The organism is Microbacterium sp. Leaf203, from assembly GCF_001421275.1.
In the GTDB taxonomy this organism is placed as follows: domain Bacteria; phylum Actinomycetota; class Actinomycetes; order Actinomycetales; family Microbacteriaceae; genus Microbacterium; species Microbacterium testaceum_A.
This window is the reverse complement of sequence record NZ_LMKF01000022.1, coordinates 531626-588267: the sequence shown is the minus strand read 5'-3', so window position 1 is coordinate 588267 and position 56642 is coordinate 531626. Positions and strand designations below refer to the sequence as shown.

At 69.5% G+C, this 56642-nt stretch carries 54 protein-coding genes and 3 tRNA genes (2 of these 57 running past the window's edge); 29 read left to right on the top strand and 28 right to left on the bottom strand.

Annotated features, from left to right (window positions below):
* The 4 genes from argG to ASE56_RS03955 form a co-directional block, all read left to right on the top strand.
* On the top strand, window positions 1-1287 hold the 3' portion of the coding sequence (gene argG, locus ASE56_RS03970; protein WP_056225201.1) for an argininosuccinate synthase. Its footprint begins 156 nt before the window's first position; 1287 of the gene's 1443 nt are visible here — the last part of the coding sequence; the start codon falls outside the window, past its left edge; the stop codon is at window positions 1285-1287.
* Between the two features lie 201 nt (window positions 1288-1488).
* Window positions 1489-2094 carry a TetR/AcrR family transcriptional regulator gene (locus tag ASE56_RS03965; RefSeq protein WP_056225198.1) on the top strand — a complete coding sequence of 202 codons (606 nt, stop codon included), beginning with the start codon at window positions 1489-1491 and terminating at the stop codon, window positions 2092-2094.
* A complete protein-coding gene (locus ASE56_RS03960; RefSeq protein ID WP_056225196.1) occupies window positions 2091-2705 on the top strand; it encodes a hypothetical protein in 615 nt (204 codons plus the stop codon). Before ASE56_RS03965 ends, ASE56_RS03960 begins: the two co-directional genes overlap by 4 nt.
* Window positions 2702-4639, top strand: coding sequence for a YhgE/Pip domain-containing protein (locus ASE56_RS03955; RefSeq protein WP_056225193.1), 1938 nt, complete (start codon window positions 2702-2704; stop codon window positions 4637-4639). Before ASE56_RS03960 ends, ASE56_RS03955 begins: the two co-directional genes overlap by 4 nt.
* A gap of 142 nt (window positions 4640-4781) precedes the next feature.
* Here ASE56_RS03955 and ASE56_RS03950 read toward each other — a convergent pair whose 3' ends face one another.
* Both ASE56_RS03950 and ASE56_RS03945 read right to left on the bottom strand, forming a co-directional pair.
* Window positions 4782-6218, bottom strand: coding sequence for a cell wall metabolism sensor histidine kinase WalK (locus ASE56_RS03950; protein WP_056225190.1), 1437 nt, complete (start codon window positions 6216-6218; stop codon window positions 4782-4784).
* Window positions 6215-6937 (bottom strand): response regulator transcription factor, encoded by a 723-nt coding sequence (locus ASE56_RS03945; RefSeq protein ID WP_056228148.1) that lies wholly within the window; start codon window positions 6935-6937, stop codon window positions 6215-6217. The genes ASE56_RS03950 and ASE56_RS03945 overlap by 4 nt, the downstream gene beginning before the upstream one ends.
* Window positions 6938-7070: 133 nt before the next feature.
* Between ASE56_RS03945 and ASE56_RS03940 the strand changes: the two genes are divergently transcribed.
* From ASE56_RS03940 to ASE56_RS03930, 3 genes are all read left to right on the top strand, one after another.
* A complete protein-coding gene (locus ASE56_RS03940; RefSeq protein ID WP_056225188.1) occupies window positions 7071-8531 on the top strand; it encodes an ABC transporter permease in 1461 nt (486 codons plus the stop codon).
* Between the two features lie 31 nt (window positions 8532-8562).
* Window positions 8563-9270 carry an ABC transporter ATP-binding protein gene (locus tag ASE56_RS03935; RefSeq protein ID WP_056225185.1) on the top strand — a complete coding sequence of 236 codons (708 nt, stop codon included), beginning with the start codon at window positions 8563-8565 and terminating at the stop codon, window positions 9268-9270.
* 191 nt (window positions 9271-9461) lie between these two features.
* Window positions 9462-10004 (top strand): SRPBCC family protein, encoded by a 543-nt coding sequence (locus ASE56_RS03930; RefSeq protein WP_056225183.1) that lies wholly within the window; start codon window positions 9462-9464, stop codon window positions 10002-10004.
* Between the two features lie 7 nt (window positions 10005-10011).
* Here ASE56_RS03930 and mnhG read toward each other — a convergent pair whose 3' ends face one another.
* The 7 genes from mnhG to ASE56_RS03895 form a co-directional block, all read right to left on the bottom strand.
* Complete coding sequence (gene mnhG / locus ASE56_RS03925) at window positions 10012-10392, bottom strand: monovalent cation/H(+) antiporter subunit G (RefSeq protein WP_056225180.1); 381 nt, start codon at window positions 10390-10392, stop codon at window positions 10012-10014.
* Window positions 10389-10658 carry a monovalent cation/H+ antiporter complex subunit F gene (locus ASE56_RS03920; protein WP_056225177.1) on the bottom strand — a complete coding sequence of 90 codons (270 nt, stop codon included), beginning with the start codon at window positions 10656-10658 and terminating at the stop codon, window positions 10389-10391. The genes mnhG and ASE56_RS03920 overlap by 4 nt, the downstream gene beginning before the upstream one ends.
* Window positions 10655-11269: a Na+/H+ antiporter subunit E gene (locus ASE56_RS03915; protein ID WP_056225174.1), complete on the bottom strand. Its 615-nt coding sequence runs from the start codon at window positions 11267-11269 to the stop codon at window positions 10655-10657. Before ASE56_RS03915 ends, ASE56_RS03920 begins: the two co-directional genes overlap by 4 nt.
* A complete protein-coding gene (locus tag ASE56_RS03910) occupies window positions 11266-12822 on the bottom strand; it encodes a Na+/H+ antiporter subunit D (protein WP_056225171.1) in 1557 nt (518 codons plus the stop codon). The genes ASE56_RS03915 and ASE56_RS03910 overlap by 4 nt, the downstream gene beginning before the upstream one ends.
* A complete protein-coding gene (locus tag ASE56_RS03905; RefSeq protein ID WP_056225168.1) occupies window positions 12819-13412 on the bottom strand; it encodes a Na(+)/H(+) antiporter subunit C in 594 nt (197 codons plus the stop codon). Before ASE56_RS03905 ends, ASE56_RS03910 begins: the two co-directional genes overlap by 4 nt.
* Window positions 13409-16336: a Na+/H+ antiporter subunit A gene (locus ASE56_RS03900; protein WP_056225165.1), complete on the bottom strand. Its 2928-nt coding sequence runs from the start codon at window positions 16334-16336 to the stop codon at window positions 13409-13411. Before ASE56_RS03900 ends, ASE56_RS03905 begins: the two co-directional genes overlap by 4 nt.
* A 95-nt stretch (window positions 16337-16431) precedes the next feature.
* A complete protein-coding gene (locus tag ASE56_RS03895) occupies window positions 16432-17481 on the bottom strand; it encodes a LacI family DNA-binding transcriptional regulator (protein ID WP_056225162.1) in 1050 nt (349 codons plus the stop codon).
* A gap of 78 nt (window positions 17482-17559) precedes the next feature.
* Here ASE56_RS03895 and ASE56_RS03890 point away from each other — a divergent pair, with 78 nt between their 5' ends.
* The 5 genes from ASE56_RS03890 to ASE56_RS03870 are packed head-to-tail and all read left to right on the top strand — an operon-like array spanning window position 17560 to window position 23589.
* Window positions 17560-18816 (top strand): sugar MFS transporter, encoded by a 1257-nt coding sequence (locus tag ASE56_RS03890; protein ID WP_056225160.1) that lies wholly within the window; start codon window positions 17560-17562, stop codon window positions 18814-18816.
* A 9-nt stretch (window positions 18817-18825) separates the two neighbouring features.
* Complete coding sequence (gene nucS, locus ASE56_RS03885) at window positions 18826-19524, top strand: endonuclease NucS (RefSeq protein WP_056225157.1); 699 nt, start codon at window positions 18826-18828, stop codon at window positions 19522-19524.
* A gap of 47 nt (window positions 19525-19571) precedes the next feature.
* The gene (locus ASE56_RS03880; RefSeq protein WP_056225154.1) at window positions 19572-20276 is read left to right on the top strand and encodes an HAD hydrolase-like protein; all 705 of its coding nucleotides are present in this window, start codon (window positions 19572-19574) and stop codon (window positions 20274-20276) included.
* The gene (locus tag ASE56_RS03875; protein ID WP_056225151.1) at window positions 20269-21465 is read left to right on the top strand and encodes a hypothetical protein; all 1197 of its coding nucleotides are present in this window, start codon (window positions 20269-20271) and stop codon (window positions 21463-21465) included. The genes ASE56_RS03880 and ASE56_RS03875 overlap by 8 nt, the downstream gene beginning before the upstream one ends.
* 60 nt (window positions 21466-21525) lie before the next feature.
* Window positions 21526-23589: a bifunctional lysylphosphatidylglycerol flippase/synthetase MprF gene (locus ASE56_RS03870; RefSeq protein WP_056225148.1), complete on the top strand. Its 2064-nt coding sequence runs from the start codon at window positions 21526-21528 to the stop codon at window positions 23587-23589.
* Between the two features lie 58 nt (window positions 23590-23647).
* Here the strand turns inward: ASE56_RS03870 and ASE56_RS03865 are convergent, their stop codons facing one another.
* Window positions 23648-23854: a cold-shock protein gene (locus ASE56_RS03865; RefSeq protein ID WP_056225145.1), complete on the bottom strand. Its 207-nt coding sequence runs from the start codon at window positions 23852-23854 to the stop codon at window positions 23648-23650.
* 308 nt (window positions 23855-24162) lie between these two features.
* On the opposite strand from ASE56_RS03865, the gene ASE56_RS17480 reads away from it, so the two are divergent.
* From ASE56_RS17480 to ASE56_RS03845, 4 genes are read left to right on the top strand one after another with little or no spacing between them, the layout of a single operon-like run.
* Window positions 24163-24771: a GntR family transcriptional regulator gene (locus ASE56_RS17480; protein ID WP_056225143.1), complete on the top strand. Its 609-nt coding sequence runs from the start codon at window positions 24163-24165 to the stop codon at window positions 24769-24771.
* Window positions 24772-24819: 48 nt separating this feature from the next.
* On the top strand, window positions 24820-25248 hold the full coding sequence (locus ASE56_RS03855) for a GNAT family N-acetyltransferase (RefSeq protein ID WP_056225139.1): 429 nt from the start codon (window positions 24820-24822) through the stop codon (window positions 25246-25248).
* 4 nt (window positions 25249-25252) lie between these two features.
* Window positions 25253-26557, top strand: a complete 1305-nt coding sequence (locus ASE56_RS03850; RefSeq protein ID WP_056225135.1) for a sensor histidine kinase — start codon at window positions 25253-25255, stop codon at window positions 26555-26557.
* Window positions 26554-27231 carry a response regulator transcription factor gene (locus ASE56_RS03845; RefSeq protein WP_056225133.1) on the top strand — a complete coding sequence of 226 codons (678 nt, stop codon included), beginning with the start codon at window positions 26554-26556 and terminating at the stop codon, window positions 27229-27231. Before ASE56_RS03850 ends, ASE56_RS03845 begins: the two co-directional genes overlap by 4 nt.
* Before the next feature lie 190 nt (window positions 27232-27421).
* On the opposite strand, the gene ASE56_RS03840 is transcribed toward ASE56_RS03845, so the two are convergent.
* Complete coding sequence (locus ASE56_RS03840; RefSeq protein WP_056225131.1) at window positions 27422-28420, bottom strand: endonuclease/exonuclease/phosphatase family protein; 999 nt, start codon at window positions 28418-28420, stop codon at window positions 27422-27424.
* Between the two features lie 83 nt (window positions 28421-28503).
* Window positions 28504-28770 carry a GlsB/YeaQ/YmgE family stress response membrane protein gene (locus ASE56_RS03835; RefSeq protein ID WP_056225127.1) on the bottom strand — a complete coding sequence of 89 codons (267 nt, stop codon included), beginning with the start codon at window positions 28768-28770 and terminating at the stop codon, window positions 28504-28506.
* Window positions 28771-28946: 176 nt separating this feature from the next.
* On the opposite strand from ASE56_RS03835, the gene ASE56_RS03830 reads away from it, so the two are divergent.
* The gene (locus tag ASE56_RS03830; RefSeq protein WP_056225123.1) at window positions 28947-29870 is read left to right on the top strand and encodes a DUF368 domain-containing protein; all 924 of its coding nucleotides are present in this window, start codon (window positions 28947-28949) and stop codon (window positions 29868-29870) included.
* Window positions 29871-29956: 86 nt separating this feature from the next.
* Window positions 29957-31366, top strand: a complete 1410-nt coding sequence (locus ASE56_RS03825) for a ferric reductase-like transmembrane domain-containing protein (RefSeq protein ID WP_056225120.1) — start codon at window positions 29957-29959, stop codon at window positions 31364-31366.
* Between the two features lie 57 nt (window positions 31367-31423).
* Here ASE56_RS03825 and ASE56_RS03820 read toward each other — a convergent pair.
* Window positions 31424-31510: transfer RNA gene (locus ASE56_RS03820), tRNA-Leu, on the bottom strand.
* A 152-nt stretch (window positions 31511-31662) separates the two neighbouring features.
* Here ASE56_RS03820 and ASE56_RS03815 point away from each other — a divergent pair.
* Genes ASE56_RS03815 through pknB form a run of 7 tightly spaced genes read left to right on the top strand, consistent with a single transcriptional unit; the run spans window position 31663 to window position 40594 of the window.
* Window positions 31663-32400 carry a DUF3662 and FHA domain-containing protein gene (locus ASE56_RS03815; RefSeq protein ID WP_056225117.1) on the top strand — a complete coding sequence of 246 codons (738 nt, stop codon included), beginning with the start codon at window positions 31663-31665 and terminating at the stop codon, window positions 32398-32400.
* Window positions 32397-32936 (top strand): FHA domain-containing protein, encoded by a 540-nt coding sequence (locus ASE56_RS03810; RefSeq protein WP_056225115.1) that lies wholly within the window; start codon window positions 32397-32399, stop codon window positions 32934-32936. The genes ASE56_RS03815 and ASE56_RS03810 overlap by 4 nt, the downstream gene beginning before the upstream one ends.
* Window positions 32937-32945: 9 nt before the next feature.
* Window positions 32946-34184: a PP2C family serine/threonine-protein phosphatase gene (locus ASE56_RS03805; RefSeq protein ID WP_056225112.1), complete on the top strand. Its 1239-nt coding sequence runs from the start codon at window positions 32946-32948 to the stop codon at window positions 34182-34184.
* The gene (locus tag ASE56_RS03800; RefSeq protein WP_056225109.1) at window positions 34181-35584 is read left to right on the top strand and encodes an FtsW/RodA/SpoVE family cell cycle protein; all 1404 of its coding nucleotides are present in this window, start codon (window positions 34181-34183) and stop codon (window positions 35582-35584) included. The genes ASE56_RS03805 and ASE56_RS03800 overlap by 4 nt, the downstream gene beginning before the upstream one ends.
* Window positions 35585-35633: 49 nt before the next feature.
* Entirely contained in the window at window positions 35634-37088 is a 1455-nt protein-coding gene (locus ASE56_RS03795; protein ID WP_056225106.1) for a penicillin-binding protein 2, read from the top strand.
* Window positions 37085-38863: a serine/threonine-protein kinase gene (locus ASE56_RS03790; protein WP_056225102.1), complete on the top strand. Its 1779-nt coding sequence runs from the start codon at window positions 37085-37087 to the stop codon at window positions 38861-38863. Before ASE56_RS03795 ends, ASE56_RS03790 begins: the two co-directional genes overlap by 4 nt.
* 30 nt (window positions 38864-38893) lie before the next feature.
* Window positions 38894-40594 (top strand): Stk1 family PASTA domain-containing Ser/Thr kinase, encoded by a 1701-nt coding sequence (gene pknB, locus ASE56_RS03785; RefSeq protein WP_056225100.1) that lies wholly within the window; start codon window positions 38894-38896, stop codon window positions 40592-40594.
* Here pknB and ASE56_RS03780 read toward each other — a convergent pair.
* From ASE56_RS03780 to ASE56_RS03775, 3 genes are read right to left on the bottom strand one after another with little or no spacing between them, the layout of a single operon-like run.
* The gene (locus ASE56_RS03780; protein ID WP_056225097.1) at window positions 40566-41222 is read right to left on the bottom strand and encodes an aminodeoxychorismate/anthranilate synthase component II; all 657 of its coding nucleotides are present in this window, start codon (window positions 41220-41222) and stop codon (window positions 40566-40568) included. The genes pknB and ASE56_RS03780 overlap by 29 nt on opposite strands.
* Complete coding sequence (locus tag ASE56_RS17310; protein ID WP_164481586.1) at window positions 41219-41374, bottom strand: hypothetical protein; 156 nt, start codon at window positions 41372-41374, stop codon at window positions 41219-41221. Before ASE56_RS17310 ends, ASE56_RS03780 begins: the two co-directional genes overlap by 4 nt.
* The gene (locus ASE56_RS03775; protein WP_056225094.1) at window positions 41374-42168 is read right to left on the bottom strand and encodes a class E sortase; all 795 of its coding nucleotides are present in this window, start codon (window positions 42166-42168) and stop codon (window positions 41374-41376) included. The genes ASE56_RS17310 and ASE56_RS03775 overlap by 1 nt, the downstream gene beginning before the upstream one ends.
* Window positions 42169-42222: 54 nt before the next feature.
* On the opposite strand from ASE56_RS03775, the gene ASE56_RS03770 reads away from it, so the two are divergent.
* The gene (locus ASE56_RS03770; RefSeq protein ID WP_056225093.1) at window positions 42223-42462 is read left to right on the top strand and encodes a cell division protein CrgA; all 240 of its coding nucleotides are present in this window, start codon (window positions 42223-42225) and stop codon (window positions 42460-42462) included.
* A 51-nt stretch (window positions 42463-42513) separates the two neighbouring features.
* On the opposite strand, the gene ASE56_RS03765 is transcribed toward ASE56_RS03770, so the two are convergent.
* Window positions 42514-43440, bottom strand: a complete 927-nt coding sequence (locus tag ASE56_RS03765) for a rhomboid family intramembrane serine protease (RefSeq protein ID WP_056225089.1) — start codon at window positions 43438-43440, stop codon at window positions 42514-42516.
* An 18-nt stretch (window positions 43441-43458) separates the two neighbouring features.
* Entirely contained in the window at window positions 43459-44016 is a 558-nt protein-coding gene (locus tag ASE56_RS03760; protein ID WP_056225086.1) for a peptidylprolyl isomerase, read from the bottom strand.
* 100 nt (window positions 44017-44116) lie between these two features.
* Here ASE56_RS03760 and ASE56_RS03755 point away from each other — a divergent pair, with 100 nt between their 5' ends.
* Window positions 44117-44689, top strand: coding sequence for a hypothetical protein (locus ASE56_RS03755; protein WP_056225083.1), 573 nt, complete (start codon window positions 44117-44119; stop codon window positions 44687-44689).
* Window positions 44686-45159, top strand: coding sequence for an aminoacyl-tRNA deacylase (locus tag ASE56_RS03750; RefSeq protein WP_056228145.1), 474 nt, complete (start codon window positions 44686-44688; stop codon window positions 45157-45159). The genes ASE56_RS03755 and ASE56_RS03750 overlap by 4 nt, the downstream gene beginning before the upstream one ends.
* Before the next feature lie 3 nt (window positions 45160-45162).
* On the opposite strand, the gene ASE56_RS03745 is transcribed toward ASE56_RS03750, so the two are convergent.
* Window positions 45163-45594 (bottom strand): NUDIX hydrolase, encoded by a 432-nt coding sequence (locus ASE56_RS03745; RefSeq protein ID WP_056225080.1) that lies wholly within the window; start codon window positions 45592-45594, stop codon window positions 45163-45165.
* Between the two features lie 76 nt (window positions 45595-45670).
* On the opposite strand from ASE56_RS03745, the gene ASE56_RS03740 reads away from it, so the two are divergent.
* On the top strand, window positions 45671-46933 hold the full coding sequence (locus tag ASE56_RS03740; RefSeq protein WP_056225077.1) for an acyltransferase: 1263 nt from the start codon (window positions 45671-45673) through the stop codon (window positions 46931-46933).
* A 57-nt stretch (window positions 46934-46990) separates the two neighbouring features.
* On the opposite strand, the gene ASE56_RS03735 is transcribed toward ASE56_RS03740, so the two are convergent.
* The 9 genes from ASE56_RS03735 to dnaA all read right to left on the bottom strand — a co-directional run.
* Window positions 46991-47063 (bottom strand) — tRNA-Ala (locus ASE56_RS03735).
* Between the two features lie 14 nt (window positions 47064-47077).
* Window positions 47078-47151: transfer RNA gene (locus ASE56_RS03730), tRNA-Ile, on the bottom strand.
* Window positions 47152-47216: 65 nt separating this feature from the next.
* Window positions 47217-47618, bottom strand: coding sequence for a DUF3566 domain-containing protein (locus ASE56_RS03725; protein ID WP_056225075.1), 402 nt, complete (start codon window positions 47616-47618; stop codon window positions 47217-47219).
* Window positions 47615-50245, bottom strand: a complete 2631-nt coding sequence (gene gyrA, locus ASE56_RS03720; protein WP_056225072.1) for a DNA gyrase subunit A — start codon at window positions 50243-50245, stop codon at window positions 47615-47617. The genes ASE56_RS03725 and gyrA overlap by 4 nt, the downstream gene beginning before the upstream one ends.
* A 47-nt stretch (window positions 50246-50292) precedes the next feature.
* Window positions 50293-52326 carry a DNA topoisomerase (ATP-hydrolyzing) subunit B gene (gyrB, locus tag ASE56_RS03715; RefSeq protein WP_056225069.1) on the bottom strand — a complete coding sequence of 678 codons (2034 nt, stop codon included), beginning with the start codon at window positions 52324-52326 and terminating at the stop codon, window positions 50293-50295.
* Between the two features lie 119 nt (window positions 52327-52445).
* A complete protein-coding gene (locus ASE56_RS03710; RefSeq protein ID WP_056225066.1) occupies window positions 52446-52934 on the bottom strand; it encodes a DUF721 domain-containing protein in 489 nt (162 codons plus the stop codon).
* Complete coding sequence (gene recF, locus ASE56_RS03705) at window positions 52927-54081, bottom strand: DNA replication/repair protein RecF (RefSeq protein WP_056225064.1); 1155 nt, start codon at window positions 54079-54081, stop codon at window positions 52927-52929. Before recF ends, ASE56_RS03710 begins: the two co-directional genes overlap by 8 nt.
* A 45-nt stretch (window positions 54082-54126) precedes the next feature.
* Window positions 54127-55278, bottom strand: a complete 1152-nt coding sequence (gene dnaN / locus ASE56_RS03700) for a DNA polymerase III subunit beta (RefSeq protein WP_056225062.1) — start codon at window positions 55276-55278, stop codon at window positions 54127-54129.
* A gap of 452 nt (window positions 55279-55730) precedes the next feature.
* A protein-coding gene (dnaA, locus tag ASE56_RS03695) for a chromosomal replication initiator protein DnaA (RefSeq protein WP_056225058.1) crosses the window boundary here: on the bottom strand, window positions 55731-56642 show its 3' portion. The gene runs 513 nt beyond the window's last position; only the last 912 of its 1425 coding nucleotides appear in the window; its start codon lies beyond the right edge, outside the window — the gene reads right to left on this strand; its stop codon occupies window positions 55731-55733.

Below are 56642 nucleotides of genomic sequence, written 5' to 3'. Positions count from 1 at the left end.
ATCGCGTCGATCCCGGGCCGCGCGACGCAGTACGGCGCCGAGGTCTCGCGCCTCGTCGACTGCAAGACGGCGCTCGTCGAAGAGGGCTTCGTCGCCCTCGCGTGCGGCGCGTTCCACATCCGCTCGGGCGGACGCACCTACTTCAACACCACGCCGCTGGGTCGCGCCGTCACCGGCACCCTGCTCGTGCGCGCGATGAAAGAAGACGGCGTCGACATCTGGGGCGACGGCTCCACCTACAAGGGCAACGACATCGAGCGGTTCTACCGCTACGGCCTGCTCGCCAACCCCGCGCTGCGCATCTACAAGCCCTGGCTCGACGCCGACTTCGTCACCGAGCTGGGCGGGCGCAAAGAGATGAGCGAGTGGCTCGTCGCGCACGACTTCCCCTACCGCGACAGCGTCGAGAAGGCGTACTCGACGGATGCCAACATCTGGGGCGCCACGCACGAGGCCAAGACCCTCGAGCACCTCGACGTCTCGCTCGAGATCGTCGAGCCGATCATGGGCGTGCGCTTCTGGGACCCCGAGGTCGAGATCGAGACCGAAGACGTCACCGTCGAGTTCGAGGCCGGTCGCCCCGTCGCGATCAACGGCACGCGTTTCGCCGACCCCGTCGAGCTCGTGCGCGAGGCCAACACCATCGGCGGCCGCCACGGTCTGGGCATGAGCGACCAGATCGAGAACCGCATCATCGAGGCCAAGTCGCGCGGCGTCTACGAGGCCCCGGGCATGGCCCTGCTGTTCCTGACCTACGAGCGCCTGGTCAACAGCATCCTGAACGAAGACACCCTCGCCACGTACCACGAGCAGGGTCGCCGCCTCGGTCGCCTCATGTACGAGGGCCGCTGGCTCGAGCCGCAGTCGCTCATGTTGCGCGAGTCGATCCAGAAGTGGGTCGGGTCGACCATCACCGGGTCGGTCACCGTGCGCCTGCGCCGCGGTGAGGACTACACGATCCTGAACACCGTGGCATCCGGAATGTCGTACTCGCCCGAGAAGCTCTCGATGGAGCGCGTGGGCGACGCCGCGTTCGGCCCGGTCGACCGCATCGGTCAGCTCACCATGCGCAATCTCGACATCGCCGACTCGCGCGCACGCCTCGAGCAGTACGCCGCGATGGGCCTGCTCGGCGGACCGACCGGCGAGCTCGTCGGCGACGTGGCCGCCGGTGGCGCGCAGGACATCATCGAGTCGGCCTCGCCGCTCGACGCGGCGGGCGAACGCCTGGCCGACGCGACGGATGCCGCGGGCGAGGGCGCCGCGTTCGACGCCGGCACCGACTGACAGACCCGTCGACGAGAGCCCGCGACGCCCCTCCGGCGCCGCGGGCTCTTTCGTGTCAGGAGGGCGCGTCGCGTGAGGGGTCAGAAATTGTCGCCGACGACGACGCCAGGCGACAAAACGTGACCCCTCACGCGCGGGGATGCTGACGCGGTGGCAGTAAGTTGCACACGAGCGTGCACTTTCGGCGTACACTGGTCACCCGTGAGTACCCCCACCCGCCGCGACGCCGTCGAGAACCGCGCCGGCATCCTCGACGCCGCGACCGCGGCCATCGGCCACGACCCGCGCGCCTCGATCGACACGATCGCCCGCCGCGCCGGCCTCTCGCGCCGCGCCCTCTACGGCCACTTCGACGACCGCAACGCCATCGTCCGCGAGGTCATCGCCGCCGGAGCGACCCGCTTCAACGCCATCGCCGCCCGCGTCGACGACCAGGACTCCCGCGTCGCGCTCGCCCGCCTGGCATCCGAACTCTGGCGCGAAGCCGCCCACGTGCAGGCCGCCGCCGCCCTTGCTCTCGACGACGCGCACCTCGCCGAGACCTCCGACGCGCTCGCCCCGCTCCGCCGCCGTATCGACCAGATCGTGCGCCGCGGGCAAGAAGCGGGAGAGCTGCGGACGGACCTTCCCGCGCCGACCCTCGCCCGCCTGCTCGAAGAGACCGGCCGCATGGTCGTCGCCCGAGTGGATGCCGGCTCCTCGACGGCCCGCTCGATCGCGGTGTGCGCGGTTCTGAGCATCGCCGGCCTGTCGTGGATCGAAGCGCGCGCCCTGCTGGAACAGCACCCCGACCTGGAGGCGCAGTGAGAATCGTCCTGACCGCCGTCGCCAAGGGTCGCGCGCAGAGCGCCCTGCCCGAGACGTCCACCGCGTATGAAACCGGCGGCGCGACCCTGGTGGTCGCCGAAACCGAGCAGCGTCCCACGGTGCTGGGCCTGGTGGCATCCGGTCGCATGAAAGTCGACAGCGGAACGGTCACGATCGACGGTCGCGCCGACGCGTCGGCCATCCGCCGACGTGTCGCCCTCGTGGACGCCCCCGTGGTGTCGGAACCCGAGTCGAACGTCACCGTGACCGGTGTCGTCGCCGAAGAGCTGATGTTCGCCGGACACGCCCCCAACCCGTTCGCCGCCGCGCGGTGGCTCGAGGGCGTCGGGCTCGAGTCGCTCGCCACCACGGCGATCGGCAACGTCGAGCCGGCCGCCCGCGTGCGTCTGCTGCTCGAGCTCGCGGCGCTCCGAAAGGACGTCGAGGGGCTCGTCCTGGTCGCCCCCGATCGCCACGGCGGAGAACCCCTCGCCTGGTGGCGGATCGCGCAGGAGTTCGCCGAGCGCGGCTACGCGGTGCTGGTGATCGCCGGCCACGCGTCGAAGACGACGATCGACGCCCTCGACGAGACGGTGGAGGCCGCCCGATGAAGATCCCGCAGATGATCACGGCCGAACTGCGCCGACTCACTTCGACGCGCATGTCGGTGATCGCGTTGATCGCGCTGCTCGCCGTGCCGATCCTGTACGGCGGCCTGTACCTCTGGGCCAACCAGGACCCCTACGGCAACCTCTCGAGCGTGCCGGTCGCTCTCGTGGTCGACGACCAGGGCGCCGACGTGAACGGTCAGCAACGCAACCTCGGCGACGAAGCCGCTGAGCAGCTGCTCGACAGCGACACCTTCGAGTGGCACCGGGTCTCGTCCGACCAGGCCGACGCCGGTCTGCAGGCGGGCGACTTCGACTTCATCGTGACGCTGCCGGCCGACTTCTCCGAGGCCGTCGCGACGCTGTCGAGCAACGCTCCTCGCCAGGCCGACATCGAGCTGCGCACCAACGACGCGAACAACTACCTCGCCTCGACGATCGGCACGCAGGCGGTGGCGAAGATCCAGGAGTCGGTGGCGAAGAAGGTCGTCAACGAGGCGGGTCTGTCGCTTCTCGACGCCCTGCACACCATCCGCGTCAAGCTCGTGGATGCCACGAACGGGGCGACCCAGCTCGTCGACGGCCTCGCGACCGCGAAGAACGGGTCGTCGCAGCTCGCGAGCGGCTCGACCACCCTCGCCGACGGCGCCGCGACCCTCGCTGACGGCAACGCGCGACTGGCGGCGGGCGCCGATCAATTGCGCGACGGAACCGCTCAGCTCCGCGACGGCTCGGCCCGTGTGGCTGACGGCGCCCAGCAGGTCGCCGGTGGAGTGGACCGCCTCGACGCCGCGGCCCGTCAGGTGGGCTCGGTCGCGGGCGATGCCGCATCGCAGCTGCCGCAGGCCCGAACGGACATCGCGAAGGCGCTGGCCGACGCCGGCCTCGACCAGTCCCGCATCGACGAGATCCTCTCGCGCCTCGACCCGGTGGGCGAGCGCCTCACGACCGCGAACTCGCGCGTGCAGGACACGGTGAAGCAGATCGATCAGCTCGACGACGGCGCCCGCCAGGTCGCCTCGGGAAGCGCCGCCCTGGCCACCGGCGCCGCCACCGCGGCCGATGGCGCATCGGCCCTCGCCGACGGCGCCGCCACCGCGGCATCCGGGGCCTCCCAGCTTCGCGACGGATCCGCTCAGCTGCGCGACGGAGCGACCCAGCTGGACGACGGCATCGGGCAGCTCTCGACCGGCGCCACCCAGCTGCGCGACGGTCTCAGCGCGGGCGTCCAGCAGATCCCCGACTCCGACGACGCCACGCGCCAGGCGCAGGCCTCGGCCATCTCGGACCCCGTAGCCGTGGGCACGAGTTCGGTCACGAAGGCGCAGAACTACGGTGCGGGGCTGGCCCCGTTCTTCGCCGCACTGGCCGGATGGATCGGCATCTACGCGTTGTTCCTCATCGTCAAGCCGGTGTCGAAGCGCGCCGTGACGGCGCTGCGCTCGCCCTTCCGCGTCACCCTCGCCGGGTGGCTCACGCCCGCGGGCCTGGGGGCCCTGCAGATGGTGGGGCTGTTCACGATCCTCGCGTTCGCGCTGCAGTTCTCGTTCGCGAACCCGTGGGCAGCGCTCGGCATCCTGCTCTTCGCCTCGGCGACGTACGCGGCGATCGTCCTCGCGCTGAACGTCTGGCTCGGGTCGGTGGGTCAGTTCCTCGGCCTCGTGCTGATGGTGCTCCAGCTCGTCACCGCCGGGGGCACCTTCCCCTGGCAGACCCTGCCCGGGCCCCTGGCGGCGCTGCACCACGTGCTGCCCATGGGCTACGTGGTGGATGCCATGCGCCAGGTCATGTACGGCGGAGACGTCTCGAGGGTCGGTCAGGACCTGCTGGTGCTGGGCGCGTGGATGGTCGGCGGCGTGCTGGTCGCGGCGATCGGCGTGACGCGCATGACGCACCACCGCACCCTGCGCGACCTGCAGCCGAGCCTGATCGGCTGAGGCGCGGGCGGGGGCGGCGCCAGGGCCCCGTGGCCGGGCGGCACCGCGACCCCTGCGCGCGCGTGGCCCCGGGGGCGGCGAAAGAGGCCCCGAGGCGGCCAAAGTGGCCCCGGGGCCACCTGCGCACACCTCGACGGACGCCTCACGCCGGCAGCCGCACCTCGAACACTGTCCGCCCCGGCACGCTGTCGACCGTGATCGAACCGCCGTGGGCGGTCACGATCGCCTGGGCGATCGAGAGGCCGAGGCCCGTGCTGCCCTCGTCGCGGTTGCGCGCGTCGTCGGCGCGGGCGAAGCGATCGAACAGGCGCTCTGCGACGCCGGGGTCGATCCCGGGTCCGGTGTCGGTCACCCGCAGCACGGCCTCGGCGCCGTCGCGCGCGAGCGAGAGCGTCACCCTGGTGCCGGGCGGGGTGTGCACCTGGGCGTTCCGCAGCAGGTTGGCGACGACCTGGCGCAGGCGGTTCTCATCGCCCGTGACCGAGATGAGGTCCTCGCTGACGTCGAGCCGCCACTCGTGCGTCGTCGCCGCCGCCTGCGCGTCGCTCACGGCGTCGACGGCGAGCAGCGTCAGCTCGACCTCTTCGCGGCGCAGGGGCTGACCGGCATCCAGGCGGGCCAGCAACAGCAGATCGTCGACGAGCGAGGCCATCCGTTGCGCCTCGGACTCGATGCGGTCGAACGAGCGCGCCTGGGTCGGCGTCATCGGGGCGTCCTCGCCCAGCGAGAGCTGCGCGTAGCCGCGGATGCTGGCCAGGGGCGTGCGCAACTCGTGACTGGCGTCCGCGATGAAGCGTCGCAGTCGATCCTCGCTGTGCTGACGCGCGGCGAGCGAGGACTGCACGTGCCCGAGCAGGTCGTTGAGCGATGCCCCGACCCTTCCCACCTCGGTGTCGGGATCGGTGTCGACGGTCGCGACACGATCGGGGATCTCGACGGCCCCCGCCCCGAGCGAGAGGGTCGACACGCGCCCGGCGACGGCGGCGACGCGGTCGAGGGGGCGAAGACTCCTGCGGACGAACACCGACAACCCGACCACCGCAGCGAGCAGGACGAGAGCGCTGACCGCCGCCAAGATGACCGTGAGCGCGGTCGTCGTGGCGCTGACGTCGGCCTCGGACTCCCCCGCGAACACGGTCGCGCCGGAGTTCTCGGCGGCGGCCACGCGGAAGGCACCGAGGTCACCGCCCAGATCGACCGTGGTCGGCTGCCGGTCGGTCGACACCGAGGAGCGCAGCAGGGCGATCTGGTCGGTCGAGAGCGACACCTGCGTGCCGTCGGAGCGCGTGTATCCCGAGCGCTGCACCGACCCGTCACCGGCGAGGACGAGCTGCAACGACCCGATCCGCCCCGCCGGACGATCGGTGTTCGACCCCGGAGGGCGCGTGGCGCCGCCGTCGCGCCCGGCGAACCCCGCCGAGAAGCTCAGGCCCTCGCGCACCTGGGCGTCGAGGCGGTCGAGAGCGAACGAGCGCAGGGCGACGATCGTGGCGATGCTCATGACGACGAAGGCCAGCGCCACCAGCACGCTCGTGCCGACGACCAGGGTGCGACGCAGCGTCCAGCGGCGGCGCGTCATGACGCCTTGATCGAGTAGCCCACGCCCCGCACGGTGTGGATCAGCGGATCGCCGAGGGTGTCGACCTTCTTGCGCAGGTACGAGATGTAGATCTCGACGACACTGCCGTCGCCCCCGAAGTCGTAGCTCCACACCTGGTCGAGGATCTGCGCCTTGCTGAGCACGCGGCGCGGGTTCTGCATCAGATAGCGGAGCAGCTCGAACTCCCTCGCGGTGAGTTTGATCGGGATGCCGCCGCGCTCGACCTCGTACGACTCCTCGTCGAGCGTGAGGTCGCCCACGCGCAGGCGGGGGTCGGCGTCGGCTGCGGCGGCGACGTGGCGGCGGGCCATTCCGCGCAGCCGGACGACGACCTCCTCGAGGTTGAAGGGCTTGGTCACGTAGTCATCGGCTCCGGCGGAGATCCCGGCGATGCGGTCCTCTACGGCATCCTTCGCCGTGAGGAACAGGACGGGGGCATCGTTGCCGGCCGCGCGGATGCGGGTCAGCAGTTCCATGCCGTCGAGCCCGGGCATCATGATGTCCAGCACGAGCAGGTCGGGGCCGAACTCGCGGATGGCTCCCAGAGCCTCGTGCCCGTTGGCGGCCGTGCGGGCCTCCCACCCCTCGTTCTGCAGGGCCATGCGCAGCAGGTCGCTCAGGTTGGCCTCGTCGTCGACGATGAGCGCGCGGACGGGGGAGCCGTCAGGGCGGGTGAGGGGGGCGGGGCGGGATGCCATGACAGCCAGCATGCCCTGTCGATGAGGCCCCCGTCACCCGGCATACGCGCTTCATAGGAACGGTGAGGGAGCGGTGAGGGTGCCGTTCCTACGGTCGGTCCGACGGCCGCACCCCGCGTCCGGAAGGAGAAGCATGTACGGCACCTACCTACGGCGCGAACTCGCCGGCCGCACCAAACAGACCGTGATCGTCGCGGTCGGCCTCGCGATCGCCATCGCGCTCGTGATCGTCGTGAACGCCCTCTCGGCCGGGGTGCGAGACGCGCAGTCGCAGGCCCTCTCGTCGGTCTACGGCGTGGGCACCGACCTGACGGTCACCGGTGCGCAGACCGAACCGGGTCAGGGCGGCGGGGCGCGCTTCGACTTCGGCGCCGGCGAGGGCGCCACCTCCGACGGTACGACCACCCTCAACCAATCGCGCCTCCTCACCGAGCGCCGTCGAGCGACCCTCGACGCGTCGACCGTCAGCACGGTGAGCGGCGTGGACGGCGTCTCGGCCGCGACCGGAGCCCTCGCTCTCACCAACACGACGTTCTCGGGTCAGGTTCCCGAGCGCCGCTCGCAGTCCGGAACCGACACCGGCACGGGCACAGCGCCCGGAAGCGGGACGGGCGAGCCCCCCGCGGGCGGGCCGACCGGCGACGGGGGCAGCGCCTTCGGCGTGGACTCGTTCAGTGTCCTCGGCGTCGACCCCTCGGCATCCGTCGGTCCGCTCTCGTCGGTCACGGTCAGCGCGGGGCGCGCCCTCGCCGCGAGCGACGCCGGCACCGACGTGGCCGTGGTCGACGCCACGTACGCGGCGAGCGCGAGCCTGAGCGTCGGCGGCACGATCGACATCGGCGGAACCGCCATGCAGATCGTGGGGATCGTCGCCTCGACCTCGGCGGACGCCGACACCGCGGCCAACGTGTATCTCCCCCTCGACGTCGCGCAGGCCCTCTCGGGCGCCGGGAACGTCGTGTCGACCGTCTACGTACAGGCGGAGTCGGCGGATGCCATCGACGCGGTGCAGTCGAAGATCTCGGCGGCTCTCCCCGACGCGACCGTGAGCTCGCAGGCGCAGCTCGCCTCGAGCGTCTCGGGATCCCTCTCGAGCGCGTCGTCGTTGATCTCGAATCTCGGAACCTGGCTGTCGGTCGTCGTGCTGCTGGTCGCGCTCGCCCTGGCCGTGCTGTTCACCATCTCGGGTGTCGCGCGGCGCACGCGGGAGTTCGGAACGCTGAAGGCGATCGGCTGGTCGAACGGCCGCATCGTGCGCCAGGTCGCGGGAGAGTCGCTCGTGCAGGGTCTCATCGGCGGCGCGGTGGGACTGCTGCTCGGGCTCGGCGGCATCCTGCTCGTCAACGTCATCGCGCCCACGGTGTCGGTCGGCTCGTCGGCCGCGGCGGGACCCGGCGGCCAGGGCGGACGCGGCGGCGGCTTCGGCCAGGCCGCGGCTCAGGCGACCGACATCGTCCTCCACGCGCCCCTCACCCCGGTGGTCATCGTCGCCGCGGTCGGGATCGCCGTCCTCGGCGGGGTCCTCGCGGGTGCCTTCGGCGGGTGGCGTGCCGCTCGTCTCAGCCCGGCCGCCGCCCTCCGTTCCGTCGCGTGAGCGGCATCCCCCATCCTCCGAAGGAGACATCATGACCCTTACCGCTCCCCCTTCCGTCACCACCGCGTACCGCCTCGAGGGCGTCACCCGCACCTACCGCCAGCGCGACCGCACGGTCCAGGCGTTGGCGGGCGTCGATCTCGAGATCGCCGCGGGCGACTTCGTCACCATCCAGGGCCCGACCGGCGGCGGCAAATCGACGCTGCTGCAGATGCTCGGCGCCCTCGACCGCCCGTCCGCCGGGTCGGTGGTGCTGGGTGACCTCGATGTCGCCGGGGCCTCGAACGCGCAGCTCGCCCGACTGCGCGCCGAGGAGATCGGCTTCGTCTTCCAGGGGTTCAACCTCATCCCCACCTTGACCGCCGCCGAGAACGTCGACATGGGGCTCGAGCCCCTCGGTCTGGATCGCGACGAACGCCGCCGCCGGGTGACCGAGGCCCTCACCCGCGTCGGGCTCGCCGACCGCGCCGACCACCGACCCGGCGAGCTCTCGGGCGGACAGCAGCAGCGCGTCGCGATCGCCCGCGCCGTCGCCAAGCAGCCGCGGGTGCTGCTCGCCGACGAGCCCACCGGCAACCTCGACGAGCGCATGCGCGACGAGATCCTCGACGTGCTCGAGGCACTGAACGCCGAGGGGCTCACCCTCATCGTGGTCACCCACGATTCGGCGGTGGCGCGCCGCGCGCGCCGTCGCCTGCGCCTCGACAAGGGGATCGTGACCGACATCACCCGCGGCTGAGCGGGTGCCTCCCGCCCGCCCCGGGCCGTGCCTGGCGCCACACGCGTGAGGGGTCAGTTTCTGTCGCCTCGGGCACCTCCCAGGCGACAGTTCTCGACCCCTCACGCGAGGAGAAGGGGCAGTGCGTCAAGGGGCACGGGCGGGATCGAGGCGGCGGAATAGGGTCGGAGCACGCCGACCGGAGGGATGCCATGGCCGCCCGCAACACGCGACTGATGCGCTGCACGCCCGACGATCTGTTCGCCGTCCTCTCGGACGGGTGGCTCTACCCGGTCTGGGTGGTCGGTGCGGCGCGCATGCGCGACGTCGACGAGCAGTGGCCGCGAGAGGGCTCGCGCATCCACCACTCCCTCGGAGTGTGGCCCGTGATGATCCACGACGAGACCGAGATCGTCGAGTGGGATCCCCCGCGCCGGATGCGGCTGAGGCCCGAGGCCGGCATCCTGGGTCGCGGCGTGATCCGCATCGACGCCCGCCCCCACGCCGGCGGCACGGCGGTCACGATCGTCGAAGAACCCGTCTCGGGAGCCGCCTCGCTTCTGCCCCGACTTGCCTGGAAGCCGATGCTCGTGGCCCGCAACCACGAGTGCCTGAACCGCCTGGCCTTCCTCGCAGAGGGGCGACGGGAAGAACGCGAGGCACGCGAACTCGACCACCGCACCTCGACACCCGACCCGGCCGAGGGCACCGCCTCACCGCAGGCGCAGGACGACGTGCGCGAAGCGGGGATCTGAGCGCGGGTCAGCTCTCGGGTCGCGATTGCGCCCCGGTGGAGCCGGGTTGCTCGGTGCTGTGGTGGAGTTCGTCGATGAAAAGGTTCTCTTCGTCGGTCGTCCGGTTGCGGTACGCGGCCCGCCCGACCATGTGCGCGGCGAGCGGCGCGGTCGCGAACTGGATGAGGATGATCGGGATGCCGAAGGCCAGGGCCTCCCACGTGCGCGTCGACAGCGCGACCGCCGCGACGATGAGCAGCACGCCCAGCACCTGCGGCTTGGTCGCCGCGTGCAGACGTGTGGGCACGTCCCGCCACCGGAGCAGTCCGATCGTCGCGGTCAGGCAGAGGATCGCGCCGAGCAGGACGAGCACGAGCGCGACCGTGTCGAGAACGTCGTCGAGGGTCATCTCGGGTTCTCCTTCCGCGCGACGAAGCGGGCCACGGCGATCGAGCCGAACACCCCGACGGCGGCGATGATGAGCATCGCCGGCAACGAGCGCGTGTGGTGGTTGATGACCATGTCGGCGCCGAGGATGCAGAGCACCTCGGTGAGCAGCACGTCGGCGGCCACGGCTCGGTCGAGGATCGACGGGCCGATGACCAGACGGATCAGCGCCAGCACGGCGGCGACGGCGAAGACGACGACGATGACGGCGACGAGGGCGGTGTTCACAGCAGGGTCCTCCCGTCGCGCGGCGTCTCGGCGCCGTGACGTGCATCGGCGTCGGACTCGGCGATCTTGGCCCGCAGCTCCTGCAACTCTTCCTTCGAGCCCACGGCACGCGTGATGCGGGCTTCCCACCCGAGCACGACGCGGCGCTGGTGTTCGGCATCCGCGTCGCTTCTGACGCCGATGGTGTGCAGGAACAGGGTGCGGTTCTCGCGGTCGACGTCGACGATGAGTGATCCCGGAATGAGGGATGCCGTGACGGCGGTGTGCGCCATGATCACGTCGTCGTCGACGCGCAGCGGGACGGCGATGATGGCGGCGCCGGGCTGACGGCGGACGTCGATCACCTGCCACGCGACGATGAGCGATCCCTTGATGACCGCGCCGAGGAAGGTGACGACGAACACGAGGCCGTACCAGAGGTTGATGCGACCTGAGAGTTCGACCGGGGGCAGGCGGAAGACGCGCGTGACGAAGACCGCCATGACCAGACCGGTGAGGAACGCCAGCCAGGTGAACTGGCCCCACAGCAGCATCCACAGAGCGACCAGCCACACCAGGAACGGCAGCTGGTGCAGGAACAGCGACACCTGCGATCGGCGGGAGGGGCTCATCCTTGACCCGCCTGTTCCTGGATCTGCACGAGGCTCACGCCGTCGGTGATGTCGACGCCCGCCCGCAGGCACATGTCGAGCAGGGGGCCTGCGAACACGGTCAGCGACACCGTGACGGCCACCATGCCGACGGTGGCGAGCGTCATGATCTTCGGCGTCGTGCGACGCTCGGTCGAGATGGTCGCGGCCGGGGCGTTGCCGAGGTAGGCGATGCGCTCGGTCGTCTCGGCGGAGTCGTCGTCTTCGCGCCAGAACGACAGGTTCCACGCGCGCATCAGGGCGTAGAGCGTGAGGATCGAGGTGACGACGCCGCCGACGATCAGCACCATCATCACGGGGGTGCCCACCTGCGCCGCCGCGTCGAACAGGGCGTACTTGCCGATGAAGCCCGAGAACGGCGGCAGACCGCCGAGGTTGATCGCCGGGATGAAGTACAGCACCGCGAGCAGGGGCGCCGCGCGCATGAGGCCCTTCACCTTGAGGATCGAGGTGCTGCCCGCCCGGCGCTCGATGAGACCGACGGCCAGGAACAGGGTCGTCTGCACGATGATGTGGTGGACGATGTAGTAGATCGTCGCCCCCACCGCGAGCGGCGTGTTGATCGCCAGCCCGAAGATCATGTAGCCGATGTGGCTCACCAGCGTGAACGACAGGATGCGCTTGAGCTCGGCCTGCGCGACGGCACCCAGGATGCCGACAATCATCGTCGACAGAGCAACCATCATCAGCAGGAAGTTGAGGTCGTTGGCGACGAAGAGCTGCGTCTCGGTGCGGATGATCGCGTACACGCCGACCTTGGTCAGCAGACCCGCGAACACCGCCGTGACGGGAGCGGGAGCCGTCGGATACGAGTCGGGCAGCCAGAACGACAGCGGGAACACCGCCGCCTTGATCGCGAAGGCGAGCAGCAGCATGAGGTGCAGGATCGTCTGCGTGTCCTGCGGGAGCAGGGCCATCCGTTCGCTGATCTGGACCATGTTGACCGTGCCGAGCGCCCCGTAGACCATGGCGATCGCCGCGAGGAACAGGATCGACGACACCAGCGAGACGACGATGTAGACGACGCCGGTGCGGATGCGCGACTCGGTACCGCCCAGGGTGATCAGCACGTACGAGGCGACGAGCAGGATCTCGAAGCCCACGTAGAGGTTGAAGAGGTCACCGGCGATGAAGGCGTTGAAGATGCCCGCGCCCAGGATCAGGTACGCCGGGTAGAAGATCGAGACCGGGGTGTCTTCGTCGTTGTCGGCCGCGCCCTGCCCGATCGAGAAGAGCAGGACCGCGAGTAGCACGATGCTCGTGACGACGACGAGAAGAGCCGCGAGCACGTCGACGTAGAGCACGATGCCGAACGGGATGTCCCACGCGGCGATCGCCACCGCGATGGGCCCGCTCGTGTCGACGGTGACGAGAAGGATCGCACCGAGCACGAGCACGGCCGCGAGGGAGGCGACCGACACGACGATCTGCGTCTTCTTGCGCCGACCGAAGATGAGGTTGATCGCGGCACCGATGAGAGGGATGCCGACGAGCAGGGGCACGAGGGCGCTCACGAGCGATCACCGTCCTGGGGGTCGCGGGGGGCGTCGCTGTCGTCGTCACGCGCCGGGTCGGACTCGCGCGAGACGGCGACGCGATCGACCGGGGCGTCGTCGACGAGCTGCGACAGGTCGCCCTGGTGCAGCACGCGGATGGGCGAGGCGACGTCGCCGACGAAGTCGGTGGTGACGTCCTCGTCGTCGGAGCGGGACTCTTCGTCCATCGCGTCCTCGGGCTCGTTCGCCGTGCGGGCGCGCAGCGCCACGTCGTCCGCGTCGTCGATGACCGTGTCGGCCTGACCGAGCTGCCAGGAGCGGTAGATCAGGGCGAGCAGGAACGCCGAGATGCCGAACGTGATGACGATCGCGGTGAGCGTCAGGGCCTGGGGAAGAGCGTCGGACATGTCCGCGGCATCCGTCTGCCCGCCGTCGTAGAACGGGGCCCGGCCGGGCGCGCCCATGACGATGAGGAGCAGCAGGTTCGCGGCGTTCCCGAGCAGAAGGAAGCCGATCAGCACGCGGGTGAGGCTGCGCTCGAGCATGGCGTAGACGCCGCAGGCGAAGAGCACGGCCATGACGATGACGAGGACCAGCGAGATGGTCATGAGCTCACCACCTCCGCGTCCTCGGGGAGTTGCGATTGGCGGTCGACCTCGGCGCCGAGGCTGCGGAGCACGTCGAGCACGAGGCCGATGACGACGAGGTAGACGCCGACGTCGAAGATCGTGCTGGTGACGAACTCCCAGTGACCGATGATCGGCAGTTCGCCCTCGAAGGTGAAACTCTGCAGCGGCGCGAAGCCGAACACCATCGGAACGAGGGCGCACAGCACGGCGATCGCCATGCCCGCCCCGAGCAAGCGACCCGCGTCGGTGGGGGCGGCGGCGCCGAGCTCCCAGCGACCGCCCGCGATGTACCGCATGACCAGGCCCATACCGGCGACCAGGCCACCGGCGAACCCTCCGCCGGGCAGGTTGTGGCCCGCGAAGAGCAGGTAGAGGGACACGATCATGATCGAGTGGAAGAGCACCCGGATGATGATCTCGAGCAGGATCGAACGGTTCTCGGGCTGCACCTTCGCACCCGAGATGAGCCACGCGCGCGGAGCACCGGTCTCGCCCACGCGCTGCGCGCGCACGCCGCTGTCGGTCTCGACGAGGGGCCGGCGACGGCCGAGTCCCACCCGCGCGCGGGCGGTGCCCGATCGACGTGCGAGATTGTCGCTGCGGTTGGTGATGAAGACGAGGGATGCCACGCCGGTGGCGGCGAGGACCAGCACCGAGAGCTCGCCCATGGTGTCCCAGCCGCGGAGGTCGACGAGAGCGACGTTGACGACGTTGCGACCGTGACCGATCTCGTAGGCGAGGGGCGGCCACTCGAGCGAGACGGGGAGGTCCTGCCGCGCGCCGGTCGCCACGATCGCCACGAGGGCCATCGTGAGGCCCACGCCCGCGCCGAGCACGGCACGCGCGAGAGGGGCGACCGACTCGTTCTGCTCGCCCATGCGGGCCGGCAGACGCCGGAGCACCAGCGCGAACACCACGAGGGTCACGGTTTCGATGAGCACCTGCGTGAGGGCGAGGTCGGGGGCGCCGCTGGTGGCGAAGAGCACCACCATGCCCAGGCCCGTCACCGAGACGAGGGCGACACCGGTGTACCGCTTGCGGGCGCGGACGGCCAGGATGCCGGCGGCGATCATGATCGGTGCCGAGATCAGCTGTGCCGGCGACTGCCACGCGGCGAGCTGGGCGCGCCACTCGCTCGAGGCGAGCAGCGCCGTGCCTTCGGCGACGACGAGCACGACGAAGATCGTTCCGACGTAGAACGGCAGAGAACCGCGCTGGAAGCGGGCGGTCACCCACTCGGACGAGTGGTCGATCCCGCGCAGGGCCACGTTGTAGGCGTCGTTCGCCGTGAAGGGCAGCACGCGACGGCGCTTGTGCAGCTGCGTCTTGCGCACGACCCAGAAGATGCCGGCGCCGAGTGCGAGCGTGCCGAGCGAGATGAACAGCGCCGGCTCGAGGCCGTGCCAGAGCGCCAGGTGGTACGGGTACGCGGGAGCGGAGACGCCCGCGGTCGCTTCGGGCAGGCCGTCGGCGTAGGGCGCGAGCCAGTGGTCGACGATCGGGGCGAGGAATCCGAGCCCCAGTGACGTCGCCGCGAGGAGCACCGGCGCCGACAGGAAGCCGATCGGCGGGTCGGGCCACTCGGTGGTCTCGACGTCGCGCTTGGTCCCATACGCCCCCCACAGGAAGCGGATGCCGTACGCCGCCGTCAGCGCCGAGCCCAGCACGATGCCGATCAGAGCGACCCATCCCCACGCCGCTCCGCCTTCGGCTTCGTGCAGCAGGGCCGTCAGCGCGGTCTCTTTCGCGACGAACCCGAGAGTGGGGATGACCCCCGCCATCGAGAAGATCGCGATGAACGACGCGGTGGCCATGACCGGCGCCTGTCGGCCCAGGCCGGAGAGCTGGCCGATGTCACGGGTGTTCAGCTGACGGTCGATCACACCGACGACGAGAAAGAGACATGACTTGAACAGCGCGTGGCTGAGCAGGAGCGCGGCGCCGGCGAGAGCGGCATCCCTCGTCCCGTATCCGAGCATCACGGTGAGGAAGCCGAGCTGGCTCACCGTGCCGAAGGCGAGGATGCGCTTGAGGTCGCGCTCACGCAGAGCCTGGAACCCGCCGAGCAGCATCGTGAAGACACCGAGGGCGATGAGGGTGGGCCGCCAGAACGGCGTATCGGCGAAGCCGGGGGCGAGGCGGGCGACCAAGTAGATGCCGGCCTTGACCATGGCAGCGGCGTGCAGGTACGCACTGACCGGGGTGGGGGCGGCCATGGCCCCGGGGAGCCAGAAGTGGAACGGGAAGATCGCCGACTTGCTGAGCGCTCCCACCAGCAGCAGCAGGACGGCGATGTCGACGACGGCGCCCGTGGGCGGGTCGGCGAGGATCGTCGACAGGCTCGAGGTGCCCGCCTGGACGACGAGCAGAACCACGCCGATGAGCATGACGAGTCCGCCGAGCGTGGTGACGAGCAGCGCCTGCAGGGCGGCTCGACGGCTCGCGGAACGGCTGTGGTAGTACCCGATGAGCAGGTACGACAGCACGCTCGTCGCTTCCCACAGCATGACGAGGACGACGATGTCGTCGGTGAGGACGAGGCCGTACATGGCGCCGGCGAAGCCGAGCAGCACGGCGGAGAACTGCCCGACACCGGCGGTCTTGCCGCGGAAGTACCACCGGCAGTAGAGCATCACCAGCGCACCGACGCCGGTCACGACGAGGGTCAGCAACCAGCCGAGCACGTCCATGCGCATCGACAGCGAGACGTCGATCGCCGGAATCCAGCGATATTCCTCGAAGGGAATGTCCCCCGCGAACACCGCGGGGGCGAGGACGATAGCGTGCGCGAAAGCGAGTGCCGGGAGCACCGCCGCCACGTAGAAGGCGCGGGCACCGATGCGCGAGACGAGCCACGGCAGAAGAAGGGGCACGGCCGCGAAGGCGCCGAGGAAGATCAGCACGGTCGGGCCTCCTCGGGGTCGACGGGCGGGTGCCCGGGCTCTCGGGGTGTCGTCCCTATTCTATGCGGAGCATGAGAGTCCCAGCACCCGTCGGCTCATGTGGTACGCGGCGGAGCGGTCGTGGTCCCCTCGCGGAAGGTGCACCGCAGGTCGAGCCCCGAGGGCGTCTCGTCCTCGAGCATCGCGGCGACCGCCTCACCGGCCGCCCGACCCTTGGCGGTGGCGGGTTGGACGAGCGTGGTCAGCACGTGCGGGGCGAGGCCGTCGACGACCACGCCGTCGAATCCGGTGACGCTCACGTCATCGGGGACGCGGAGCCCCGCCTCTTCGGCCGCACGGATCACCCCGGCCGCGAGCAGATCGCTCTGCGCGATGACAGCGGTCGGGCGGTGGTCGGGATCGGCGAAGATCGCCCGACCGGCGATGGTGCCCTCGTCGATCGAACTGGTGGCGGCGGCCACCGCGGGCGCGTCGGGGAACACCGCGCGGGCTCCGGCCAGACGGTCGGCGGTCACGTCGACGCGCACCTCGGCGTCGTCGGCGATCCAGCCGCGTCGACGAGCGGTATCGGTAGGGAGGGTGACGATGACGACGTCGTGATGGCCGAGCGCCGACAGGTGGCGCGCGGCCGCGCGCTGGGCCTCGGTGTTGTCGAGCAGCACCTGCGGCACGCCCTCACCCGCGTCGCCCTCGACGACCACGACCGGGATGCCGCGGCCTCGGACGATCTCGAGCGAATCGCGCATGCGCGGGCTGCAGCCGATCAGCACGGCGGCGTCGATGGGGGCGGTGTGCAGCGAGGGTTCGCTCACCGTCTCGCCGTCGTCGCGCAGCAGCAGGAGCGCGGCGCCCAGGCGCGAGACGCCGTCGGCCAGTCCGTCCATCATGTGGGTGGTCACGGGATCGAGGAACGCGGTCCCGAGGTGCTGGTCGAAGACCACGCCGACGATGCCCGAGCGTCCGCGACGCAGCGAGGCCGCGCGCGGATCCGGTCCGGTGTAGCCCAGGCTCTCGGCGGCGGCCAGCACGCGGGCCCGGGTCGCCTGCGAGGTGGGCGTCTTGCCGCTGAACACCACCGAGGCGGTCGACGCCGAGACGCCGGCCTCACGGGCGACATCGCTGATGGTCGCGCGACGGGTGCTCACGGGCCGATCGTACCTGCCGACCGGGCGCCTTGCCGAATCGATTCGATATGCGTCGAATCGATTCGGTACAGTGTCGACATGCACTCGACGCTCACCCGATCCCAGCTCGTCCGCTGGCACATCGCGATCTGCGCCATCTTCCTCGCGAGCGGGCTCAGCATCTCCACCTGGGCGTCGCGGGTGCCCGCGATCCGCGAATCGCTCGGCATCGAGAACTCCGGCGTCGGGCTCCTGCTGTTGGGCATGGGCGTGGCATCCATCATCGGTCTGTCGATCGCCCCGGCCGTGATGGCCCGCATCGGCGCGCGCCGCGGAATGCTCGTGGCCCTGCTGCTCGTCGGCATCGGGCTCATGATCATCGGCTTCGGGGCGGACTCCCTGCAGCTCTTCGCCGTCGCCCTGGTGGGCCTCGCGCTCTTCGGATTCGGCAACGGCGCCGTCGACGTGATGATGAACGTCGAGGGAGCGGCCCTCGAGAAGGCCACCGGGCGCACGATCATGCCCTTGCTGCACGCCTTCTTCAGCTTCGGCACCGTCATCGGAGCGGGCCTCGGCTTCGTCGCGGTGAGCCTCGGCATCCCGGTGATCGCCCACTGCGTCGCGATGGGGGTCGTGATCATCGTGGTGGCCTTCGTGTCGGTCGCGAACGTGCCGCGGGCAGAGGTCGCGATGGACGCCCCCGCCGATGAGGAGCGCGCCCACTGGCGCGAGCGCCTCTCGGTGTCGCTGCAGGCCTGGCGCGAGCCGCGCACTTACACGCTCGGCGTCATCATGCTCGGCATGGCCTTCGCCGAGGGCAGCGCGAACGACTGGCTGCCCTCCGCGGTGGTCTACGGCCACGGCGCGCCCGAAGAGGCGGGGCCGGCGGTGCTGGCGGTGTTCTCCGTCGCCATGACGGTCGGCCGCATCGCGGGCGGTCCCGTCGTCGATCGCCTCGGGCGCGTGCTCGTCCTGCGGGTGCTCGCCGGCACCGCCGCCGCGGGCCTGCTGCTGTTCATCCTGGCCCCGTACGGCCCGCTCGTCTTCGTGGGCGCCGCCCTGTGGGGACTCGGCGCCTCGCTGGGCTTCCCGATCGGCATGTCCGCCGCCGCCGACGACCCCGCCAAGGCCGCCTCCCGCGTGGCCGCGGCCGCCACCATCGGCTACGTCGCCTTCCTCTGCGGTCCCCCGATCCTCGGATGGATCGGCGACCACATCGGCCTGCTGAACACCCTGCTCATCGTGGTCGGCCTGATCGTGGCATCCGGACTCTTCTCCGGCGCGGCCAAGCCGCTCGTCGCCTCCGAGAAGGCGGAGGCCGAGCCCGCGCGACGCGACGCGGCGGGGCGCAATTAGGCTGAGTGGGTGCGTCTCGTCATCGCCCGTTGCTCCGTCGATTACACCGGCCGCCTCAACGCGCATCTCCCCCTCGCCACCCGCCTGCTCGTCCACAAGAACGACGGCAGTCTGCTGGTGCACTCCGACGGCGGCTCGTACAAGCCGCTGAACTGGATGAGCCCGCCGTGCTCGCTCACCCTCGAACATCCCGACGAGGTCGACGTCGAAGACGGCGTGATCGAGCGGTGGCGCGTCACCCATGCGAAGACCGGTGATGCGCTGCTGGTGCGCATCCACGAGGTCATCCACGACACCGCCCACGACCTCGGCATCGACCCGGGCCTGATCAAGGACGGCGTCGAGGCCGACCTGCAGCGGCTGCTGGCCGAACAGGTCTCGGTGGTCGGCGAGAACCTCACCCTCGTGCGCCGCGAGTACCCCACCGCGATCGGCCCCGTCGACCTGCTCCTGCGCAACGACGACGGCAAGGGAACGGTGGCGATCGAGGTCAAGCGCCGCGGCGACATCGACGGCGTCGAGCAGCTCACGCGCTACCTCGAGCTCCTCAACCGCGACCCCCTGCTGGCGCCCGTCACGGGCGTCTACGCCGCGCAGGAGATCAAGCCGCAGGCCCGCGTCCTCGCCACCGATCGCGGCATCCGGTGCCTGGTCCTCGACTACGACGAGATGAAGGGCGTGCAGTCGGGCGCTCCGCGCCTGTTCTGACCGCGCCGGAGCGAGCCGGGCGGATGCCGCGCCGGTAGCGTGGACGCATGTCTGCACGCTCTCCCTTCTCCTGCGTCCTGTGGGACGTCGACGGAACCCTCGTCGACGCATCGGAGGGCATCCTCCGCCGGTTGACCATCACGCTGGAGCACTTCGGGCGGACGCCCCCGGTGCGCGGAGAGCTGTCGCGCTGGATCGGTCCGCCGATGTACGAGTCGTTCCAGGTGAACGTGGGCATGACCCCCGAGCAGGCGACCGAAGCCGTCACCTTCTACCGCGGGCTGAACAAGAGCGAGGGCTACACGGTCAGCGCGCGCCTTTACCCGGGTGTCGGCGAACTGGTGCACGAGCTGCACGCGGCGGGCATCCCGCAGTCGACGGCGAGCTCGAAGCCCGAGGTGCAGGTCGTCGCCCTCATGGACCACTTCGGTCTCGCCCCCTCCCTCGAGGCCATGGTCGGCGCCACCCTCGACGAGCGCACCCTGAGCACCAAGGCCGACGTCGTGCGCGAGGCGCTGCGCCGCCTCGAGGCCGCCGGAGCCGACACCTCGCGCCCCATCCTCATCGGCGATCGACACCACGACGTCGAGGGAGGGGCGGATGCCGGGGTGCCGGTGATCTTCGTGCGCTGGGGCTTCAGCTGGCCCCACGAGGCGGACGGCGCCCAGGCCGCCGTCGACGACGTCGACCAGCTCCGCGCCCTCCTGCTGGTCGACGACTCGTCGGAATCGGACGCCTCCGCCGGTGTCTGAGCTCGAGGGGGTGATCCCCGCGGCGGTCGCCCTCCTCGTGGCGGCCCTGGTCGTCGGGGTGATCGTGATCGCCGTGCGGTTCTCTCGTCGCTCCCCGCGGGCGCGCGCGACGGCTGCCCGGGCCGTGACCGCAGCGGGCGAGGCGCTCCTGCGTCTGGATGACGCTGTGTCCCGGCTCGACGTGGCCTTCCGCGCCGTCGATGCGATGGACGCCGCGGACGAGCCGGCCGATCTCCGCCGAGCCCGCGCGGCGGCCGTCCGGGCGCGCGACCGCGGATTCGCCGACCTCTCGCGGCTCGAGGCCGACACGGGCGTCGCGGCCCGGCGCGCCGACGACGCGCGCAGACTGCGCGCCGGGTTCGACGATCAGATCCGACGAGTCGAGCGCACTCGGGAGCAGTTGCAGGAGTGGGCGCGGGCGCACCGTACCCCGGCCGACCTCCTCGAGCTCACCCGCCGTCGACGCGACGAGCTGATCGAGACGACGGGCGACCCCGAGCCCTTGGTGACCGCTCTGCGCGATCGCTTCACGCGCGAAGACCGAGACGATGCCGAGACGGCCGCGCGGGCGGCATCCGACGCCCTCCGTGAGGTCGACGACGCCCTCGAGCGCGCGGCCTCCGAGCCCGATGGGGGCCACCTCGTCGCGGCCACCGCCGCGCTCCTGCGCGCCGAACGGCAGCTGCGCGCCGTCGAAGACGCGCATCGCATCGCCCTGCAGGCGGCCGAGAACGCGGACGCCGAACTCGTTGCCGCGCGGGCCGAGATCGAGGCGGCGACCGCGTCGGCATCCCGCCGCCCGGCCGAAGCGGCACCCGACGCCCTCGACCGTCTGCGCGCTGCGGCGCGCGACCTCGACCTGGCCGCCGCGGAGGCCGTCCGTCGGCCGCGGTGGGCGATCGCGACCGTCGCCCGGGTCCGCGAGACGCGCGACGACGCCCTCGGCGACGCGATGAGCCCCCGCGAGCGTCTCGAGGCCGCTCGTGCCGCCCTCCCCGGCACCCTCGCGTGCGCGCGCGCCGCTCTGGCCGCCGCCGAGGCACGCGGGTCCACCGCCGCGATCGGCGAACGACTGCGCCTCGAGGACGCGCGTCGGCAGCTGGCCGCGGCTCGGGCGGCGACCGATGCGGAGCAAGCCCTCGCCCACGCGCGTGCCGGGTGGCACGCCGTCTCCGATCCCGTGGCCTGAGCCGCCGCCCGCCGCACCTGCTCCCCACGGGCGGGTCGACCGTGCCCTATCGTGAGCGGCATGGCGGAGAACTCGACGTTCCGACGGGCGACGCACCTCGCGCGCCGACTACCGGCCACGCTCGTCCTGGTCGGCATCCTCGTGGTCGTCGGTGTCGCCACCGGCGCCCTCTGGAGCCCGTTCGCGGCCTCTGACGCCTTCGCCTCGCTCGCCTACGGCCTTCCCGCCCTCGAGGCCGGTCGCTGGTGGACGCCGGTCACCGGCACGTTCGTGGTCGGTGCGCCCTGGCTGTATCTCGTCGGCATCCCGACGCTCGTCGGGATGGGCTTCCTCGAGGTGCGCCGCGGCACCCGCGTCGCCGCCGCGTACTTCACCGTGGGACAGCTCTTCTCGATCTTCGCCGCGTCGCTGCTCCTCTGGGTGGCGGCCTTCCTGCCGTGGCCGTGGGCTCAGCAGCAGGCCATGGCCCTCGACGTCGGTCCGTCCGGCGGCGTCTTCGCGTGTCTCGCCGCCGCTCTCGCGCTGCTCCCCTCGCCGTGGCGCCTGCGCGGCTGGACGGTCATGATCGCGGGTCTGGCCCTCACGTTCCTCTACTACGGCTCGCTCCCCGACCTCGAGCGCGTCCTCGCCGTCGCCCTCGTGCTCGGTGTCGACCGGTCGTTGCGCCCTCAGCGCGTGAGCGTCCGCGAGCAGCGCCTGATCGCTTTCGTGGTGCTGTGCGCCCTCGGCGCGTTCGAGATCCTCGGGTACGTCGCCCCGATGACCGGTCCGTTCGGCTCGTCGGCGGCGACCTCGGGCTCGTGGATCGACGTCGCCGTCAACACGCTCGTCGTCCTCGTGGTGGCAACCGCCCTGCGCCGCGGCCGCCGCTGGGCGTGGGTCGTCGTGATGCTCTACAGCGCCCTGAACCTCTTGCTCGTGGTCCTCCTCTTCGCCGTCCTGCTCCTGGTGGGCCTCACCGGGGTCGAAGCGGATCTGGATGCCGATTTCACCAGCGTTCTGGCCTCGTCGGCGCTGTGGCTCGTGGCATCCGTGTACTTCTTCCTCGTGCGGGCCGCGTTCCGCGCCCGGCCGCGCGCGGCGCTCGGGGAAACGCCTGCGCCGACCGTAGAGGACGTGAAGAAGGAGTTGCACGCGAGCGGCGGGGGCACACTGTCGTGGATGACGACGTGGGACGGCATGTCGTACGCCCGCTTCGGCCGCGGAATCGTGGCCTACCAGCGACGCTCCGGGGTGGCCCTGGCGCTCGGGAATCCGCTCGGCCCCCCGTCCTCCCGCGATCGGACCGTCCGCTCGTTCATCGACGCCGCCGAGGCCGCGGGTCTCGCGCCGTGCTTCTTCAGCGCCGGAGACACCACGGCCGACGCCGTTCCGGGCGACTGGCGGCGCATCGTCGTCGCCGACGACACCGTGGTCGATCTTCCGGGATTGCAGTTCACCGGAAAGGCGTGGGGCGCGGTGCGCACCTCGCTCAACCGCGGCGAGCGCGAGGGCATGACGTTCCGCCTGTCGAGACTCTCGGACGAGACCTGGGGCGTGCGCCAGCAGCTTCGCGCGATCTCCGAGAGCTGGGTGGGCGATAAGGGGCTGCCCGAGATGGGCTTCACCCTGGGCACGCTGCAGGAGGCGGCCGATGCCGAGGTGCGCCTCGCGTTGGCGGTGTCACCGCAGGGCGACGTCGACGGTTTCCTGTCGTGGCTCCCGATCTACGGCAAGGGCGGGATCCGCGGGTGGACGCTCGACCTGATGCGCCGGCGCGACGGCGGTTTCGGGCCCGTGATGGAGTTCTTGATCGGTGCGTCCGCCCGGGAGTTCTCCGCGGAGGGGGCGCAGATCATGTCCCTGTCGGGTGCTCCGCTGGCGCATAAGTATCCCGCGGATGCCGGCGCCATCGCCGATCTGCAGGAGCGCATGGCCGCGATGCTCGAGCCCGTCTACGGCTTCGCCTCGCTGCACCGGTTCAAGCAGAAGTTCCACCCGCGCTACGAGACGATGTACCTGCTCTACCGCGACGAGGCGGATCTCACCCGCATCGGCGCCGCCCTCACGCGAGCGTTCCTTCCGCACGCGACGCTGGGCCAGTTCGCCGCTGCGGGGGTCGACCTCGTGCGCCACGAACGCTGAAGGCCCCGGCCAACGCGAAGAACGCGCCCGGGGCCCGACCGGCCGGAGCCGAAGAAGGTCAGAGGGGGCGGATGTTCTCCGCCTGCAGGCCCTTGGGGCCCTGGGCGACCTCGAACTCGACGCGCTGGTTCTCTTCGAGCGAGCGGTAACCGCCCGACTGGATCGCGCTGTAGTGCGCGAAGACGTCCTGGCTGCCGTCATCGGGGGCGATGAAGCCGAAGCCCTTTTCGGAGTTGAACCACTTGACCGTGCCCTGCGTGCTCATTCGTTGTGCCGTTTTCCGCTTGAGCCGGCGCCGAGCGCGCCGGTCTGTGCCTTCACGGTAACGGCCGGACTCTTCTCGCGCACGGGTCCGTGACACAAACGTTGCGCGGCGTCATACGCCGTAAGCCCATACGACGCCCGGGCTGAGCAAGCTCGAAGCCCGGGCGTCGACGGATCCCCCCGGATATGTCACGCGAGGCGTGACGGCGATCACTTTACCGGCGCAGAGGCCCGCGCGCGACACGAAAACGAAGAATCAGCAAGTTCTGGCCATGTGCTGTGGTAACCGAGGGCCGTAAAATCCGGCTGATGGATAGTCGTCGGCGTGCTTCCGCCCTCGTCGACGAGGCCTATAGGGCCCTCGGCGAGGCGATCGTCGACGGTCGGCTCCAGGCGGGTGACCGGCTGCGGGATATCGAGCTGGCGACGCTCATGGGCATATCCCGCACTCCGGTGCGGGAGGCTCTGCAGAGGCTGGAGCGCATCGGGCTGGTCGAAGTCGCGGCGAACCGGTACACCCGCGTGGCCGCCCTGACCGACCGCGCTCGCAACGACATGCGCGAGTACGCCGCGCACACGATCGCCGCCGTCCTGCACGTGGCCCTGCCCCGCTGCTCCGACGACGAACTCGTCGAAACGGCGCGCATCGTCGAAGAGCTGCATTCCGCCGAAAGCTCGCCCGAATACGTGAACGCGATGATGGCCCTGGCTTCGCACCTCGTGGCCATTTCGCGCAATGTCGTCTTCCAGAAGACCTTCGTGCAGATCGATCTCGTGCTGCGTCGCAATCTCGAGGGCTGGATGAGCGTCGACGACGGCACGCGCGACACCCTGTTCCACCATCTGCACGAGCAGATCGCCCGTCGCGACACGAACGGCGCCACGTGGACCTTCCTCGCCCTGCACGGTTTCGCCTGAGCGCACAAGAGCGGTGGCCCGCTCCCCCGCTCCCGTTAGCGTGACGCCATGCCCCACATCGAGCTGCGAGCCCTTCAGGACGACGACCGGGATGCCGCTTTCCGTGCGGTGTCGGCGAGCACCTCCGCGTGGCCGCGCGCCGCGTTCGACGATCGGGCGGCCTTCGACCGCTGGAGCGACGACGCGAAGGTCGACGCGCACGTCATCGTCGAGGACGACGTGGTGGTCGGGCTCGCCGCCGCTCTCGACATCGACGGGGAGCGCGAGATCCTGCTCGCGGTCTCGCCCTCGGCGCACGACGACGCTCCGACCGAAGCGCTGCGGCTGCTCACGTCGCACGAGGCCGAGCGTCCCCTCTACGCGTGCGTCTCCGTCGACGATCAGCCCTCGCACGCGGTCCTGGCCCGCATCGGTTTCGTCGAGCACGAGCGCGACGGCGACGACGTGGTCTACGTGTTGCCGCCGACGTTAGAGTGACGCGGTGCCGACGAGTGACGAACAACCGAACCCCCGCACGGCGGATGCCGAGGGCTTCACCCGCATCCTGAGCCGTCCTCGCGTCATGACGGCGTTCGTCGTCATCGTGTTCGTCGTCACCGTCGTCCAGTCCCTGTCGGATCCCCTCGCGACGATCCTGCAGGGCGACGTGGTCTGGGACTACCGCATCCCCTTCGGCGTGGTCATCGCCCTGGTGATCGCCGGGTGCGCGGCGCAGAGCGCGTTCCTTCTGCTGTCTCCCCGTTTCCCGGTCGTCGCCGCCCTGGGCACGGCCGCGTGCTACCTCGCCCTCGTCGCCGGTTTCGACATCCCGCGGTGGTTGGGGGCCCTCCCCCTGGTGGTGGGGATATCCGTCTTCCTCCTCGCCGCGCAGCGGCGCGCGGCCGTCGCAATCCTCTGGACGGTCGTGGTGATCGGCGCAGCCGTCGGCATCCTGGCCCTGTGGTCGACCTCCACCGGGGCGCCAGCGGCGATCGCGTGGAGCTTCGTCCTCAGCGCGGGGCTCGCGTTCGCCGCCCCGGTGGCGGGCGCCGCGGCGCTCGGCATCTGGTGGGCGAGGCGCATGTCCGGCCTGCGTCGTGCGCGCGCGGAGCTCGCCGCAGCCGCCGCCGAGCACGAAGCCGATCTCGAACGCGCGAGAACGCGGGAGCGCGCCCGCATCGCCCAGGAGCTGCACGACGTCGCCGGACAACACCTCGCCGGCCTGCTGTCTCTGGCCGACGCGGCCGTCGACATCGACGGCCTGGACGCCGCCCAGGCCGCGACCCTCATCGCCGAGATGCGCGCCGAAGGACGCTTCGCGTCGGCCAGCCTCTACGCGGCCCTGCGCGACCTGCGTGCCGAGAGCGATGCGCGCGCCGACCCGACCCTCGACCTCCGCTCGCTCGACGCGCTGCTCGACTACTGGTCGTCACGCGGGATGGACATCGTCGTCCGCGTTCACGCCGGGGTCGACGACCTGCCCGCGATGGTCTCCACCACCGCCTACCGCGTGGTGCAGGAGGCGCTGACGAACGCGTGCAAGCACGCCCCCGGCGCTCGCGTGTCGGTTGACGTGCGCGTGGCGCCGACATCGATCCGTGTGGCCGTCGGCAACGAACCCGGGCGAGCGGCCGTGGCATCCGATCTTCCGACCGGGCTCGGATGGGGACTTGCGGGAATGGCGGAGCGCGTCGACCTGCTGCACGGCACTCTCACCGCCGGTCCCGTCTCGACGGGCGGCTGGGCTGTGATCATGGAGGCCCCGCTCAGCGCCTCAGAGGCCTCGACCCGCGTTCTGACGCCGTGATCACGCCCGGCGCCGACATCCGCGTGCTCATCGTCGACGACAACCGCACGGTGCGCCGGGGGATCCGGCTCCGCCTCGAGAACGCGACGGGCATCCGCGTGGCCGGAGAGGCCGCGAACGGTCGCGACGCGGTGGTCCTCGCGCACGCCGAGCGCGCGGACGTCGTCCTCATGGACCTGCACATGCCCGGCATGAACGGGATCGAAGCCACGCGCCTGATCACGGCCGATGAGCAGAGCGGATGCCGTGTCATCCTCCTGACGAGCGAGGTCTCGGACGCATTCGTCGTCGACGCGATCGAAGCCGGCGCCAGCGGGTATCTGCTGAAGGGTCACGACAGCGACCAGTTGCTGCCGGTCATCCGCGGGGCGGCCGCGGGTACGGCCACGATCTCGCCCCGCGTCGCACCGAGGGTGATCCGCGAGCTCCGCGAAGCGCGCAGCACCCCCGCCGAGCCCGAGCAGGTCGCCCTGTTGACCGGGGCGGAGCGTCGGGTCGTGGGGCTGCTCAGCAGCGGGGTCACCTCGACCGAGGACATCGCGAAGCGACTGAGCGTGTCGGTGAACACCGTGCGCAGCCAGACCGCGTCGGCACTGCGGAAGCTCGACCTCGACGACCGCACTCAGCTCGCGCTGTGGGGAGCGCGCAACGGCCTTCCGCGCCCCGGGGCGTAGTCCGATCGGATGAAATCGCCGACCGGGGTGCCGCGCCGCCCCGCGACCCCGGCTGGCGCGCGCACGCGGGGGGCGCGCACCGGGGCAAGACTGCTTCCACGGCGTGAGCAGGCTCCGCCGCCGCGTCCGCGCGGGGTCGGGGTATTGGGGGCGGCCCCGCGCGGCAGGCGCCCGTGCCTGCCCGGAGCGGTCAGCCGCGGCTGAGCGTCGCGACGATGGGGCGGTGATCGCTGCCCGCGTCGTCGAAGTCGGTGAGCACGGCGAAGCCGTTCACGCGCCACGCGGAGCCGACCAGCACGTGGTCGATCGGCGACGCCAGCCCCACCGGCAGTCGGACGGGCCAGGTTCCCGCGGCGGCCGAGCCCGCGTCGGCGGCAGCGTCGCGGCATCCGCCGATCAGTCCTCCCCCGCGTCCGAAGCCGCTGAAGTGATCGACCGTGGAGTTGAGGTCGCCCGCGACGATGACCTGGCTGTCGGCGCAGCGTCCAGCGATCCACTCGAGCCCGCGTTCCCAGCGGTCGGTGACGCCCGGGAGCGGCGGCATGGGGTGCGCGGCCACGAGGATCGGTCCAGAGCCGTCGACCGGTCTCCACACGCCGCTCGGCAGGCCGACGGTCGAACCGACCCCGGCGTCGAGGGCGTAGTCGCCGAGTTCGCGCGAGATGAGGATCGACGTCGGGATGGTCTCGCCGTCCGGCGCAGCGGCCACGGTGTCGTGAGTCATCGGAATGCCCTCTCGATCCAGGATGCCGACGACCTGGGCCGCCGCGATCGCATCGGTCTCGGGAAGGCTGACGACATCGGCCTCGGTCTCGCGCACCATCCGCGCGATCGTCTCGGGAGAGACCGATCCTCCGTACGTGTTCCAGGCGGCGACCGTGAACTCACCCGGCTGCACGGGAGCTCCCCCTCCGCGGGTCAGCAGCACGACGCCGTTGCCCACGGATGCCGCGGCGAGCGCGATCGCGAGAGCCGCGGCCACTCCCCATCGGCGGCGCCACACGGCCGCACCGGCGACCAGCAGCGCGAGAACCCCGAATCCGAGGGCCAGCAGCGCACGGAGCGAGATCGCATTCGCGATGAGAGGAAGACGATGGATGCCGACACCTTGCGGCCACACCACGAGAAACGCCGCCACCGATCCCCCCGCGAGAACGAGGAGGAAGCGGAGGCGGCGGTGTTTCGGCATCCTGCCCAGTAAAGCGGGTGGACGACCGGAGACAGGGAAAGGCCCGGGGCGCGGTCCAATCGCCCCGGGCCTTTCCTCGTCGATCAGCGCGCGGCGCGACGACCCACGATGAGGCCGTAGATCAGCAGAACGATGATCGAACCACCGATGGCGAGGAGCCAGGTCTGGAGCGAGAAGAAGTCCTGCAGCGGGGCGTTGAACAGGACACTGCCGAGGAATCCGCCGAGCAGAGCGCCGACGACGCCGAGCACCAGGGTGATGAGCCAGCCGCCACCCTGCTTTCCGGGGAGGATCAGCTTGGCGATGGCGCCGGCGATGAGGCCGAGGAGAAGAAATCCGAAGAATCCCATGATGTGTTCCTTTCGCGAGTGTGAACCGATGCCCGCTCGAGGCGGGACTCTCGTTGCATCCAGCTTCCTCTCAGGAACGACATTTGCGGGGTGGGTTGCATAAGCCGCTCATTTCTGGTGCGATCACGCGTCCGCGCGAATCGCATTCCCGGGCGGTCTCGCATAGCGTTGTCCGAATGGCCGACACCCTTGCCGACCGACGTTCACCTCTGCGCCCCCTGGGAAACCTCGTGCGCGGCACGCTCATCGGGGCGGTGGAAGTCGTCCCCGGGGTCAGCGGCGGCACGGTCGCCCTCATCGTCGGGGTGTACGCGACGTTGATCGACGCGGCCAGCCACATCGTGCGCGGGCTCGTCGCGAGCACCGACGTCGTGCGCGGTCGAGGCGCGACACGAACCGCCGCGCATTTCCGGGCCGTGCGCTGGAGTGTCGTCGCCCCGGTGCTGCTCGGAATGGTGGTCGCCGTCGTCGTGGGGGCCCGGGTCCTGGCGCCGCTGGTGTCCGCGTATCCGACCGAGACGAGGGCCGTGTTCGGCGGGATGATCGCGGCATCCCTCCTCATTCCCGTCCGCATGCTCGGCCGAGGCTGGACGTGGCGTCTCGGTCTCATCGCGCTCGTCGCGAGCGCTGCGGCGTTCGCCCTGACCGGTCTGCCGACGGCCACCGTCGCGGAGCCGCCGCTGGTGATCGTCGCCCTCGCGGCCTCGGTCGCGGTGTGCGCCCTCGTCCTACCCGGCCTGTCGGGGGCTTTCCTCCTGCTGGTGTTCGGCCTCTACGAGACGACGCTCGTGGCCCTCAACGAACGCGACCTGCCGTACATCGCGGCCTTCGCCCTGGGCGCCGTCGTGGGCCTCAGCCTCTTCGTCAACCTGCTCCGCGTGATGCTGCGCCGGCACCACGCCCTCATGCTCGCGCTGATGACCGGACTCATGTTGGGCTCGCTCCGCGCGCTCTGGCCCTGGCAGGACGAGTTCGGTCAGGCCTCGGTGCCCGGCACCGATGCGGGCGTCATCGCGCTTCTCGCGGGGGCGGGCGCCGCCGTCGTGCTCGGCGTGGTGGCGATGCAGGCGCTGGTGGCGCGAGGTCGCGGGTCGGCGTGACGCGGCGGGTCCCGTCCGGGTCAGGGGGTGCGAAACTGGAAGAAGCCCGCTTTCCCCGGCGGGTCGAAGGGCGCCCCGTGAGCAGCATGATCCGACAGGACGGCCCCCCGCCTTCGACGCTCGAGGGCACCTCGCACCGGGACCGCAATCGTTCCTCCCGGCGCCGAGAACGGGCCGCCGTCGTCCTCATCGCAACCTGCTGGGTCTCGGTGATCGTCGCCGTCATGCTGTTCCTGGCATCGGGACGACCGGCGCAGATCGCCGATCCTGCCGATGCGGTGACGGCCGCGGGAATCGTGACGGGACTCATCGGCACCGATCTGCTGCTGGTCATGCTCGTGCTCGCCGCCCGCGTCCCCTGGGTGGACCGTACGTTCGGCCAGGACGCTGCGATCCGGCTTCACCGGCGCCTCGGCAAACCCGCGGTGTACCTCATCCTGGGTCACGGCGCCCTGATCATTGTCGGATACTCCCTGCGAGACGGTCTGTCACTCTGGCACCAGACACTGTCGTTGTTCTCCGGCGCCGACATGCTGCTCGCGTGGCTGGGTACGGGTCTGCTGGTCGTCGTCGTCGTGACCTCTCTCGTCGTCGTGCGTCGCCGTCTCGCCCATGAGGTGTGGCACGCGATCCATCTGCTCAGTTACGTCGCTGTTCTCGTCGCCGTTCCGCATCAGCTCTCGGCGGGGCAGGTGCTCTCCGGCAGCACACCGCAGACCTTTTACTGGATCTGTCTCTACGTCCTGGCATTCGGATCGATCGCGTGGTTCCGCTTCGCCGCGCCGCTGCTCGCCACCGACCAACACCAGCTCCGCGTGACCGCTATCGAGCCGCTGAGCCCCGGTGTCTTCTCGATTTACCTCTCGGGCCGCGACCTGTCGCGCCTCGGTGTGCGCGGGGGCCAGTACGCGATCTGGCGGTTCTGGAGTCGCCGCACCTGGTGGCACGCGCACCCGATCTCGTTCTCCGCGGTGCCGACCGACACGGAGGCCCGCCTCACCGTGCGCGCACTCGGTGAAGGAACGGAGCGTCTCGCCCGACTGAAGGCCGGAACGAAGGTGTCGTTCGCGGGTCCGTACGGGGTTTTCACGGATGCCGCGCGCACCGCCCCACGCCTCGCCGTCATCGCGGCCGGGATCGGCATCACGCCCGCGCGGGCGCTGCTCGAGGACACCGACCTGGCACGGGGCGAGGCGACCGTCGTCCTGCGTGCCACCGATCGATCGCAGGTCTTCCTGTGGGACGAGACGGAGAGGCTGGTGGAGCAGAGCGGCGGCGCGGTCGTCGAGATGATCGGCCGGCGTCCCTCCGGGCAGTCGTCCTGGATGTCGGCGGATGCCGTCACCCGAGGAGCTTCGATCCTCGCCGTCCTGCCGGACCTGCTCGACTCGGATCTCTTCGTCTGCGGTCCCGGCGACTGGGCCGACCTGGTCGTCGGCGAGGCGAGAGCCGCTGGCCTCCCCGAGCGTCGGATCCACGTCGAGAAGTTCGTGTGACGACTGCTTTCCACAATGAGAAAGACCCCCGGACGAACCCGGGGGTCTTTCTCATTGTGGTGCGCGAGGGGGGACTTGAACCCCCACGCCCTTGCGGGCACTGGCACCTGAAGCCAGCGCGTCTACCTATTCCGCCACTCGCGCGTTGCGTGACACAGGATGCCACGCGACCAACTTCCCGAGAATATCACGGCCGCGACCGCGTCACGAAACGCGGCTCCGAAGCCCGCGTCCATGACCTCCCCAGCCGCGCTGACTACGATGTGCCTACTGGTCTGCCTGCCTGAAGGAGTCTCGTGGGGCTACTCGACAGTTTCGAGAAGGGTCTCGAACGCGCCGTCAACGGTGCGTTCGCGAAGACCTTCCGCAGTGGCATCCAGCCGGTGGAGATCGCGTCCGCTCTGCGCAGCGAACTCGACAAGAAGGCCGTGGTCGTCACGCGTGAGCGCATCCTCGCGCCCAACACGTTCGCGGTGCGCCTCTCGCCCACCGACGACGAGAAGATGAGCGCGCTGGGCTCGACCCTGGTGTCCGAGCTCGACACTCTGGTCAAGAAGCACGCCCGTACGCAGGGCTACTCCTTCGCCGGTCCGGTCGCGATCTCGATCGAACGCGACGGGTCGCTGTCGACGGGCACGCTCCGTGTCGACTCGCAGACCACCGAGGGACAGGTTGCGTGGCGCGGAGTCGTCGACATCGACGGCACTCGTCACCCTTTGACCGCTGCCCGCACGGTGATCGGCCGCGGCAGCGACGCCGACATCACCATCCCCGACGCCGGCACGAGCCGCAAGCACGTCGAGATCCTGTGGGACGGCGAGCGCGCGATGGTCCGCGACCTCGGTTCGACCAACGGCACCACCCTCAACGGCCGCAAGGTCTCGGAGGCCGCTCTTCCGCCCGATTCGACGATCTCGATCGGCCGCACCAATATCGTGTTCCGTGTGGTCGCCCAGGCGCAGCCGCCGCGACGCCCTTCGGCGTCCGACGCCACGAGCATCTTCGACGTCCGGGAACGGGGACCCCTCTCATGAGTCAGTTGACTCTCCTTCTTCTTCAGGGCGGCTTCCTCGTCCTGCTGTGGTTCTTCGTGTTCGGTGTCGTCTATTCGCTGCGCGCCGACCTGTTCGGCGTCAAGGTGCGCAAGCTTCCCGAGCCCACGGCATCCCCCGCTCCGGCGGCAGCCGCCCCCACCTCATCGCCTGACGCCGTGACCACGCAGGTCAAGCGCCCCGCCCCTCCGGCCCCGGCGCCCACGGGGGGTCTGGCGACCACGTCCGCCGTCTCGCGCATCGTCATCACGAGCGGTCCCAAGGCCGGCCTCGAGCTGCCCCTGGGCACCGAGCCGCTGACGATCGGTCGCTCCAGCGAGTCGGGTCTGGTCATCCGCGACGACTACACCTCGAGCCACCACGCCCGACTCGTCCTCTGGGGCGAGCAGTGGATGCTGCAGGATCTGGACTCCACGAACGGCACCTCGCACGACGGCGTCCGCGTCGCGGCCCCGGTGCAGGTCAAGGTGGGGGCTCCCATCAAGGTCGGCGCGACGACGTTCGAGTTGAGGAAGTAACCCTCCTCCATGGTCTTCCAGGGCTCGAGCGCCGCCATCTCCCACACGGGCAAGGTGCGCTCCAACAACCAGGACTCCGGCTACGCCGGGTCCAACCTCTTCGTGGTCGCCGACGGCATGGGCGGCCACGCGGGCGGTGACGTCGCCTCGAGCCTGGCGATCCGCCGCCTCACCGAGCTCGACCAGCCCTTCGGCTCCCCCGCCCAAGCCGAGCACGCCATCCGCGACTCCCTCGCCGACACGGCGGCGGAGCTCATCGACACCGTGGCCCGCCGCCCCGAGCTGGCCGGCATGGGAACGACGGTGAGCGCTCTCGTCATGGTCGACGACTACGCCGTCATCGGCCACATCGGCGACTCGCGCATCTACCTGTACCGCGACGACACGCTCACGCAGATCACCGCCGACCACACGTTCGTCCAGCGTCTGGTCGACTCGGGTCGCATCACGCCCGAAGAGGCCCGGTACCACCCGCGGCGCTCGGTGCTCATGCGGGTACTCGGCGACATGGATCCCGACCCCGAGGTCGACAGCTTCATCATGCCGACGCAGGACGGCGACCGCTGGCTGCTGTGCTCCGACGGCCTTTCGGGCGTCGTCGACGACGCCCACACCGCCAAGACGCTGGCCCTCGGTATGCCCCCGGCGCGCACGGCCGACGCCCTGCTCAAGCAGGCGCTCGACGGCGGCGCTCCCGACAACGTGACGGTCGTGCTCGTCGACGTCGGCGGCCAGCACCCGGTCTTCATCGGAACCCCCACGATCGTCGGCTCCGCGTCCAACCCCAGCGGCGTCGTCGTGCCCGCCGCCCGTCCCAGCCGGTCGGGGTGGCTGCACCACGCCCGCCAGGTCGCCAACGAGCCCACCCACTTCGAGCCGGCGGCCGAGTTCCTCGAGGAGCTCATCGAAGAAGACCGTCGCCGCGCCCGCCGCCGCCGCTTCGGCTGGCTCGCCGCGCTGATCCTGGTGCTGGCCGGCATCGGCGTCGGTCTGTTCGCCGGCTACAACTGGACGCAGACGCTCTACTACGTCGGCGCCGACAGCGACTCGGTCGTGATCTACCGCGGCATCCAGCAGTCCATCGGTCCGATCTCGCTGTCGACGGTCTACCAGGACACGAACATCCCCCTGTCCGAGCTGTCCGATTTCGATCGGCAGACCGTCCAGGCCACCATCTCCGCTCCGTCGTTGAACGACGCGGAGAAGATCGTCGAACGCCTGCGTCCCGCGGCGGAGGGAAGCGGATGACCGACCAGAAGCTCACCCGATCGGGCGACGCCGTGTCCACCGACACGGCCGTGATGCGCGCGCTCAAGAAGATCCGCGTCCCCGCCAAGCAGCGCAACCGCGAGCTCGGCCTGCTCCTGTTCGCGATCGCCGTCTACGGCGGCGCCATCGTCCTCGTGCAGCTCGGTGTGAACAACACCGTCGAAGCCGGTTACCTGTCGGTCGCCGCGATCCCCGCGGTCTTCGCGCTGATCATGCACGTGGTGCTGCGCCTGCGCGCCCGCGATGCCGACCCGTTCGTGCTTCCCATCGCCACCGTCCTCACGGGCCTGGGCATCGCGATGATCTATCGCATCGACCTCGCCGACAAGGCGAGCGGGTGGGATGCCACGGGCAACCGCCAGATCGCCTGGGCGGCCATCGCGATGGTCGCAGCCCTCGCCGTGCTGATCTTCGTGCGCAATTACCGGGTGCTCTTCCGCTACACGTACCTGTTCGGCCTCGTCGGCATCCTGCTGCTCCTGCTGCCCTTCGTCCCGGGCCTCGGAACCGACCAGAACGCCGACGTGTGGGTGTCGCTGGGCTTCGTGTCGTTCCAGCCGGGTGAGCTCGCCAAGATCTGTCTGGCGATCTTCTTCGCCGGCTATCTCGTCCGCACTCGCGAGAGCCTCACCTCGACCGGCACGCGGTTCCTGTTCATGACGTGGCCGCGCGCCCGTGAACTCGGCCCGGTGCTGATCATCTGGCTCGTCTCACTCGGCATCATCGTGCTGCAGCGCGACCTCGGCACGGGCCTGCTGATCTTCGGCATGTTCGTCGCGATGCTCTACGTCGCCACCGGCAAGACGAGCTGGGTGCTCATCGGCCTGGTGCTGGTCGCGAGCGGTGCCTTCCTGGCATCCCGGGTCCTCCCCTATGTCAACGGGCGCTTCGCCAACTGGCTGAGCGCCTTCGACCCCGAGGTCATCAACCGCGACGGCGGCAGCTACCAGCTCGTGCAGGGCATCTTCGGCCTCGCGCACGGCGGTCTCTTCGGCACCGGTCTCGGTCAGGGCCGGCCGTACATCACGCCGCTGTCGCAGAGCGACTACATCGTGCCGAGCCTCGGCGAAGAGCTCGGTCTCGTGGGCCTGTTCGCGATCCTCGCGCTCTACATGGTCTTCACCAGCCGTGGCATCCGCATCGGTCTCGCGGGGCAGGACGACTTCGGCAAGCTGCTCGCGACGGGCTTCTCGTTCACGATCGCCCTGCAGGTGTTCATCATGGTCGGCGGCGTCACCCGCGTGATCCCGCTGACCGGCCTCACCACCCCGTTCCTCGCGGCCGGTGGATCGTCGCTCATCGCGAACTGGATCATCGTCGCGTTCCTGCTGCGGATCTCCGACGCGGTGCGCAGCCGCCCCCGGGTGGTGATCGGCTGATGACCCGCCCGTTCGCCCCCGTCGACGCCCCGATTCCCGAGGAGGCACCGTGACCAAAGAGCTCCGACGCCTCAGCATCGTCATGCTGGCGATGTTCCTGGCCCTGTTCGCCTCGACGAGCATCATCCAGGTCGCCCAGGCCAACTCGTTGACCAACACCACCGGCAACACGCGTGCGCTGTACGACTCGTACCAGATCCAGCGTGGATCGATCATCGCCGGCGGCACCGCGATCGCGTCATCGGTTCCCTCGAACGACGTCTACAGCTGGCAGCGTCAGTACACGGATGCCGACATGTGGGCGCCCGTGACCGGTTACATGAACCCGGTGCTCGACGCGAAGACCCAGATCGAGGCCGCCGAGAACAGCGTGCTGAGCGGGTCCGATTCGAACCAGTTCTTCTCGCGCATCGACCGCGCCATCACGGGCCAGGCGCCACGGGGTTCGAACGTCGAGCTCTCGGTCGACCCGAACGTGCAGAAGGCCGCGTGGGACGCCCTCGGCGACCTGCAGGGCGCCGTCGTGGCGATCGAGCCCTCGACCGGGCGCATCCTGGCGATGGTGTCCAAGCCCAGCTACGACACGAACATCCTCGCCTCCCACGACACGGATGCCGTCAACTCGGCGTACGACCAGCTGGTCGCCGACCCGTCGAAGCCGATGGACAACCGCGCGATCGGCGGCAACCTCAACCCTCCGGGCTCGACCTTCAAGCTCGTCGTCGCCTCGGCGGCGCTGGCATCCGGTCGGTACACGCCCGACTCGGCCTTCCCGAACCTCGCCGCGTACACGCTGCCCCAGTCCACGAACGTCGTGAGCAACGCCGGCGGCGGCACCTGCGGCGGCGGCGACACCGTGACCATCGCGACGGCGCTGCGGCTGAGCTGCAACATCCCGATGGCCGAGCTCGCGGTCGAGCTCGGCGACGACGCGATCCGCGCCGAGGCCGAGAAGTACGGGTTCAACACCTCGTTCAGCCTTCCGCTCGAGTCCACGCCGTCGACCTACCCGGCCTCGCCGAACGCTCCGCAGACCGCCCTCAGCGGCTTCGGTCAGGGCGACGTCCGCGCGACCCCGCTGCAGATGGCGATGGTGTCGGCCGGCATCGCGAACGATGGAGTGGTGATGAACCCGCGGATGGTCGATCGGGTGATCGAGCCCAACCTCTCGGTGAAGGACGAGGCGAGCAACAGCGAGTTCGGACGTGCTCTGGACTCCTCGATCGCCGCCCAGATGGTCACCATGATGACGGCGAACGTCCAGGACGGCGCAGCATCGAATGCAAGAATAGACGGGGTCGCGGTGGCGGGTAAGACCGGCACGGCGGAGAACGATTCCCGTCCCTACACTCTCTGGTTCACCGGCTTCGCACCGGCGGAAGACCCCAAGGTCGCCGTCGCCGTGGTCGTCGAAAACGGTGGAGGCCAGGGGCAGAACGGGAGCGGCAACGAGATCGCCGCCCCGATAGCGAAGAAGGTCATGGAGGCGGTGCTGGGTAAATGAGACCGACGCAAGGTGTGACCTTCGGAGGACGCTACGAGCTCGATTCGCGGATCGCGATCGGCGGTATGGGCGAGGTCTGGGAGGCAACGGATCACGTCATCGGACGAACCGTCGCCATCAAGATCCTCAAAGACGAGTACATGGGCGACCCGGGCTTCCTCGAGCGCTTCCGCGCCGAGGCGCGCCACGCCGCCCTCGTCAACCACGAAGGCATCGCCAGCGTGTTCGACTACGGCGAGGAGGACGGCAGCGCCTTCCTCGTGATGGAGCTCGTCCCGGGCGAAGCCTTGTCGACGATCCTCGAGCGCGACGGCTCCCTCTCCACCGACAAGACCCTCGACATCGTCGCCCAGACGGCCGCCGCGCTCCAGGCGGCGCACGCCGCGGGCCTCGTGCACCGCGACATCAAGCCGGGCAACCTGCTGATCACGCCCGACGGTCGCGTCAAGATCACTGACTTCGGCATCGCCCGCATCGCCGACCAGGTGCCGCTGACCGCGACCGGTCAGGTCATGGGAACGGTGCAGTACCTCTCGCCCGAGCAGGCGTCGGGTCACCCCGCGTCGCCCGCGACCGACACCTATTCGCTCGGAATCGTCGCGTACGAGTGCCTGGCCGGCAAGCGCCCCTTCACAGGCGAGTCGCAGGTCGCGATCGCCATGGCGCAGATCAACGAGCAGCCCGCTCCCCTGCCCCCTACGGTCGCGCAGCCGGTCCAGAACCTCGTGATGGCGATGATCGCCAAGAAGCCCGAGGACCGTCCGGCCTCGTCGGCCGCCGTCTCACGCGCCGCAACAGCCCTGCGCCGCGGCGACCTCGCGGCCGCGGCCGCCGCCGTCCCCGCGATCGCGGCGGGAGCTGCCCTCGCCGACGACGCGACTCAGCTGCTCACGGCCGGGGGGCAGACCTCGGCGACCACGCGTCTCATGCCCGCCCCGGCGGCGGCGACGTCGCTCCTCACCGAGGAGCACACCGAAGAAGACCCCGCGCCGCAGAAGAAGAAGCGCAGTCCCTGGACGTGGCCGCTGATCGCGCTGATCGCCCTGCTCGCGCTGGTGCTGATCGGCACGCTCGTCACGCTGCTGACGAATCAGGGCGATTCGAACGCAGCTCCCGCCAGCCCGTCCGCGTCCTCGTCGTCGCCGGCTCCCAGGCCGTCCTCGCCGTCCCCGACTCCGACCCCGTCGAACACCCTCGTCGACGTCGATGCGCTCAACCTCATCGGAAAGACCTGCGACGAAGCGCGCACGGCCCTCCGCAACGCGAACCTGGGCGCCACCTGCACCACCGGGAACGCGGCCGAAAGCGCTGACCAGGTCGGCAAGATCTACGTCGTCAACCCGACGGGAAGCAACCCCCGGGGAACGAACGTCGAGGTCACGGTCTACGGCGAAGAGACGCCGCTCTCGACGCCCGGCACGCCGACCCTCCCCGGCACCTCGGTGACGGCGGGCAGCGACATCCAGGTCTCGTGGCAGCAGTACTCGTGCCCCTCGGGCACCGGGTCGGTCACGTCGTACAACTTCACCGCCACCAACGGCACCTTCGACGCCACGGGACAGTCCACCGCGGTGTTCGCGCCCGACGCGCGCAACGCGAAGCTGACGGTGAACAACGCCGCCGGTCAGACCCTGCGGGTGACGTACACCGTCAGCTGCTCGGGCGCCGGCGACCGGACGGCCGGTCCCTCGGGCGAGGCGTCGGCGACGATCACGGGCGGCAGCTCGTCTTCGCCGTCGGCGACGCCCGCGGCGGTTCCCACCGTCAAGCCCTGATTCCCATCCCCCACGCCAGGAGCTCCACCCGTGACCACTGAGACGCGCGTCCTTTCCGGGCGCTACCGCGTCGACGACCTCATCGGTCGCGGCGGCATGGCCAGCGTCTATCGCGGTTACGACCAGACGCTCGGGCGCACGGTCGCGATCAAGGTCCTGAAGGCCGATTTGGCGGGCGACGCCGCGTTCCGCACACGGTTCCGCCTCGAGGCACAGGCGGCCTCGCGCATGGCCCACCCCACGATCGTGCGGGTCTTCGACGCGGGCGAGGACGTCGAGACGGGCGTCGACGGCCACGAGCGCCCGGTTCCGTACATCGTCATGGAGCTCGTGCACGGCCGTCTGCTCAAGGACGTCATCGCCGAGGGACCCGTGCCCACCGATGACGCGCTGCGGTACGTCGACGGCATCCTGGAGGCTCTGGAGTACTCGCATCGTGCCGGTGTCGTCCACCGCGACATCAAGCCCGGAAACGTGATGATCACCGACTCCGGTCGCGTCAAGGTGATGGACTTCGGTATCGCCCGCGCGGTGTCCGACTCCTCGTCCACGGTCGCCGAGACCACGGCGATCGTCGGCACGGCGGCGTACTTCTCGCCCGAGCAGGCCAAGGGCGAGTCCGTCGACGCCCGCGCAGACCTCTACTCCACCGGCGTCGTGCTGTACGAGCTCCTCACGGGTCGACCCCCGTTCCGCGGCGACACCCCCGTGGCCGTCGCGTACCAGCACGTCAGCGAGGCCCCGGTCCCGCCCAGCGAGATCGTCGAGACGGTACCGCGAGCGCTCGACGCCATCGTCCTCCGCGCCCTCGCGAAGGACCCGTTCCAGCGCCCGCAGGACGCCGCGAGCTTCCGCGAAGCCCTCGACGAGACCGTCGACGGCAAAGGCCCCACGAAGCGCCAGATGTCGGCGTTGTCGAACGAACTGTACGGCCCGAACCCGCGTCAGGCGGCCGAGACCGCGCGTTCGCTGCGGCAGCTCAGCACCGACACCACGATGCGCCGCACGCAGCCCGGCCCCCCGGTGGCCTGGATCTGGGCGGGCGTCACCGTGCTCGCCGTGCTCCTCGTGGCCGTCCTCATCTGGGTCATGCAGATCCAGCCGAGCAACGACGTGCCCACCAGCGCGTACACGGTCCCCAACGTCGTCGACATGTCGTACGACCGCGCGGTCGAGACCCTCGAGGGCCAGCAGCTGACCACCAGTCGCGTGAACGAGTCCGACGAGAAGGTCGCCGCCGGAAATGTCGTGAGCACGGTCCCCGAGGCCGGGACGAACGTCACCGCCGGGCAGAGGATCACGGTCTACGTCTCGACCGGACCCGATACGGCCACGGTTCCGACCCTGGACGGGATCACCGAGAGCGAGGCGCGGACAGCGCTGCAGAACGCGGGACTGTCGGTCGGCTCGATCCGCCGCCAGGACGATCCCGCTCTCGCCGCCGGAACGATCATCTCCTCGAGCGTCGAGTCGGGCGCCGAGGTCGCGAAGGGCACCACGGTGAACCTCGTGGTCGCCAGCGGACAGGTGGTCATCGTCGACTACACCGGCTACACCCTCGAGGCGGCCCAGCGCGAGCTGGAGTCCGACGCGAAGCAGTTGACGGTCAAGACGCAACAGGATCCCGGCTGCAAGGCCGCGACGCCCCCGACGGTCAAGACGCAGTCTCTCGCCCCGGGTGAGGTCCCGGTGCACAGCGAGATCACGCTGACGGTGTGTTCGGGCGCCTGACCCCGCGCGGGTGAAGTCGGGAGCCGCGTACAGCGGCGCCCGAAAGTCCGGCGTTCTCGAGCCAGCGGCCGAGCAGCACATGTCCGCCCTCGGTCAGCACGCTCTCGGGGTGGAATTGCACGCCCTCGATCGACGCGGTCCGGTGCCGGAGGCCCATCACCACTCCTGCGTCGGTCCGCGCCGTCACCTCCAGCTCCGCCGGGAGAGACTCCGCGTCGACGGAGAGCGAGTGGTAGCGGGTGGCGACGAAGGCGTCGGGAAGATCGGCGAACACCCCGTCTCCCCCGTGCCGGATGACGCTCGTGATCCCGTGCAGCAGTTCCGGCGCATGCCCGACGCGTCCGCCGAACGCCGTCGCGATGGCCTGATGTCCGAGACAGACCCCCAGAAGAGGGATGCCGGCACCCAGCGCCGCGTGCACCACGGCGACCGAGTGCCCGGCGTCGTCGGGGTGACCGGGGCCGGGTGAGACGAGGATCGCCTGTGCGTCACGCACGGCGAGATCCGGCAGCCCGGGATCGTCCGCCGCGATCATGATGGTCTCGGCCCCGAGGTCTCGGACGTAGCCGGCGAGGGTGTGGACGAAGCTGTCGCGATTGTCGACGACGACGACGCGCCAGGGACTCACTCGACCGTGACCTCCTGGGGATAGACGAGGTCGCTCACCCAGGGGAAGACGTAGAAGAAGAGGCCGTACAGAACGGCCGCGAGCAGCACCAGGACGATCAGCAGACGCACCCACCACGGACCGGGGAGGACGCGCCACAGGGCTCCGTACATCAGGCTGCTCCAGAGGTCAGAGACGTCGGCGGACCGGCGTCGGTCCGCGGGGTGAAGGACTCGAACACGCCGTAGCCGATCGCTCTCTCCGAGAAGCCGTAGCGCGGGCTGCAGGTGGTCATCGTGATGACGCGGTCCGTCGCCTCGATCTGCGGCTGCTGGGGTGTCGGCAGCAGGACGTTCACGCCGTCGGGACGCACGTATTCGATGTTGCGGAACCGGTAGGTGTACCACCCGCCCTCGGTCTCGACGACAATGGCATCGCCGATGCGCAACGACGGCAGGTCCGCGAACGGCGCCCCGTGGCTGCCGCGGTGGCCGGCGATGGCGAAATTGCCCACCTGCCCGGGCATGGCGGAGTCGGGGTAGTGACCGAGACCGATCGGATCGAGGGTGCGGGACGAGCTGACTCCCCCGGCGACCGGGAAGTGGTAATCAGGGCCGAGGCGCGGGATGTAGACGACGCCGAAGATCTGCGCGTCTTTCGATTGCTCGAGGGCGGGCGGGTCGGCCGTGGGGGGTGCTGCCGGTTGAGCGGGAGCGGTCGTCGTGGGCAGGGGCGCCGACGGCGGCGGATTGGTGGCCCACTGCTCGCTGATCTCTCTGCCCTGATCCTTGAACTGCGCGCCGATGATGGCGTCGCCGATCCAGAGCTGCCAGACGACGAAGAGCAGGACGAGAACGCCCGCGGTGACCAGCAGATCGCCGATGACCCCGATCACGGACACCCGCCGGCGCGGAACGCGACCGCGCCGTGATCCCCGGCGGGTCTGCGGCTGGTCGACGGTCTGCACGGGGGCAGTCTAGTTCCGCGGGACCACGCGCACCTGACCGTTAGACTGTCCGGCATGGCTCGAACTGGCAAAGGCGAAGACCCGATCGCTGAGCGCAACAAAGGCGGATCGGCTCCGAACCCGGTGTGGTTCCTGCCCATCATGATCGGCCTCATGCTCATCGGCCTCGTGTGGGTGCTGGTGTTCTATCTCAGCAACTCGCAGTTCCCGATCCCCGGCATCGGTCCGTGGAACCTCGTGATCGGCTTCGGCATCGCGTTCATCGGGTTCCTCATGACCACGAAGTGGCGCTGACTTACACACGTGTAATTCATCCCCACCTGTGGATGGGGCTGTGGATAACTCTCAGACGTAGAACACAGCAGGGATCGCGAGCAGTGCGATCAGGAGCACGCTGAGAAGGACGAGCAGGACGATCTGTACCCGCTTCTGCGTCGCTGCGCGCGTTCGCGCGTAGATCAGTCCGACGCCGGCGCCGGTGATCAGTCCGCCCAGGTGCGCCTGCCACGAGATCCCCACCGCGGCGAGCGAGCCGGCGAAGTCGCCCGACCCGATCGCGTTGATGCCGGCGATCGCGAACGGCCACGCGAAGTTGATGGTGATCAGCACGGCGATGACGCGGATGTCCGCGCCGATGTGGCGTCCGATCACGAGCAGGGCACCGAAGAGCGCGAAGATCGCGCCGGACGCTCCCACGGTCCACACCCCGGGGGCGAGGAGCGCGACGGCGACCGAGCCGCCGAGGGCACCGATCAGGTAGAGCGCTAGGAACCGCGCGCGACCGAGAAGCGGCTCGAGGCTGCGCCCGATGAACCAGAGCGCGAGCATGTTCAGGCCCACGTGGAAGAACCCGCTGTGGACGAGGGCCACGGTGAACAGGCGCCACGGCTCGATGAAACCGGCCTGCGGCAGCACGTAGAGGCTGTTGAACGCGAGCAGGTTCGACACGACGCCGCCCACGCCCGGGATGAGCCCGATAATGTAGACCAGGCCCGTGACGGCGATGATGCCGAGGGTCATCTGCGGTCGGCCGGACGACACGACCGACATGGGCCGAGAGGCCCAGCGGCGCTGAGCCTTCTTCTGCGCGGGGGTCTGCGCGGCGCGTTGCTGCGCCATGCACTCCGGGCAGATGACGCCGACGGCGGCAGGTGTGCGGCACTCCGAACACACGGTGCGCATGCACCGCTGGCACAGCACGAAGCTCTGCCGGTCGGGATGCCGGTAACAGAAGTTGTCGCTGTTGCGACGGAACTCCTCAGTCGTGGACACCCGCCGCCGCCTGAGAGGTCAGACCGAGACGACGTCGACCGACTGGAGCACGACGGGCTCGATCGGACGGTCGCCCGCGGCGGTGGGGACGGAGGCGATCTTGTCGACGACGGCCTTGGACGCGTCGTCGGCGACCTCGCCGAAGATCGTGTGCTTGCCCTGGAGCCACGGGGTCGGGTCGGTCGTGATGAAGAACTGCGAGCCGTTGGTGCCCTCGGCCTGGCCGGTGATGGCGTTGCGGCGCAGACCGGCGTTGGCCATGGCCAGCTTGTAGGGCTGGGTGAAGTCGAGCTCGGGGCTGATCTCGTCGTTGAAGTTGTATCCGGGGCCACCGATGCCCTGACCGAGGGGGTCGCCGCCCTGGATCATGAAGTTGGGGATGATGCGGTGGAAGATGACGTCCTTGTACAGAGGACCCTCACCCTTGGCGCCCGTAGCCGGGTTCGTCCACTCCTGGGTTCCGTCGGAGAGCCCGACGAAGTTACGGACGGTACGCGGAGCGTGGTCTCCGAACAGGTTGACGACGATGTCGCCGTGGTTGGTGTGCAGGGTCGCGACGGCGGTGTGGTTGGCCATGAGTACATTCTCTCAGAGTTATCTGCAAGGGTCGGCGGCGTCAGCGACCCGTTCTGGCAAGATGAACGAACGTACATCCCATCGACAGGGAGGATGAGCCGTGGGCCTCAGCCGCAAGAGCAAGAAGGAACTGCGCAAGCTCCAGAAGCACGCCGCGAAGGTGTGGGAGTCGCAGCAGGTGCTGCTGGGCGAGAGCGGGAAGGTCGCTCGTGAAGCCGGCCACCAGCTCGGTCGCTTCAGCCGCGAAGACCTCGTCCCCGCCGTGCAGGACGGGTACAACAAGTACGCCGCTCCGTACGTCGACAAGAGCGTGAAGTACAGCAACCGCTTCCTCAGCCACAAGGTGGTCCCCGCGGCCGGTGCCGTGGTCGGCGGAGCGATGTCGGTGTGGGACGCCGCGGGCGACACCCGCGACCGTCTCGCCAAGGGTCGCGGCTTCGAGCTCGACACCCACAAGTACGCCAAGCGTGCCGAGAAGTACGGCAAGCAGGCGTCGAAGCGTCTCGCCAAAAAGCTTCCCTCGCAGCACGACGGCATCGGCGCCGGCGGCGTCATCGCCATCATCCTGGGCGTGGTCGCCGCTGCCGGCGTCGCGTACGCCGCGTGGCAGACGCTGCGCGCCGACGACGAGCTGTGGGTGGCGGACGACCCGCTGCGCGCGCCGGACGCGTGAGCGATCCCACCATCAGAGTCAGAGAGGCCGCGCGAGAGCGCGGCCTCTCTGTCGATGTGCGCGAGCGTCCCGCGGCGTCGAGCCTCGACGAGGCGGCCGAGTCGCTCGGCATCCCCTCTGCCTCGATCGTGAAGACGCTGGTCGTCAAGCGTTCGGACGACACCTATCTGTTCGCGCTGGTCCCGGGCGATCGCGCCATCTCGTGGCCGAAGCTGCGCGCGGTGGTCGGCGTGAACAAGCTGCGCCTGCCCGAGCCCGAGCTGGCCCTCGCCGCGACGGGTTATGAACGGGGCACCATCGTCCCGATCGGCAGCTCGACCGACTGGCCCGTGTACGCCGACGAACGCATCGTCGGGTCGCGGATCGCCATGGGCGCGGGAGCGCACGGATACAGCTTGTTCGTCGACGCGGACGATCTGATCGCCGCCTACGGCGCGACGGTCGCCGACATCACCGCCGAACGCGCCTGAGGCTCACGAGCCGAGGATGCCGGCCATCCGCAGAGCCACATCGACGAGCTGAACCCGCCGCAGCTTGCGGGTCGCGGTGAGGGTGAACCACTCCGCGCGATCGGTCGAACCGTCCTTCTCGAACCGCAGGCGACCGCCCACGACGCGAGCCCGGTAGACGATCCGGAGCGCGTGCAGAGGGCCTGTGGCGCCGTCGGCGAGCCGCGCCTCGGCGGGGATCACCCGGGAGTGGATGCCGAGCAGTTCGTCGACCACGACACGGAACCCCGTCTCCTCGCGCACCTCCCGGCGCACCGCCTGGGCGGGGTCTTCACCGTCCTCGAGGCCGCCGCCCGGCAGGGTCCACGCTCCCCGTCGTCCGTCGATCCAGTGGGCGAGCAGCACGCGGTCGTCTGCGTCGGTCACGACGGCGTACGCGGCCACGCGCATGTCCATGACCGAACTCTAGCGACGGGTTTCACCCGCGTGTCGGAGTTGACGACGGACGTCCGGGTCGCGCCACGATGGTCCCATGCGCACTGAGCTCTCTCCGTCGACGCCCGACGTCTCGCGACGCGACCTCACGCTGGATCTCGCCCGCGTCACGGCCGTGTGCTTCGTGGTCGTCGTGCACCTGCTCCAGGTGGGCGTCGGTCGGGGTCCCGACGGCGCGATCGTGACCTCGCGACCCGCCGAGATGCAGCCGTGGTTCGACACCGCGACCTGGTTCGGGCAGATCATGCCGCTCTTCTTCGTCGTGGGCGGTTTCGCCTCCGCCGCCGGCTGGGCGACGTGGACGAGTCGGGGTGGCGACGCGCGCGGCTTCATTCGCTCCCGCGCTCTGCGACTCGCGCAACCGGCGCTTCCGCTGTTCCTCGTCGTCGCGGCCGTCCTCGTGGTCGCCGCCCTCGTCGGAGTGGATCCGTCGCTCGTCGATGCCGCGGTGGTGGGAGTGGGGATGCCGCTGTGGTTCCTCGCGGCGTACCTGCTCTGCCAGGCCGTGGTTCCGCTCACGACGCACTGGCACGAGGTCGCGCCCCGCCGCACGGTCGCGATGCTTCTGGTCGCGGTGATCGCGGTCGACGCGCTGCGCTTCGCCTCGGGGGTCCAAGAGCTGGGGTACGTGAACCTGTTGTTCGTCTGGCCCCTGATCCAGCAGCTGGGCTACTGGTACCGCGACGGATGGTTCGACCACCGTTCGTCGCTGTCTCTTCTCGGTCTCGCGGCCGGCAGTTACCTCGTCGTCGGTGCCGTCGTGATCTGGGGGCCCTACTCGAACAACATGCTCGCCAACCTCAACCCGCCGACGCTCCCGCTCGTGCTGTTCGGGCTCGCGCAGGCCTGCCTGCTGCGTCTGGCCAAGCCCCTTCTCACCGCCCTGATGCGCACGAAGGCCGCCCAGGCGGTCGTGTTCGTGATCGGCTCCCGGCTGATGACGGTGTACCTGTGGCACCTGCCCGTCATCCTCATCGTCTCGGGTGTCGCGCTGCTGATCCCCGGTGCTGCGCCGACCCCGGCGAGCCCGGAGTGGTGGGCGACCCGCCCGCTCGTCTTCGCCGCGACGGCCGTGGTGCTGTGGCTGCTCTCGCTGGTCCTGGTGCAGTTCGAGGCACTGGGCGAGCTGCCCCCGCCTCCGGGCGCTGTGGTGCTCGCGATCGCGTGGGTGTGTGCGTTCCTCCCGCCGTTCGCCGTCACGCTGGAGGGCATGAACACGGTGCTGGCGGTATCGGGAGCCGTGCTCTACGCGGTATCGGTGATTCTTCTCCGTGCGGGGCGACGACGCGCCGCGGGGTGATCCACGGGGAAAAGGCGAAGAGCCGGTCCTGAGGGACCGGCTCTTCGTTCTCGAATGTGGAGCCTAGGAGATTCGAACTCCTGACATCCTGCTTGCAAAGCAGGCGCTCTACCAGCTGAGCTAAGGCCCCGCGAGGGAAAGGGGTGGGGCTACCAGGACTTGAACCTGGGACCTCTTCATTATCAGTGAAGCGCTCTAACCGCCTGAGCTATAGCCCCGTCTCGCTGACGTGATGTCAACCTCGAAGACTTTACCGGACTCGCGAGGTTTTGACGAATCGGCGTCAGTTCGAGGTGAACCCGACGAGAAGGCCACCGGTGACCTTCACCGCCAGGTTGTAGATACCCGCCATCACGGCGCCGAGCACGGTGACGATGACGAGGTTGAGGATGGCGACGATGGCGGCGAACGCCATCACCTGCGGCAGGCCCACGTACTGCGACAGGGTCGCCCCACCGTCGGTGAAGCTCGTGAAGAACTCATCGAGCTTCGTCAGCAGCGTCGCCGAGACGACGAGGTAGATGAGGAAGTACGACACGACGGTGACGATGGCCAGAGCGACCGCCGCCAGGAACGACAGCTTCACCGCCGACCAGAAGTCGATGTACACCAGACGCAGGCGGACCTGCTTGGCGGGGGTCTTGTGAGTCGACTTCTTGGCGAGCTTGTCGGCTACCGTGCTCATGCGTCAGTACTTTCCTCGGGGGTCTCGGAAGAGGAGGCGTCGGCCTCATCCGCGGAAGAAGCGGTGGGCTCCGTGATCGTCTCCGTCGTCTCGGTCAGGTTCCGCTCTGCGTTGCGAGCGATGGCGATGATCCTGTCATCACCTCCGGCTCGTGCGAACACGACACCCATGGTGTCGCGCCCCTTGGCGGGGACCTCGGCCACGGCAGAGCGTACCACCTTGCCGCTGGCAAGAACCACGAGGACCTCGTCGCCCTCCGACACCATCATTCCGCCCGCGAGCACGCCGCGGTCGTCGGTCAGACGGGCCACCTTGATGCCCAGACCGCCGCGATTCTGCATCCGGTATTCGGTGACGGCGGTGCGCTTGGCATAGCCTCCCTCGGTCACGACGAACACGAACTCGTCGTCCTTGGCGACGGATGCCGAGAGCAGGCTGTCGCCCTCACGGAAGTCCATGCCCTTCACGCCCGACGTCGACCGGCCCATGGGGCGCAACGCGCTGTCGGTGGCGGAGAAGCGCAGCGACTGCCCCAGGCGGCTGATCAGGAGGATGTCGTCGCCCTCGTCGACCAGCATTGCGCTGACCAGCTCGTCGGCACCGCCCTGCTCGGCGTCGTCGGTGTCGTCCGCGACCTGGCCGCGGAGCTTGATGGCGATGACGCCGCCCTGGCGGTTCGTGTCGTACTCGTCGAGACGGGTCTTCTTGACCAGACCGTTGCGGGTGGCGAGCACGAGGTACGTGGCGACGCTGTAGTCGCGGATGTCGAGGATCTGCGCGATCTCTTCGTCGGGCTGCAGCGCGAGCAGGTTCGCGACGTGCTGGCCCTTCGCATCGCGCCCGGCCTCGGGGACCTCGTACGCCTTGGAGCGGTACACGCGGCCCTTGTTCGTGAAGAACAGCAGCCAGTGGTGGGTCGTGGTGACGAAGAAGTGCTCGACCACGTCGTCGGCGCGCAGCTGCGCACCCTTCACGCCCTTGCCGCCGCGGTGCTGCGAGCGGTAGTTGTCGCTGCGCGTGCGCTTGATGTAGCCGTCGCGGGTGACGGTGACGACCATCTCTTCTTCGGCGATGAGGTCTTCGATCGAGACGTCGCCGTCGAACCCGTGCAGGATCTCGGTGCGACGGTCGTCGCCGAAGCGGTCGACGATCGCCGTGAGCTCGTCGCGGATGATGGTGCGCTGGCGGGAGGGAGTGGCGAGGATGTCGTTGTAGTCCGCGATGCGGGCTTCGAGCTCGGTCGCCTCGTCGACGATCTTCTGGCGCTCGAGGGCGGCGAGACGACGCAGCTGCATGTCGAGGATCGCCTGCGCCTGGATGTCGTCGATGTCGAGGAGCTTCTGCAGCCCCTCGTTGGCATCCTGAGCAGTCGGCGAGCGACGGATGAGCGCGATGACCTCGTCGAGCGCGTCGAGCGCCTTGAGGTAGCCGCGCAGGATGTGCATGCGCTCTTCGGCCTTGCGCAGGCGGTAACGCGTGCGGCGGACGATGACCTCGACCTGGTGGTCGATCCACAGGCTGATGAAGCCGTCGAGCGAGAGCGTGCGCGGCACGCCGTCGACGATCGCCAGCATGTTGGCGCCGAAGTTCTCCTGCAGCTGGGTGTGCTTGTAGAGGTTGTTCAGCACGACCTTCGCGACCGCATCGCGCTTGAGCACGACGACGAGGCGCTGGCCGGTACGACCCGAGCTCTCGTCGCGGATGTCGGCGACGCCCGTGATCTTGCCCTCGCGGGCGAGGTCGCCGATCTTGACGGCGACGTTGTCGGGGTTGACCTGGTATGGCAGCTCGGTGATCACGAGGCACGTGCGGCCCTGGATCTCTTCGATGTTGACCACGGCGCGCATCGTGATCGAACCGCGCCCGGTGCGGTACGCGTCCTTGATGCCACGAGTACCGAGGATCTGGGCGTGCGTGGGGAAGTCGGGGCCGGGGATGCGCTCCATGAGCGCCTCGAGCAGTTCCTCGCGCGTGGCATCCGGGTTCTCGAGGGCCCAGAGGGCACCGGCCGCGACCTCGCGCAGGTTGTGCGGCGGGATGTTCGTGGCCATACCGACGGCGATGCCGACCGAGCCGTTGACCAGCAGGTTCGGGAAGCGCGCCGGCAGGACCGTGGGCTCCTGCGTCTGGCCGTCGTAGTTGTCCTCGAAGTCGACGGTCTCTTCTTCGATGTCGCGCACCATCTCGAGCGCGAGGGGGGCCATCTTGGTCTCGGTGTAACGCGGGGCGGCCGCGCCCTGGTTGCCGGGTGAGCCGAAGTTGCCCTGGCCGAGCGCCAGCGGGTAGCGCAGCGACCACGGCTGCACGAGACGCACGAGGGCGTCGTAGATGGGGGCGTCACCGTGCGGGTGGTAGTGCCCCATGACCTCGCCGACGACGCGGGCGCACTTCGAGAACGACTTGTCAGGGCGGAAGCCGCCGTCGTACATGCCGTAGATCACACGGCGGTGCACGGGCTTGAGGCCGTCGCGGACGTCGGGCAGGGCGCGCCCGACGATGACGCTCATCGCGTAGTCGAGGTAGCTCCGCTGCATCTCGAGCTGCAGGTCGACCTGGTCGATCTTGCCGTGGTTGTGAGCGCCTTCTTCGCGCGCGTCGGCGGGCCCGGGAGTGGTGTCGTCAGCCATGTCTTCTCAGTTTCGTGAATACGTCGGAGCGAGATCTGTCGTGCGGATCAGATGTCGAGGAAGCGGACGTCTTTGGCGTTGCGCTGGATGAAGCTGCGACGCGACTCGACGTCTTCTCCCATGAGCACCGAGAAGATCTCGTCGGCCGAGGCGGCGTCGTCGATGGTGACCTGCTTCAGCGTGCGGGTCTCGGGGTCCATCGTGGTCTCCCACAGCTCGTGGTCGTTCATCTCGCCGAGACCCTTGTAGCGCTGGATGCCGTTGTCCTTGGGGATGCGGCGTCCGGAGGCCTGACCGTCGACGAGCATCGCGTCGCGCTCGCGGTCGCTGTACGCGTACTCGTGCGGGTGGTTCGACCACTTCAGGCGGTACAGCGGGGGCTGCGCGAGGTAGACGAAGCCCGCCTCGATGAGTCCGCGCATGTAGCGGAAGAGCAGGGTCAGCAGCAGCGTGGTGATGTGCTGGCCGTCGACGTCGGCATCGGCCATGAGCACGATCTTGTGGTACCGGGCCTTGGCCATGTCGAAGTCTTCGCCGATGCCCGTGCCGAAGGCCTGGATCATCGCCTGCACTTCTTTGTTGCCCAGTGCGCGGTCGAGGCGCGCACGCTCGACGTTGAGGATCTTGCCGCGCAACGCCAGGATCGCCTGCGTGTGCGGGTCGCGACCCTGCACGGCCGAGCCGCCGGCCGAGTCACCCTCGACGAGGAAGATCTCGCTGATCGAGGGGTCCTTCGAGGTGCAGTCCTTGAGCTTGTCGGGCATCGCGGCCGACTCGAAGACGCTCTTGCGACGAGCGGTCTCGCGCGCCTTGCGAGCGGCGAGACGGGCGGTGGCGGCGTCGATCGCCTTGCGGATGATGTTCTTCGCCTGCGCCGGGTTGCGGTCGAACCAGTCGCCGAGCTTGTCGCCGACGACCTTCTGCACGTAGGCGCGGGCCTCGGTGTTGCCGAGCTTGGTCTTGGTCTGGCCCTCGAACTGCGGCTCCGACAGCTTCACCGAGATGACGGCGGTGAGACCCTCGCGGATGTCGTCGCCGGTGAGGTTGTCGTCTTTCTCTTTGAGCAGGTTGTTCGCGCGCGCGTAGCGGTTGACGAGCGTCGTCAGAGCGGCGCGGAAGCCCTCTTCGTGCGTTCCACCCTCGTGGGTGTTGATGGTGTTCGCGTAGGTGAAGACGTTCTCGGTGTACGCCGTCGTCCACTGCATGGCCAGCTCGAGCGCGATCTTGCGCTCGGTGTCCTCGGACTCGACCTCGATGATCTCGTCGTTGACCACGTCGGCCTTGCGCACGCGGTTGAGGTGCTCGACGTAGTCGACGAGGCCGCGCTCGTAGAGGAACGTGTCGTGGCGGGCGTCGGTGACCTCTTCACCCGGCTCGCCCTCCGTGATCAGCGACTGGGGGCGCTCGTCGCGCAGGCTGATGCGCAGACCCTTGTTGAGGAAGGCCATCTGCTGGAAGCGCGTGCGCAGCGTGTCGTAGTCGAAGTCGATGGTGTCGAAGATCGTGGCATCCGGCCAGAAGGTGATCGTCGTGCCGGTCGCGTCGCTCTCTTCGCCCTGCGCGAGGGGAGCGAGGGGCACGCCGCCGTCGCGGAACGACTGACGCCACACGTGACCCTGACGCTTGACCTCGACCTCGAGGCGCGTCGAGAGGGCGTTGACGACGGACGAGCCGACACCGTGCAGACCGCCCGAGACCGCGTAGCCCCCGCCGCCGAACTTGCCGCCGGCGTGCAGGACGGTGAGGACGACCTCGACGGTCGACTTGCCCTCGGTGCGGTGCATGTCAACCGGGATGCCGCGACCGTTGTCGACCACGCGCACGGCGCCATCGCTGAGGATCGTCACCTCGATGGTGTCGCAGTAGCCGGCGAGGGCCTCGTCGACGGAGTTGTCGACGATCTCCTGCACGAGGTGGTGAAGGCCGCGCTCACCGGTGGAGCCGATGTACATGCCCGGTCGCTTGCGGACCGCCTCGAGACCTTCGAGCACCTGGATGGCGTCTGCCCCGTACTCGTTGGGAACCTTCTTGCTGGTCGCTTCGGGTTCCTCGGAAACGCTGTCGGGGTTTTCGGACGTCATGGGTACGCGCGCTCCAGATCGGTTCGTCGGAACCTCCATCCTATCGCGGAAGGGCCTTCCAAATGGCTTGTACGCCCCAATGCGGGGATAAATCACGTCAAGCCGGGATCGACCATGGCTCAGCCGTAGGTATCGCGCGGACCGCGGCCTGGAACGGCTCTGGGCCCCCATTTCCAAGAGGGGACGTCGGGGCCCACGAACCGGATCGCCTCGACACCGGCATCGGGGAAGCGGCGGAGGATCTCCGAGAGGATCTGCGCGCGCATGAACTGTAGTTGCTTGGCCCACGCCGTGGAATCGGCCTGGACGGTGAGGGTTCCACCGTCCAGGGCGACGGGACGTGTGTGCGCCGCGGTGTCGGCTCCGGCGACTTCGTCCCACGTGCGCACGAGGTCCTCGCGCGAGAGCTGGGGGTCCCATCCAGCGGACTTGGTGAGCGAGGACAGCACATCGCCCAACCCGCGCGGGTCCCGCCCCGGGGTGAACGGGGCGTTCTCGCCGTCGTCGGCGCGGCGCCGACGCTTCTTCTTGCGATACGGCGACGGCTCGAGACCGCGCAGACGCAGATACGTCGACATGGTCTCGGGGATCTCCGCGTCGTCATTCATCGTCGATGTCCCGAATGCGCCCGGCGTCGACGCGCACGACATGGGCGCGCAGCCCGTCGGGGACGTCTTCTTCGACGGCGGCGGTCACGATGACCTGCTCGTACCCGCCGGCGAGCTCCGCCAATCGCGTCCGGCGTCCGGCGTCGAGCTCGGCGAAGACGTCGTCGAGGATGAGGACGGGGTCTCCCAGCCGCGACTCCGCGCGGAGGATCTCGGCCGAGGCCAACCGCAGCGCGAGCGCGACGGACCACGATTCGCCGTGCGAGGCGTAACCCTTCACCGGCAGGCCGCGCACGCGCAGCACGAGGTCGTCGCGGTGGGGTCCGACCAGCGTGAGTCCGCGCTCGAGCTCGGCCGGTCGCTTCGCGACGAGGGCCGCGCGGAACTGGTCGGCCAGCGGCTCGCTCGAGCCCGCACCATCGACCGCGTCGCCCTCTTCGGGGTCGCCCCCGCCGACCGAGAGCGCCCACGACAGGCGCGGTTCGTGATCGGCGCCGGCGATCGCGGCGTACGCCCGGGCGACGGGATCGGAGAGATCGGATGCCAACGCGCTCCGCGCCTCGATCACCTCGGTGCCGAGGGTGACCAGCTTGTCGTCCCACACGTCGAGGGTGCTGAGCGCGTCGCCGCGGAGGCCGCGGGCGCGCGCCGATTTGAGCAGAGCGCTGCGCTGGCGCAGGACCCGGTCGTAGTCGCCGAGGACGGCGGCCATGCGCGGGGTGCGCTGCACGATCAGCTGATCCGCGAAGCGACGACGAGCGGAGGGATCCCCCCGGACGATCTGCAGGTCTTCGGGAGCGAACAGGACCACCTGCGCGTACCGGGGAAGCTCCGATGTCCGCACATTGACGCCGTTGACCCGTGCCTTGTTGGCGCCCTGGCGATTGAGTTGGAGCTCGAGGAGCACGCTCCGCTCGCCGTGGGCCAGTCGCGCGCGCACGATCGCGGCATCCGTTCCGTCTCTGACGAGGGGCGCGTCGTTCGAGACGCGGTGCGAGCCGAGGGTGGCCAGATACGCGACGGCTTCGACGAGATTCGTCTTGCCCTGACCGTTGCGACCGACGAAGACGTTCGCTCCCGGAGAGAGCGAGACGTCGGCTTCCGCGTAATTGCGGAAGTCCTTCAGTCCCAGCTGCTCCACGATCACCGAGTCAGACTACCCGCCACCTCCGACACGGCAGCGAGACGCAGCTCAGCGGAGGAGGAGGTTGGGCTGCAGGAGGTACTTGAACGTCCCCTCGCCGCCCTTCTCGACCGACGTCTGCGGAGTGACCAGCACGGGGCTGAGCTTGTTCGCGTTGTCGCTCGAGGTGAAGGTGATGCGCGTGAACTCGCTGCGCACGGCACCCAGCGACTCGATCAGGTACTGCGGGTTGAGACCGAGGGTGACCTCGTCGCCGACGAGCGTCGCGTCGACTGACTCGGTGGCGCGAGCCTGCTCGGTGCCGGACGCATCCATCGAGACGCCGTCGGGACCGAAGGTGAAACGCAGCGGCGCGGAGCGGTCGAGCACGAGTGCGACACGACGGACAGCTTCGATGAGCTCCGCGGTGTTGACCACGCTGTGGTGCTCGGTCTGCGCGGGGAACAGGCGACGGACCGGCGGGAAGTTGCCCTTGATCAGCAGCGAGGTGACGGTCTTGTTGCCCGACGAGAAGGCGATGATCTCGCGATCGCCCGAACCCGAGAACGCGATCGAGATGTCGCCACCGTGGGCGAACGTCTTACCGACCTCCTGGAGAGTACGGGCCGGCACGAGGGCCGAGGTGGGCTCGTCGGATGCCGCGGCACCGCCGTCCCACGGGATCTCGCGCAGGGCGACGCGGTAGCGGTCGGTCGCGACCAGGCTCAGCCGCGTGCCGGAGACCTCGAGCTGCACACCCGTGAGGACGGGCGTGACGTCGTCGCGGGACGCCGCGAAGGCGACCTGCGCGATGGCCGTGGCGAACTCGTCGGCCGGCACGAGGCCGGATTCTCCGGTGACCTCGGGGATGGCGGGGTATTCCTGCACCGGCATGGAGGCGAGCGTGAACCGCGCCGATCCGCACGTGAGCAGTATGCCGCCGTCGTCGTCGACGGCGATCTGGATGGGTGCGTTCGGCAGACGGCTGGCGATGTCGCTGAGGAGGCGGCCGTGGACCAGGATCGTGCCCGGCTCGTCGACGGTCGCTTCGATCGTCGTTCGCGCGGATGCTTCGTAGTCGAAGGCGGCGAGGGTGAGGCCCTGCTCGTTGGCCTCGATCAGCACACCGGCCAGGATCGGCTGCGGATTGCGCTGCGGCAGGAGCTTGACCACGAACGAGACGGCTTCGCTGAACACATCGCGATTGACGTGGAACTTCACGGGTGCTCCCTTGACGGCGGGTATGGCTTACCCATGCTAGTGCCCACGTCCGACCGAGCCTGTCGACCGACGTCTCCACGGCAAGGTCATCGAATCTCTCTTAACAATGATTTGGGATCTTCATCTTGTTAACAGCTGTGGAGAGTGTGGATAACTCTCGACACGCGTGTTAACAGCAGGGATGTCGGGCTCCGTTAACTGTGGAGGAGCTGCGGACAGCCTGGGCACTTAACGCGTCGGGGTCGCGGGGTCGATCGCCCGTCTTCCACAGTGTTAACAGCGCAGTGCACAGATCATCCCGAGGAAAAGAGAGTTATCCACAGGTTTTCCACACTGTGCAGAACCTCGGTGAAAACTACTGCTGAGCGCCCTTCAGGACCTGATCAGGGGCCGAAAACGAGAAAAGGGGCCCGAACCACGATCGTGGTCGGACCCCTTCCGCAGACGGGCGCTCAGCGCATGCGTCCGAGTTGGCTCGTGATCTCGGACACCTGGTTGAAGATCGATCGACGCTCCTTCATCAGGTCGCTGATCTTCTTGTAGGCGTACATCACGGTCGTGTGGTCGCGGTTGCCGAAGAGCTGCCCGATCTTCGGCAGCGACAGGCTCGTGCGCTCGCGGCACAGGTACATGGCGATCTGTCGGGCGGTGGCCACGGCCTGGGAGCGGCTCGAGCCGTACAGGTCGTCCACCGACAGCTTGAAGTACTGGGCGGTCGCCGTGATGATGTCGGTCGGCGAGATCACGTTCGCGTCGTCCTGGTCGATGATGTCGCGCAGCACCGTCTGAGCCAGGGACATGTCGAGCGTCGAGCGGTTGAGGCTCGCGAACGCCGAGACGCGGATGAGGGCGCCTTCGAGTTCACGGATGTTCGACGACACCACCGTGGCGATGTATTCGAGCACGTCGTCGGGGATCAGCAGGCGCTCGCTCTGGGCCTTCTTACGCAGGATCGCGATGCGGGTCTCGAGGTCGGGTGCCTGCACGTCGGTGATCAGGCCCCACTCGAAGCGACTCCGCATGCGGTCTTCGAAGCCGGTGAGCTGCTTCGGCGGAAGGTCGCTGGTGATGACGACCTGCTTGTCGTGATCGTGCAGCGTGTTGAAAGTGTGGAAGAACGCTTCCTGCGTCTCGGCGCGACCCTGCAGGAACTGGATGTCGTCGATCAGGAGGATGTCGACGTCGCGGTAGCGCGCTTGGAAAGCAGAGCCGCGGTTGTTGGCGATCGAGTTGATGAAGTCGTTCGTGAACTCCTCGCTCGACACGTAGCGGACACGGATGCCGGCATACATGCTCGCGGCGTAGTCGCCGATCGCGTGGAGGAGGTGGGTCTTGCCGAGCCCGGAGTCCCCGTAGATGAACAG

Excerpts from the sequence above, each read along its gene's own strand:
- gyrB (WP_056225069.1), bottom strand. The coding sequence starts at position 52,326 with ATGACGTCCGAAAACCCCGACAGCGTTTCCGAGGAACCCGAAGCGACC.
- ASE56_RS03915 (WP_056225174.1), bottom strand. The coding sequence starts at position 11,269 with ATGAGCCCCTCCCGCCGATCGCAGGTGTCGCTGTTCCTGCACCAGCTG.
- ASE56_RS03930 (WP_056225183.1), top strand. The coding sequence starts at position 9,462 with ATGGCCGCCCGCAACACGCGACTGATGCGCTGCACGCCCGACGATCTG.
- ASE56_RS03955 (WP_056225193.1), top strand. The coding sequence starts at position 2,702 with ATGAAGATCCCGCAGATGATCACGGCCGAACTGCGCCGACTCACTTCG.
- ASE56_RS03725 (WP_056225075.1), bottom strand. The coding sequence starts at position 47,618 with ATGAGCACGGTAGCCGACAAGCTCGCCAAGAAGTCGACTCACAAGACC.
- mnhG (WP_056225180.1), bottom strand. The coding sequence starts at position 10,392 with ATGACCCTCGACGACGTTCTCGACACGGTCGCGCTCGTGCTCGTCCTG.
- ASE56_RS03835 (WP_056225127.1), bottom strand. The coding sequence starts at position 28,770 with ATGGGATTCTTCGGATTTCTTCTCCTCGGCCTCATCGCCGGCGCCATC.
- ASE56_RS03740 (WP_056225077.1), top strand. The coding sequence starts at position 45,671 with ATGCGCACTGAGCTCTCTCCGTCGACGCCCGACGTCTCGCGACGCGAC.
- ASE56_RS17310 (WP_164481586.1), bottom strand. The coding sequence starts at position 41,374 with ATGTACGGAGCCCTGTGGCGCGTCCTCCCCGGTCCGTGGTGGGTGCGT.
- ASE56_RS17480 (WP_056225143.1), top strand. The coding sequence starts at position 24,163 with ATGGATAGTCGTCGGCGTGCTTCCGCCCTCGTCGACGAGGCCTATAGG.
- ASE56_RS03945 (WP_056228148.1), bottom strand. The coding sequence starts at position 6,937 with ATGGCATCCCGCCCCGCCCCCCTCACCCGCCCTGACGGCTCCCCCGTC.
- ASE56_RS03800 (WP_056225109.1), top strand. The coding sequence starts at position 34,181 with ATGACCGACCAGAAGCTCACCCGATCGGGCGACGCCGTGTCCACCGAC.
- ASE56_RS03745 (WP_056225080.1), bottom strand. The coding sequence starts at position 45,594 with ATGGACATGCGCGTGGCCGCGTACGCCGTCGTGACCGACGCAGACGAC.
- ASE56_RS03855 (WP_056225139.1), top strand. The coding sequence starts at position 24,820 with ATGCCCCACATCGAGCTGCGAGCCCTTCAGGACGACGACCGGGATGCC.
- ASE56_RS03805 (WP_056225112.1), top strand. The coding sequence starts at position 32,946 with ATGGTCTTCCAGGGCTCGAGCGCCGCCATCTCCCACACGGGCAAGGTG.
- ASE56_RS03840 (WP_056225131.1), bottom strand. The coding sequence starts at position 28,420 with ATGCCGAAACACCGCCGCCTCCGCTTCCTCCTCGTTCTCGCGGGGGGA.
- ASE56_RS03790 (WP_056225102.1), top strand. The coding sequence starts at position 37,085 with ATGAGACCGACGCAAGGTGTGACCTTCGGAGGACGCTACGAGCTCGAT.
- ASE56_RS03890 (WP_056225160.1), top strand. The coding sequence starts at position 17,560 with ATGCACTCGACGCTCACCCGATCCCAGCTCGTCCGCTGGCACATCGCG.
- ASE56_RS03880 (WP_056225154.1), top strand. The coding sequence starts at position 19,572 with ATGTCTGCACGCTCTCCCTTCTCCTGCGTCCTGTGGGACGTCGACGGA.
- ASE56_RS03950 (WP_056225190.1), bottom strand. The coding sequence starts at position 6,218 with ATGACGCGCCGCCGCTGGACGCTGCGTCGCACCCTGGTCGTCGGCACG.
- ASE56_RS03935 (WP_056225185.1), top strand. The coding sequence starts at position 8,563 with ATGACCCTTACCGCTCCCCCTTCCGTCACCACCGCGTACCGCCTCGAG.
- ASE56_RS03870 (WP_056225148.1), top strand. The coding sequence starts at position 21,526 with ATGGCGGAGAACTCGACGTTCCGACGGGCGACGCACCTCGCGCGCCGA.
- gyrA (WP_056225072.1), bottom strand. The coding sequence starts at position 50,245 with ATGGCTGACGACACCACTCCCGGGCCCGCCGACGCGCGCGAAGAAGGC.
- ASE56_RS03760 (WP_056225086.1), bottom strand. The coding sequence starts at position 44,016 with ATGGCCAACCACACCGCCGTCGCGACCCTGCACACCAACCACGGCGAC.
- ASE56_RS03810 (WP_056225115.1), top strand. The coding sequence starts at position 32,397 with ATGAGTCAGTTGACTCTCCTTCTTCTTCAGGGCGGCTTCCTCGTCCTG.
- ASE56_RS03825 (WP_056225120.1), top strand. The coding sequence starts at position 29,957 with ATGATCCGACAGGACGGCCCCCCGCCTTCGACGCTCGAGGGCACCTCG.
- ASE56_RS03865 (WP_056225145.1), bottom strand. The coding sequence starts at position 23,854 with ATGAGCACGCAGGGCACGGTCAAGTGGTTCAACTCCGAAAAGGGCTTC.
- ASE56_RS03710 (WP_056225066.1), bottom strand. The coding sequence starts at position 52,934 with ATGAATGACGACGCGGAGATCCCCGAGACCATGTCGACGTATCTGCGT.
- ASE56_RS03830 (WP_056225123.1), top strand. The coding sequence starts at position 28,947 with ATGGCCGACACCCTTGCCGACCGACGTTCACCTCTGCGCCCCCTGGGA.
- ASE56_RS03905 (WP_056225168.1), bottom strand. The coding sequence starts at position 13,412 with ATGACCATCTCGCTGGTCCTCGTCATCGTCATGGCCGTGCTCTTCGCC.
- ASE56_RS03770 (WP_056225093.1), top strand. The coding sequence starts at position 42,223 with ATGGCTCGAACTGGCAAAGGCGAAGACCCGATCGCTGAGCGCAACAAA.
- ASE56_RS03940 (WP_056225188.1), top strand. The coding sequence starts at position 7,071 with ATGTACGGCACCTACCTACGGCGCGAACTCGCCGGCCGCACCAAACAG.